55 protein-coding genes, 3 tRNA genes and 1 pseudogene (1 of these 59 cut by a window edge) are annotated in these 55,599 nt (G+C 71.2%); 34 read left to right on the top strand and 25 right to left on the bottom strand.

Annotated elements, in window-relative coordinates:
* Positions 1 to 986 precede the first annotated feature (986 nt).
* Positions 987 to 1,652: a hypothetical protein gene (locus BU52_RS35255; RefSeq protein ID WP_157847865.1), complete on the top strand. Its 666-nt coding sequence runs from the start codon at positions 987 to 989 to the stop codon at positions 1,650 to 1,652.
* 101 nt (positions 1,653 to 1,753) lie between these two features.
* On the top strand, positions 1,754 to 2,500 hold the full coding sequence (locus BU52_RS10680) for a hypothetical protein (protein WP_037931871.1): 747 nt from the start codon (positions 1,754 to 1,756) through the stop codon (positions 2,498 to 2,500).
* A gap of 74 nt (positions 2,501 to 2,574) precedes the next feature.
* Here BU52_RS10680 and BU52_RS10675 read toward each other — a convergent pair whose 3' ends face one another.
* Positions 2,575 to 3,588, bottom strand: a complete 1,014-nt coding sequence (locus BU52_RS10675; protein ID WP_037931868.1) for an SEC-C domain-containing protein — start codon at positions 3,586 to 3,588, stop codon at positions 2,575 to 2,577.
* 63 nt (positions 3,589 to 3,651) lie between these two features.
* Positions 3,652 to 5,070: an MFS transporter gene (locus BU52_RS10670; RefSeq protein ID WP_037931865.1), complete on the bottom strand. Its 1,419-nt coding sequence runs from the start codon at positions 5,068 to 5,070 to the stop codon at positions 3,652 to 3,654.
* Positions 5,071 to 5,210: 140 nt separating this feature from the next.
* Between BU52_RS10670 and BU52_RS10665 the strand changes: the two genes are divergently transcribed.
* From BU52_RS10665 to BU52_RS10655, 3 genes are all read left to right on the top strand, one after another.
* Positions 5,211 to 5,747 carry a winged helix-turn-helix transcriptional regulator gene (locus BU52_RS10665; protein ID WP_037931862.1) on the top strand — a complete coding sequence of 179 codons (537 nt, stop codon included), beginning with the start codon at positions 5,211 to 5,213 and terminating at the stop codon, positions 5,745 to 5,747.
* A 69-nt stretch (positions 5,748 to 5,816) separates the two neighbouring features.
* Entirely contained in the window at positions 5,817 to 6,134 is a 318-nt protein-coding gene (locus BU52_RS10660; protein WP_037931859.1) for a DUF6412 domain-containing protein, read from the top strand.
* A gap of 116 nt (positions 6,135 to 6,250) precedes the next feature.
* Positions 6,251 to 6,967 (top strand): YidC/Oxa1 family membrane protein insertase, encoded by a 717-nt coding sequence (locus BU52_RS10655; protein ID WP_037931856.1) that lies wholly within the window; start codon positions 6,251 to 6,253, stop codon positions 6,965 to 6,967.
* A 160-nt stretch (positions 6,968 to 7,127) separates the two neighbouring features.
* Here BU52_RS10655 and BU52_RS10650 read toward each other — a convergent pair whose 3' ends face one another.
* The gene (locus BU52_RS10650) at positions 7,128 to 7,628 is read right to left on the bottom strand and encodes a heme-degrading domain-containing protein (RefSeq protein WP_037931854.1); all 501 of its coding nucleotides are present in this window, start codon (positions 7,626 to 7,628) and stop codon (positions 7,128 to 7,130) included.
* Complete coding sequence (locus BU52_RS10645) at positions 7,625 to 8,701, bottom strand: Gfo/Idh/MocA family protein (RefSeq protein ID WP_037931850.1); 1,077 nt, start codon at positions 8,699 to 8,701, stop codon at positions 7,625 to 7,627. The genes BU52_RS10650 and BU52_RS10645 overlap by 4 nt, the downstream gene beginning before the upstream one ends.
* Positions 8,702 to 8,757: 56 nt before the next feature.
* Between BU52_RS10645 and BU52_RS10640 the strand changes: the two genes are divergently transcribed.
* A complete protein-coding gene (locus tag BU52_RS10640) occupies positions 8,758 to 9,897 on the top strand; it encodes an ROK family transcriptional regulator (protein WP_037931847.1) in 1,140 nt (379 codons plus the stop codon).
* Between the two features lie 305 nt (positions 9,898 to 10,202).
* On the opposite strand, the gene BU52_RS10635 is transcribed toward BU52_RS10640, so the two are convergent.
* On the bottom strand, positions 10,203 to 11,465 hold the full coding sequence (locus BU52_RS10635) for an RNA polymerase sigma factor (RefSeq protein WP_037931844.1): 1,263 nt from the start codon (positions 11,463 to 11,465) through the stop codon (positions 10,203 to 10,205).
* Positions 11,462 to 11,824 carry a YciI family protein gene (locus BU52_RS10630; protein WP_037931841.1) on the bottom strand — a complete coding sequence of 121 codons (363 nt, stop codon included), beginning with the start codon at positions 11,822 to 11,824 and terminating at the stop codon, positions 11,462 to 11,464. The genes BU52_RS10635 and BU52_RS10630 overlap by 4 nt, the downstream gene beginning before the upstream one ends.
* A gap of 387 nt (positions 11,825 to 12,211) precedes the next feature.
* On the opposite strand from BU52_RS10630, the gene BU52_RS10625 reads away from it, so the two are divergent.
* The 3 genes from BU52_RS10625 to BU52_RS10615 all read left to right on the top strand — a co-directional run bounded on the left by BU52_RS10625 (position 12,212) and on the right by BU52_RS10615 (position 15,257).
* A complete protein-coding gene (locus tag BU52_RS10625; RefSeq protein ID WP_037931838.1) occupies positions 12,212 to 12,991 on the top strand; it encodes an HAD-IIA family hydrolase in 780 nt (259 codons plus the stop codon).
* A 108-nt stretch (positions 12,992 to 13,099) separates the two neighbouring features.
* The gene (locus BU52_RS10620) at positions 13,100 to 13,795 is read left to right on the top strand and encodes a sortase domain-containing protein (protein WP_107061132.1); all 696 of its coding nucleotides are present in this window, start codon (positions 13,100 to 13,102) and stop codon (positions 13,793 to 13,795) included.
* 424 nt (positions 13,796 to 14,219) lie between these two features.
* The gene (locus BU52_RS10615) at positions 14,220 to 15,257 is read left to right on the top strand and encodes a glycoside hydrolase family 6 protein (protein WP_037931835.1); all 1,038 of its coding nucleotides are present in this window, start codon (positions 14,220 to 14,222) and stop codon (positions 15,255 to 15,257) included.
* Between the two features lie 74 nt (positions 15,258 to 15,331).
* Here BU52_RS10615 and glxA read toward each other — a convergent pair whose 3' ends face one another.
* The 3 genes from glxA to BU52_RS10600 all read right to left on the bottom strand — a co-directional run bounded on the left by glxA (position 15,332) and on the right by BU52_RS10600 (position 19,840).
* Complete coding sequence (gene glxA / locus BU52_RS10610) at positions 15,332 to 17,272, bottom strand: radical copper oxidase GlxA (RefSeq protein WP_037931832.1); 1,941 nt, start codon at positions 17,270 to 17,272, stop codon at positions 15,332 to 15,334.
* Positions 17,269 to 19,302, bottom strand: a complete 2,034-nt coding sequence (locus BU52_RS10605) for a glycosyltransferase family 2 protein (RefSeq protein WP_037931829.1) — start codon at positions 19,300 to 19,302, stop codon at positions 17,269 to 17,271. The genes glxA and BU52_RS10605 overlap by 4 nt, the downstream gene beginning before the upstream one ends.
* A 464-nt stretch (positions 19,303 to 19,766) precedes the next feature.
* Positions 19,767 to 19,840: transfer RNA gene (locus tag BU52_RS10600), tRNA-Lys, on the bottom strand.
* A gap of 189 nt (positions 19,841 to 20,029) precedes the next feature.
* Here BU52_RS10600 and BU52_RS35925 point away from each other — a divergent pair.
* From BU52_RS35925 to BU52_RS10585, 3 genes are all read left to right on the top strand, one after another.
* Positions 20,030 to 20,914 carry a peptidoglycan-binding protein gene (locus BU52_RS35925; protein WP_107061131.1) on the top strand — a complete coding sequence of 295 codons (885 nt, stop codon included), beginning with the start codon at positions 20,030 to 20,032 and terminating at the stop codon, positions 20,912 to 20,914.
* Positions 20,915 to 20,990: 76 nt separating this feature from the next.
* Positions 20,991 to 22,136, top strand: coding sequence for an SPFH domain-containing protein (locus BU52_RS10590; protein ID WP_037931827.1), 1,146 nt, complete (start codon positions 20,991 to 20,993; stop codon positions 22,134 to 22,136).
* Between the two features lie 123 nt (positions 22,137 to 22,259).
* Positions 22,260 to 22,865, top strand: a complete 606-nt coding sequence (locus tag BU52_RS10585; RefSeq protein WP_037931825.1) for a lytic polysaccharide monooxygenase auxiliary activity family 9 protein — start codon at positions 22,260 to 22,262, stop codon at positions 22,863 to 22,865.
* 49 nt (positions 22,866 to 22,914) lie between these two features.
* Here BU52_RS10585 and BU52_RS10580 read toward each other — a convergent pair.
* The 6 genes from BU52_RS10580 to ehuB all read right to left on the bottom strand — a co-directional run bounded on the left by BU52_RS10580 (position 22,915) and on the right by ehuB (position 27,102).
* Positions 22,915 to 22,988, bottom strand: a tRNA-Lys gene (locus BU52_RS10580).
* 104 nt (positions 22,989 to 23,092) lie between these two features.
* The gene (locus BU52_RS10575) at positions 23,093 to 23,851 is read right to left on the bottom strand and encodes an IclR family transcriptional regulator (RefSeq protein ID WP_037931823.1); all 759 of its coding nucleotides are present in this window, start codon (positions 23,849 to 23,851) and stop codon (positions 23,093 to 23,095) included.
* A 192-nt stretch (positions 23,852 to 24,043) separates the two neighbouring features.
* Positions 24,044 to 24,835: an ectoine/hydroxyectoine ABC transporter ATP-binding protein EhuA gene (gene ehuA / locus BU52_RS10570; RefSeq protein ID WP_037931820.1), complete on the bottom strand. Its 792-nt coding sequence runs from the start codon at positions 24,833 to 24,835 to the stop codon at positions 24,044 to 24,046.
* The gene (gene ehuD / locus BU52_RS10565) at positions 24,825 to 25,475 is read right to left on the bottom strand and encodes an ectoine/hydroxyectoine ABC transporter permease subunit EhuD (RefSeq protein ID WP_037931818.1); all 651 of its coding nucleotides are present in this window, start codon (positions 25,473 to 25,475) and stop codon (positions 24,825 to 24,827) included. Before ehuD ends, ehuA begins: the two co-directional genes overlap by 11 nt.
* The gene (gene ehuC, locus BU52_RS10560) at positions 25,472 to 26,188 is read right to left on the bottom strand and encodes an ectoine/hydroxyectoine ABC transporter permease subunit EhuC (protein ID WP_037932140.1); all 717 of its coding nucleotides are present in this window, start codon (positions 26,186 to 26,188) and stop codon (positions 25,472 to 25,474) included. Before ehuC ends, ehuD begins: the two co-directional genes overlap by 4 nt.
* A complete protein-coding gene (gene ehuB, locus BU52_RS10555; protein ID WP_037931815.1) occupies positions 26,185 to 27,102 on the bottom strand; it encodes an ectoine/hydroxyectoine ABC transporter substrate-binding protein EhuB in 918 nt (305 codons plus the stop codon). The genes ehuC and ehuB overlap by 4 nt, the downstream gene beginning before the upstream one ends.
* Before the next feature lie 97 nt (positions 27,103 to 27,199).
* Here ehuB and BU52_RS36245 point away from each other — a divergent pair.
* From BU52_RS36245 to BU52_RS10545, 3 genes and pseudogenes are all read left to right on the top strand, one after another.
* Positions 27,200 to 27,328 (top strand): annotated as a pseudogene (locus BU52_RS36245) (DUF3830 family protein); the annotation flags it as partial.
* A gap of 257 nt (positions 27,329 to 27,585) precedes the next feature.
* Complete coding sequence (locus BU52_RS10550) at positions 27,586 to 28,311, top strand: maleate cis-trans isomerase family protein (RefSeq protein WP_037931812.1); 726 nt, start codon at positions 27,586 to 27,588, stop codon at positions 28,309 to 28,311.
* 75 nt (positions 28,312 to 28,386) lie between these two features.
* On the top strand, positions 28,387 to 29,493 hold the full coding sequence (locus tag BU52_RS10545) for an LLM class flavin-dependent oxidoreductase (protein WP_037931810.1): 1,107 nt from the start codon (positions 28,387 to 28,389) through the stop codon (positions 29,491 to 29,493).
* Here the strand turns inward: BU52_RS10545 and BU52_RS10540 are convergent.
* On the bottom strand, positions 29,469 to 31,331 hold the full coding sequence (locus BU52_RS10540) for a putative bifunctional diguanylate cyclase/phosphodiesterase (protein WP_037931806.1): 1,863 nt from the start codon (positions 31,329 to 31,331) through the stop codon (positions 29,469 to 29,471). The genes BU52_RS10545 and BU52_RS10540 overlap by 25 nt on opposite strands.
* Positions 31,332 to 31,783: 452 nt before the next feature.
* Between BU52_RS10540 and BU52_RS10535 the strand changes: the two genes are divergently transcribed.
* Positions 31,784 to 33,001: a M6 family metalloprotease domain-containing protein gene (locus BU52_RS10535; RefSeq protein ID WP_051858109.1), complete on the top strand. Its 1,218-nt coding sequence runs from the start codon at positions 31,784 to 31,786 to the stop codon at positions 32,999 to 33,001.
* A 60-nt stretch (positions 33,002 to 33,061) separates the two neighbouring features.
* On the opposite strand, the gene BU52_RS10530 is transcribed toward BU52_RS10535, so the two are convergent.
* The 7 genes from BU52_RS10530 to BU52_RS10500 all read right to left on the bottom strand — a co-directional run bounded on the left by BU52_RS10530 (position 33,062) and on the right by BU52_RS10500 (position 39,426).
* Positions 33,062 to 33,135 (bottom strand) — tRNA-Lys (locus BU52_RS10530).
* Positions 33,126 to 33,719 carry a bifunctional DNA primase/polymerase gene (locus BU52_RS33015; RefSeq protein WP_063830002.1) on the bottom strand — a complete coding sequence of 198 codons (594 nt, stop codon included), beginning with the start codon at positions 33,717 to 33,719 and terminating at the stop codon, positions 33,126 to 33,128. The genes BU52_RS10530 and BU52_RS33015 overlap by 10 nt, the downstream gene beginning before the upstream one ends.
* Positions 33,720 to 33,854: 135 nt before the next feature.
* Positions 33,855 to 34,220, bottom strand: a complete 366-nt coding sequence (locus BU52_RS10520; RefSeq protein WP_037931800.1) for a hypothetical protein — start codon at positions 34,218 to 34,220, stop codon at positions 33,855 to 33,857.
* A gap of 218 nt (positions 34,221 to 34,438) precedes the next feature.
* Positions 34,439 to 35,788: an AAA domain-containing protein gene (locus BU52_RS10515; protein ID WP_037931797.1), complete on the bottom strand. Its 1,350-nt coding sequence runs from the start codon at positions 35,786 to 35,788 to the stop codon at positions 34,439 to 34,441.
* Positions 35,785 to 37,386: a hypothetical protein gene (locus BU52_RS10510; protein ID WP_037931794.1), complete on the bottom strand. Its 1,602-nt coding sequence runs from the start codon at positions 37,384 to 37,386 to the stop codon at positions 35,785 to 35,787. Before BU52_RS10510 ends, BU52_RS10515 begins: the two co-directional genes overlap by 4 nt.
* Positions 37,377 to 38,516: a hypothetical protein gene (locus tag BU52_RS10505; RefSeq protein ID WP_037931791.1), complete on the bottom strand. Its 1,140-nt coding sequence runs from the start codon at positions 38,514 to 38,516 to the stop codon at positions 37,377 to 37,379. Before BU52_RS10505 ends, BU52_RS10510 begins: the two co-directional genes overlap by 10 nt.
* Entirely contained in the window at positions 38,467 to 39,426 is a 960-nt protein-coding gene (locus tag BU52_RS10500; RefSeq protein WP_037931788.1) for a phosphatase PAP2 family protein, read from the bottom strand. The genes BU52_RS10505 and BU52_RS10500 overlap by 50 nt, the downstream gene beginning before the upstream one ends.
* 184 nt (positions 39,427 to 39,610) lie before the next feature.
* Here BU52_RS10500 and BU52_RS10495 point away from each other — a divergent pair, with 184 nt between their 5' ends.
* From BU52_RS10495 to BU52_RS10485, 3 genes are all read left to right on the top strand, one after another.
* Positions 39,611 to 40,207, top strand: coding sequence for a histidine phosphatase family protein (locus tag BU52_RS10495; RefSeq protein ID WP_037931785.1), 597 nt, complete (start codon positions 39,611 to 39,613; stop codon positions 40,205 to 40,207).
* 220 nt (positions 40,208 to 40,427) lie between these two features.
* Positions 40,428 to 41,387: a hypothetical protein gene (locus tag BU52_RS10490; RefSeq protein ID WP_037931782.1), complete on the top strand. Its 960-nt coding sequence runs from the start codon at positions 40,428 to 40,430 to the stop codon at positions 41,385 to 41,387.
* An 87-nt stretch (positions 41,388 to 41,474) separates the two neighbouring features.
* Positions 41,475 to 43,136 (top strand): recombinase family protein, encoded by a 1,662-nt coding sequence (locus tag BU52_RS10485; protein WP_037931781.1) that lies wholly within the window; start codon positions 41,475 to 41,477, stop codon positions 43,134 to 43,136.
* Positions 43,137 to 43,500: 364 nt separating this feature from the next.
* On the opposite strand, the gene BU52_RS10480 is transcribed toward BU52_RS10485, so the two are convergent.
* On the bottom strand, positions 43,501 to 43,743 hold the full coding sequence (locus BU52_RS10480; protein ID WP_037931779.1) for a GntR family transcriptional regulator: 243 nt from the start codon (positions 43,741 to 43,743) through the stop codon (positions 43,501 to 43,503).
* Between the two features lie 413 nt (positions 43,744 to 44,156).
* On the opposite strand from BU52_RS10480, the gene BU52_RS10475 reads away from it, so the two are divergent.
* From BU52_RS10475 to BU52_RS10420, 13 genes are all read left to right on the top strand, one after another.
* On the top strand, positions 44,157 to 44,414 hold the full coding sequence (locus BU52_RS10475) for a hypothetical protein (protein ID WP_037931776.1): 258 nt from the start codon (positions 44,157 to 44,159) through the stop codon (positions 44,412 to 44,414).
* A 1,138-nt stretch (positions 44,415 to 45,552) separates the two neighbouring features.
* The gene (locus tag BU52_RS10470) at positions 45,553 to 45,753 is read left to right on the top strand and encodes a MerR family transcriptional regulator (protein ID WP_037931774.1); all 201 of its coding nucleotides are present in this window, start codon (positions 45,553 to 45,555) and stop codon (positions 45,751 to 45,753) included.
* Positions 45,750 to 46,004 (top strand): hypothetical protein, encoded by a 255-nt coding sequence (locus tag BU52_RS10465; RefSeq protein WP_037931771.1) that lies wholly within the window; start codon positions 45,750 to 45,752, stop codon positions 46,002 to 46,004. Before BU52_RS10470 ends, BU52_RS10465 begins: the two co-directional genes overlap by 4 nt.
* Before the next feature lie 188 nt (positions 46,005 to 46,192).
* On the top strand, positions 46,193 to 47,218 hold the full coding sequence (locus BU52_RS10460; RefSeq protein ID WP_157847863.1) for a hypothetical protein: 1,026 nt from the start codon (positions 46,193 to 46,195) through the stop codon (positions 47,216 to 47,218).
* A 96-nt stretch (positions 47,219 to 47,314) separates the two neighbouring features.
* Positions 47,315 to 47,491: a hypothetical protein gene (locus tag BU52_RS35250; protein WP_157847861.1), complete on the top strand. Its 177-nt coding sequence runs from the start codon at positions 47,315 to 47,317 to the stop codon at positions 47,489 to 47,491.
* A gap of 139 nt (positions 47,492 to 47,630) precedes the next feature.
* A complete protein-coding gene (locus BU52_RS10455) occupies positions 47,631 to 48,266 on the top strand; it encodes a hypothetical protein (RefSeq protein ID WP_037931765.1) in 636 nt (211 codons plus the stop codon).
* The gene (locus tag BU52_RS10450) at positions 48,263 to 48,517 is read left to right on the top strand and encodes a hypothetical protein (RefSeq protein WP_037931762.1); all 255 of its coding nucleotides are present in this window, start codon (positions 48,263 to 48,265) and stop codon (positions 48,515 to 48,517) included. Before BU52_RS10455 ends, BU52_RS10450 begins: the two co-directional genes overlap by 4 nt.
* A 50-nt stretch (positions 48,518 to 48,567) precedes the next feature.
* Positions 48,568 to 48,768: a hypothetical protein gene (locus tag BU52_RS10445; RefSeq protein ID WP_037931759.1), complete on the top strand. Its 201-nt coding sequence runs from the start codon at positions 48,568 to 48,570 to the stop codon at positions 48,766 to 48,768.
* The gene (locus BU52_RS10440) at positions 48,765 to 49,541 is read left to right on the top strand and encodes a MarR family transcriptional regulator (protein WP_037931756.1); all 777 of its coding nucleotides are present in this window, start codon (positions 48,765 to 48,767) and stop codon (positions 49,539 to 49,541) included. Before BU52_RS10445 ends, BU52_RS10440 begins: the two co-directional genes overlap by 4 nt.
* A gap of 384 nt (positions 49,542 to 49,925) precedes the next feature.
* Positions 49,926 to 50,408, top strand: a complete 483-nt coding sequence (locus BU52_RS10435) for a GIY-YIG nuclease family protein (RefSeq protein ID WP_157847859.1) — start codon at positions 49,926 to 49,928, stop codon at positions 50,406 to 50,408.
* Between the two features lie 94 nt (positions 50,409 to 50,502).
* The gene (locus BU52_RS10430) at positions 50,503 to 50,943 is read left to right on the top strand and encodes a hypothetical protein (RefSeq protein ID WP_037931750.1); all 441 of its coding nucleotides are present in this window, start codon (positions 50,503 to 50,505) and stop codon (positions 50,941 to 50,943) included.
* On the top strand, positions 50,940 to 51,608 hold the full coding sequence (locus tag BU52_RS10425; protein ID WP_157847857.1) for a hypothetical protein: 669 nt from the start codon (positions 50,940 to 50,942) through the stop codon (positions 51,606 to 51,608). The genes BU52_RS10430 and BU52_RS10425 overlap by 4 nt, the downstream gene beginning before the upstream one ends.
* A complete protein-coding gene (locus tag BU52_RS10420) occupies positions 51,605 to 51,925 on the top strand; it encodes a hypothetical protein (protein WP_037931744.1) in 321 nt (106 codons plus the stop codon). The genes BU52_RS10425 and BU52_RS10420 overlap by 4 nt, the downstream gene beginning before the upstream one ends.
* A gap of 623 nt (positions 51,926 to 52,548) precedes the next feature.
* On the opposite strand, the gene BU52_RS10415 is transcribed toward BU52_RS10420, so the two are convergent.
* The gene (locus tag BU52_RS10415; protein WP_037931741.1) at positions 52,549 to 53,997 is read right to left on the bottom strand and encodes a hypothetical protein; all 1,449 of its coding nucleotides are present in this window, start codon (positions 53,995 to 53,997) and stop codon (positions 52,549 to 52,551) included.
* A gap of 291 nt (positions 53,998 to 54,288) precedes the next feature.
* On the opposite strand from BU52_RS10415, the gene BU52_RS10410 reads away from it, so the two are divergent.
* Both BU52_RS10410 and BU52_RS10405 read left to right on the top strand, forming a co-directional pair.
* A complete protein-coding gene (locus BU52_RS10410; protein ID WP_037932136.1) occupies positions 54,289 to 54,675 on the top strand; it encodes a hypothetical protein in 387 nt (128 codons plus the stop codon).
* Positions 54,676 to 54,745: 70 nt separating this feature from the next.
* A protein-coding gene (locus BU52_RS10405) for a spermidine synthase (RefSeq protein ID WP_037931738.1) crosses the window boundary here: on the top strand, positions 54,746 to 55,599 show its 5' portion. 19 nt of this gene lie beyond the right edge of the window; 854 of the gene's 873 nt are visible here — the first part of the coding sequence; its start codon is at positions 54,746 to 54,748; its stop codon lies off the right edge, out of view.

Here is a 55,599-nt window from a genome sequence, read left to right as displayed (position 1 = left end):
CGGTAGCGCGGTCAGCCTGGACGACATCGGTGATTGAGTACCCGCTCCGTCAGCTCACGGCGATGACGAGGCATCCCCTGCCTTACTGCTACGGTCCTCTGCGTGGCGCTCCCGGCCTCTATGGAGCGGTCCGTTGCTCTGCGGGTGCAGCTGATGGACGAGGTTCTTGACTGCGTCGCGCGGTCCCTCCGGGTGCGCTTGCTCCCGGGCACGGTGGTGCGCAAGCGCCGGTCCGTGAGGCTCGGACGAACCAGTGATGTGGCGGGCCGACGAAACCGGCCTCCTGCCGGCCTCTCCCGTGGGAAGCGCCGTGCTGAGTGAGGCACCCGAACTGCCGGAGGCGTGGTGGGGGGCGTTGAACGCCTTGCCCGTCCCACTGGCGGCTCATGAGACGGGACGAGTCGCCACGCCTGACACCGACACCCTCACGCAGGAACTGGTCACCGAGTCCATCCGCGGTGTCTTCCCTGGATGCTTCGACGCGACCGTCCAGCGATGGTTCCCGTCCACGCGGACCTGAACTGGGCCGATGTCACCGCTTCAGTGTTCAGCCTCTTCGACTGGGCGGGCTGGGGGAATGCGCCACAAGGGCTGAACTCCGTCTCGCTGTGGACGAGTTCGCTCGCCGTCCCCGCCCTGGCCGATCGCGTACGGCGCGATATTGAGAGCCGGGACGGCAAGCTGTTGACGCTGTTCGTCTGCGCGAAGATTTCTGGGCCGTACGCGCACCCGGAGGACCCCGACTGGAGCCCGCGTGGCGCACGGCCATCAGGTCGTCGAGGAGCTTCAGACGGGCTGACCGCCACCGAACCAGTGGTCACGCTGAGGAGGCCGACTGCCTCACCCGTTCGGAGTAGCTGATCGCGCGGATGGCGACCCACCGGTCATGGTGGATATCAGGGCGCCATGACGCATTCGAGCGGCAATCCCGTGTGAGCGGGGAATGCCTGCCGAACGAACCGCACGCAAATATTCAAGGACGTCTGATGCGACGACTGAAACTCGACAAGGTAATCGCAGATGCAGGTGGATTCAAGTTGCCGGACGATTCCGAAATGTCGGATCACCTCTGCTTGCTCTTGGATGAATGTGCCGGTCTGATTTCGAATGTCACGTTCACTCCAAAGAGCGATGGTCAAGCGGCTCGTCTATGGCTCGGCCCCATGGAGATCACTTACGATCCAAAATATTCCTACGGCAAGACGTACACCGTGGACGTCGCGTTCAGGACGTCATGCATTCTCCATGAGCTCATGCACTTGAGCGTGAACAAGAAATATCACCGGCCTGCCGGAGGCGGGGACGCCGAGCTTGTGAACTTCAACTTCTCCACCGATGACCAAGTTGCCGGCCAGTCCGACATTGCTCGGCAAAACTTGGAGCGACTGCTCAATGTTGCGAACGGTGACAGCAAGCTCGCGAAAACTCCTCTCCTCGATCATTTTCGCGTGCGCATAGAATACGGCTCAGGTTACCCGATGTGCGAATACGACACAGTGCTTCTGGATCTTCTTTCGTATGCAAGACTTCAGGGGGTCGACGCGCAGAACAGTCGAGCGTGCGTGTACGTGACCATGCTCTCCGAAGAAAGTGAAAAGCGTCGGATCGAGGGCTGTGGTGACATTCGACCGGTGGATGTTCCGAGGAGTTGATCCTTGTGACCGGTGAGCCGTATGCCCTGCCGCCGAGTGAAGCCACGCACCATGTCCTGGAAGCTGGCTGGAAAAGGCTCCTTTCGTGAAAGGTGAAGAGGATGAGCATGCTGCGGGATGCCGTGAAGGCAGCCGACGCGTCAGGTGAGATCAGCGGCGACGTCAAGGAGAATCTCACGCTTCTGATGGAGCTCGCCGAATCGAAGTGTCACGAATGGCTGGCGAACATTGAGAAGGATCTCGCCTCGGGGAAGATGGGGGACGACCTGTACATCCCCATCACGAGGGTCGTCGGGCGAAAGACGGAGAGTCGCTCTGCAGTCGCGCAGGACGTAAGTAGCATAGCGAGCACCACCGCGCAGAAATTGGCCGCGCTGTTCGGTGGTGAGACCCCGATCCTCACGACCATCGGGGGCCTGGTGGAAGACGCTTTTCGCGAGATCATGGGGGCGGGAATGGGGAAGGAGCAGGATGTCGAAGTGTACTCGGTGATCGCAGAGGATCAGGCGATCGTCCGGTACGATTTCGCTTTCTGGGGTCGCAACATCAATACCCAATCACTGCTCGCCTACATGGAGACGGTCTCCAGTTGCGTTGTCGTCAGGTCTGCCGTGGACTGCAAGAAACTGGAATTCAACGAGTTTCTCTCGGTCTACGGGTCGGTCCTGAGCAAAGCCTATCCGGACGTGTCGCAACGTAAGGAGAAGCTGAAAGAGGCTCAAGACATCTACGAGAAACTATCGGGTCGGCCGGTCTCCGTCGACATCGGAGAGCTCCAGTCGTTGACCGCGAACGCTCCCTCGTTGATCCGGGTCGGAGCTCGCTCGGACGGGACTCTGCCCATCTGAGAGGAGCAGGTAGGAGCCACCCCTATCGGAGCGCCCGCCCGCCGGACCCCGGCGGGCGGGCGCACCGGTGGCGTTCAGCCGGCGCCGTGGCAGTCGCCGTACGTCCGGCCCGAACCGCACCAGCACGGCGCCGACCGCTCCGGCGGCCACGCCACCGCACGGCCCCGGGCCGCCAGCGTCGTCGCGTACTGCGGGAGCAGGGTCGGGTCGGCGGGGGAGCTGAGCTCCGAGGCGGCGAAGGCCTCGTACGACGGCACGGTCCCCGTCACGATGCCGAGGTTCGCGGTGCCCGAGGAGGCGAGTTCGCGCAGGGCCGCCTCTATCGTCGCCAGGTGGGCGTCGTAGGACGGGTACTCCCGCGCCAGGTCCGGGTACGCCTCCGTCAGCTCCGCCAGTTCGCCCGCCGGCCAGTGCAGGACCGCCACCGGGAACGGGCGCGACAGGGCCTCGCGGAACGCGCCCAGTTCCGCGCGCAGGCGGACGATCTCCGCCTCCAGCTCCGCCGGGTTCTCCGAGCCCAGGGACCACACGCGCTTGGGGTCGTGGAGTTCGTCCAGGGTGATCGGGAGGGAGTGGACGGTGTCCGCCAGGGCGTCCCACTCGTCGTGCGCCGCGCCGAGCATCCTGCGGACGCGGTGGCGGCCGAAGAGGAGCGGGTGGGTGGGGCGCGGGGGCGCGGTCCCGTCGCGCAGGAGGAGGTGCACCGCCTGCGTGAACGTCTCGTGCGCCTGTTCCAGTTCGTCGTGCGACTCCAGGGCCTCCGCGACGATCACCCAGGGCGCGGGGTCGCGCGGGGCCGCCGTGCGGATGCCGGTGATGATCGCGCGGGCCTCCGCCTCGTGGCCGTACTCCCAGAGGTTCGACGCCTTCAGCGCGCGGACCAGGTACGGCTGGTCCAGGGCCGCGTCCGAGGCCAGCAGGCGGTCGTAGAGGGCGGTGGCGGCGGGGCGGTCGCCGGAGAGCTCGCGGTGGGCGGCGGCCCGCAGGAGCAGGGCCTCGGCGTCCTCGGGATAGAGATCGGCGGTCCGCTCCAGGCGGGCGGCTTCGGCGGTGTGGTCGACGTTTTCGGCAGGCGTGTCGGGGCGCATGGTGGACACCGTACTGCCGAGGGGTGACAGAAGGTGAGAGCGCCGGGGGGCCGGGGGACTGCCTCAGGCCCGTTCCCGCAGGCCCACGACCGCCACCGCCGCCACCAGCGCCAGGACCGCCGAGACCACCATCGCGATGTCCGTGCCCCGCGCCACCCCGCCGCTCGACGAGGTCGCGACGGCGATGGTCAGGGCGACGCCGGCGCAGGAGCCGACGTAGCGGAAGGTCTGCTGGGCGCCGGAGCCCATCGCGGCCCGGGCCGGCGGGACCGATTCGACGGCGAGCAGGGGGAGCGCCGCGTTGAGCAGGCCGCTGCCGACGCCCGCGACGACCATGCCGGGGACGAAGCGGGCCGTCGAGCCCGCGCCGACCGCGCCCAGCATCGTCAGGACACCGCCCGCGTGCAGGACGAAGGCGATCGCCAGCTGGACGCGGGTCGGGACGCGGCCGGCCAGGCGGCGGGCCTGGAGGGCGACGACGAAGGCGAGGCCCGCCCACAGCAGGGTCAGCCAGGCCGTGTCCATCACGGACATGCCGAGGCTGCGCTGGAGCACCGCCGGCAGGAAGCTGAACAGGCCGATCACCGAGAGGCCCGTGAAGAGGCCGCCCAGGGAGGAGGCGAGGAAGCCCCGGCGGCGCAGCAGGGACAGGTCGATCATGGGGGTGGTCGTGCGGCGCTCCACCAGGGCGAACGCGGCCAGCAGCGCGACGGCCGCCGTGAGCAGCAGCCACACCGGTGGGCGCAGCCAGCCGTCCCGGCCCAGGGTGAGCGCCGCGACCAGGGAGACGAGGGCCAGGCCGAAGGTGACGGCTCCGGCGAAGTCCGGCCTGCCTCCGCGCGGGGAGCGGGATTCGGTGAGCGCGCGGGTGCCGAGGGCGGCGGCGATCAGCGCGGCGGCACCGAGGACGCCGTAGACCGCGCGCCAGTCGGGTATCGCCGCGGCGAGCAGCGGGCCCACCGCGATACCGCCGGTGACGAACGCGCCCCACACCCCCGTCGCCCGCAGCCGGCCGCCCGGTGTCGGGAAGGCGTGCACGATCAGGCCGAGGCTGCTGGCCAGCAGCGCCGCGCTGGCCGCGCCCTGGGCGATGCGGGCCAGGGTGAACAGCCAGGTGGTGGTGGCGAGGGCGCCCAGTGCGGTGGTGACGCCGAGCGCGAGCGTGCCGGAGACGAAGATCCGGCGGCGGCCGTAGTCGTCGGCGAGGCTGCCGGCGACCAGGAGCAGGGCGGCGAGGCCCAGCGGGGTGCCGTTGAGCAGCCAGGCCTGGGCGGACAGCGGGGTGTGCAGGGCGGCCGCGGTGTCCGGGAGCGTGACGATCGGCGCGGTGTACGTCATCAGCGCCACGGCGGTGGCGGCGCTGGTCAGCGCGAGCGTGGCGCCGGGGCGCGGCGGCGGGGCCTGGAGGGGCGCCGCCTCCGGTCGTACGGACGTCGGTGCGGTGGTCTCCGCGGTCGCGGGGGAGGAGTCGGTGCCGGTCATGTCGGTCAGGGTCCTCTGCGGGATCGGCTCGCCGGGGCGAGAGCTTCCGGCAGGTGGATTCATTCATTGAACCTACCTGGGTGCGTCACCGTAGCAGCCTCGGTTCGGTCATTGAACCAACTTGGCGGAAAGTGGTTACAGTGGACGGCATGGCACTGGGCAAGGACTACGCGACACAGGAGTGCTCGATCGCGAGCGCCCTCGAGGTCATCGGGGAGCGCTGGACGCTGCTCGTCATCCGCGACGCGTTCTACGGCGTGCGGCGCTACAACGACTTCCTCGTCCACCTGGGCATCCCGCGCGCGGTCCTCGCCGCCCGCCTCCAGACCCTGACCGCGCAGGGCATCCTGGAGAAGCGCCGGTACCAGGAGTCGCCGCCCCGGGACGAGTACGTCCTCACCGACCGCGGCATCGCGCTGTGGCCCACCCTGTGGGCCCTCGGGCTGTGGGGCCGCGAGCACCTCACGGGGGTCCGGCTGCGCGCCTTCCGGCACGCCGACTGCGGGACGGACCTCGGCCGGTACGGCGAATGCCCGGCCTGTGGAACCGTCGTACCGGTGCCGGACGTCGAGGTGGTGCCGGGGCCCGGACTCAACCAGGAACCGGCGGATCCGGTCAGCCGGGCGCTGCTCAGGCCGAAGCGGCTGCTTCAGCCCGTCGAGGTCGATCCGGTATAACTCCGGTACGGGCAGGCCGGCCACCGGGCGGGACGAGAGGGAGGGGGACGACGGGTGACGTGTCATCGGGTGACCGCGTGTTCCGGCTTCTCCGTGCTCCTGCCGCTGCTCCAGGTCCTCCCGGTCCTCCTGCTCCTGCTGCCGGCCGCCGGTGGCCTCTCCGTGGTCGACGTCGCGCTCGCCGCGACCGCCGCCGCCGGGACCGCGCTCGCCGTCTGCGCGCTCGTCGCCGCGCGCTGCGCGCCCGCCGTTCCGCCCACCCGGGTGCGTACGGCCATCCGCGACCGTGACCGGCGCACCGCCTTCCTGCCTCAGCGCGACCCCGACGCCAAGGGACGCACCCGCCCCCGAGCGCCCGGACACGCCCTCCCGGCGACCGCCGCGTAGGGCACCTTCACCTTCGTTCACCACGCCCCGCTGCGGGTCGTCATGCCGCCATCCCGTACGTCCGTCCCGGCTGTCCCGGGACTTCCGGCACGACGAGACCCCCGGAGGGCTCACCCATGTCCGTCTTCGCCAGCCTGGTCGAACACCTGGCCGACCTGCTCCAGCCGCTGTTCGGCGTCTCCGCGGCGGCCGCCGCGATCGTCCTGTTCACCGCGCTCGTACGCCTCCTCGTCCACCCCCTCTCCCGGGCCGCCGCGCGCGGTCAGAAGGCCCGGGCGGCGCTCCAGCCGCGCATCGCCGAGCTGCGCCGCAAGCACCGCCGCGACCCCGAGAAGCTGCAACGGGCCGTGCACGAACTGCACACCCGGGAGAAGGTCTCGCCCCTGTCGGGATGCCTGCCGAGCCTGCTCCAGCTCCCCGCCTTCTTCCTGCTGTACCACCTGTTCTCCAGCGAGACGATCGGCGGGCGCGCCAACGAACTGCTCGGACACCGCCTGTTCGACGCGCCGCTCGGCGGACGCTGGGCGGACGCGCTCGGGGACGGCGGGGTGTTCGGCGGGCCCGGTCTCGTCTACGTCGGGCTGTTCACGGTCGTCACGGTGGTCGCGTGGTTCGGCTACCGGCTGTCCCGGCGGATGATGGCCGCCCAGCCCGTGGTGCCGGCCGCCGGGGACGGCGAGCAGGTGCCGGGGCTGGCGGCGGTGACCAGGGTGATGCCGTTCATGTCCTTCTTCACGCTCGTCACCGTCGCCGTCATGCCGCTGGCGGCCGCGCTGTACATGGTGACCAGCACGACCTGGAGCGTGGTGGAGCGGGCCGTGCTCTACCGGTGAACTCCCCCGGCGCGCGGTCCAGTGGCTTGAGCGGGGGCCTGGGCGGGGGGCCTGGGCGGGGGCCTGGGCGGGGGCCTGGGTTTTCGCCCCCGCCGCCCCTTCCCGTCCCGTCCCTGGGGGCTTCGCCCCCAGACCCCCTTCTGCGCAGTTCCCCGCGCCCCTAATTGTCCTGGGCCTGGGTCAGGAAGTGGGTCAGGGCTTCCACCACCAGCTTGTGGTCCTCTAGTTGGGGGAGGCCCGAGACCGTGACCGCGCCGATGACGCCCGCGCCCTCCACCGTGATCGGGAAGGAGCCGCCGTGGGCCGCGTAGGTGTCGGGGTCGAGCCGGGAGGACTCCTCGAAGGTCGTGCCCTTGGCGCGGAAGCGGGCGCCCACCAGGTAGGAGGCGGCGCCGTAACGCTCGACCACCCGGCGCTTGCGGGCGATCCAGGCGTCGTTGTCGGGAGTGGAGCCGGGCAGGGCGGCGTGGAAGAGCTGCTGTCCGGCGCGGTGGATGTCGACGGCGACGGGAGCCCGGCGCTCGCGGGCCGTCTCCACCAGCAGGGAGCCGAGCGCCCAGGCGTCGTCGTACGTGAACCGCGGGAAGACCAGGCGGCGTTCCTGGGCCTCCAGCTCCTCCAGGGTCGGAGCGGGTTCCGGGGTCTGGTTCGGGGTGGTCACAGGGTCACCGTCACCTTCTCGTGGGCGGAGCGGCGGGCCGCCTCCAGTACGTCGAGGGCGGCGGCCGCCTCCAGCGCGGTCACCGGGTTGGGGCCGCCGGACAGCAGGGCCCGCGCCACGGCCGTGTAGTAGGCGGGGTAGTCGCCCGGGAGGGTCGGTACGGGGCGTCCGCCGCCGGTCACCGGGGACTCCCCGGAGCCGACGCGGCCCCACAGCTCCTCCGGTTCCCTGCCCCAGTCCGCGCCGGACGCTCCGGGGCGCAGGCCGTCGCGCAGGGCCGCTTCCTGCGGGTCGAGGCCGTGCTTGACGTAACCGGCCTTCGAGCCGAGGACGCGGAAGCGCGGGCCGAGCTGGGCCGTGGTCGCGGAGACGTAGAGGTGGGAGCGGACACCGCCGGCGTGCGTGAGCGCGATGAACGTGTCGTCGTCGGCTTGCGCGCCCTCGCGGCGGATGTCCGACTCGGCGTACACGGAGGTCACCGGGCCGAAGAGGACCAGGGCCTGGTCGACGACATGGCTGCCGAGGTCGTAGAGGAGACCGCCGATCTCCGAGGGGTCGCCGGACTCGCGCCAGCCGCCCTTGAGCCGCGGGCGCCAGCGCTCGAAGCGGGACTCGAAGCGGTACACGTCGCCGAGTCCGCCCTCGTCGATCAGCTCGCGCAGGGTGAGGAAGTCGTTGTCCCAGCGGCGGTTCTGGAAGACGGAGAGGAGCAGGCCGCGCTCCTCGGCGAGCGCCGCCAGCTCGCGCGCCTCGGCCGCCGTGCCGGCGAGGGGCTTGTCCACGACGACCGGCAGACCGGCCTCGAGGGCGGCGGTGGCCAGCGGGACGTGCGTCCTGTTCGGGGACGCGACGACGACCAGGTCCAGGTCGCCGGCGCGGGCGAACAGCTCGTCCGGGGCCGCGGCGAGCGTCACGTCCGGGAACTCGGCGCGGGCCTGCCGCTGCCGCTCGGGGTTCGAGGTGACCACCGTGTCGAGCGCGAGGCCCTCGGTCGCGGCGATCAGCGGGGCGTGGAACACGGAGCCCGCGAGGCCGTAGCCGACGAGGCCGACGCGGAGGGGAGTGCCAGTCATGGGCCCCACTTTCGCAACGCTGTTGCCAAAGTGCAAGCGGGAGGGAGAATGGGCGGGTGAAGAGGACGAACGAGAGCAGCGGCGGGGGACAGCTGGGGGCGAACCTGCTCGCTCTGCGCAGCCACAACACCGCGCTCGTGCTGGATCTGCTGCGGTCCGCGGGGGCCGAGGGCATCAGCCGGCTGGAACTGGCCGAGCGCACCGGTCTCACCCCGCAGGCGGTCAGCAAGATCACGGCCCGGCTGCGGGCGGACGGGCTCGCGGCCGAGGCGGGGCACCGGGCGTCCACGGGCGGCAAACCGCGCACGGTGCTGCGGCTGGTGCCGGAGGCGGGGCACGCGGTGGGTGTGCACCTGGACCGCGACGAGACGCGGGCGGTGCTGGTCGACCTCGACGGCGCGGTGGTGGCCCGGCGCGAGGCGCCGCTGGACCTCGGCGCGGGGGCGGAGGCGGTACTGGAGGCAGTGGCCGGGCTGGTCGGGGCGCTGCGGTCGGACGTCGCCGGGGGCCGTGCGCCGCTCGGCGTGGGGGTCGCGCTGCCCGGGCCGCTCGATCACCGGCGGGGCGTGCTGCACCGGGTGACCGGGTTCCCCGAGTGGGACGGCTTCCCGCTGCGGGACGCGCTGGCCGGCCGGCTGGGGGTGCCGGTGGCCGTCGACAAGGACACCAACGCGGCGGCGCTGGGGCTGGCGGTCGGGGGAGTGGGCGGTTCCTTCGCCTACCTGCACCTCGGTACGGGACTGGGGGCGGGGCTGGTGATCGGGGGGAGCGTGCACCGGGGGACGCGGACCGGGGCGGGGGAGTTCGGGCACCAGGTGGTGCAGCTGGACGGGCCGCCGTGCGGGTGCGGGGACCGGGGGTGCGTGGAGGCGCTGTGCCTGGGTGCCGTGGCCCGCGGTGACACGGAGGAGGCCGCTCGCGTGCTGGGGGTCGGTGCGGCGAACCTCGTGGGGCTGCTGGACATCGACCTCGTGCTGCTCGGGGGGCGCACGGTGGAGGCGGAGCCGGAGGCGTTCGTGCGGGGCGTACGGGGGGTGCTGCGGGCGCGTGCCGCACGCACCGGGGAGACGGCGGTCCCGGTACGGCCTGCCTCCGGCGGGGTGCTCGGGGTCGCGTCGGGCGCGGCGCAGTTGGTGCTGGCGCCGTTGTTCGGGCGGGGGAACGCCGGCCACGGGGAGGACCGGTACCGCGGATGACGGTGACGGCGGTCCCGATGCGGTCGCCGCGCAGGCACTGACCCGGTTCTCCTCCGCGCGGCGGGCGTTGCGCCGAGCCGGGACGACCGGGGCGCCCTGGCCGCGGCCTCCGCCGGCGCGAGGTCCTGCCGGGCGGTCGGCTGCGGGTGGGCCGGGACCCGCTCGCGGACTTCGTTCGTCACCGAGGGCCCTTTTCCGCACGGAAGACCGGACGCGATGCTGTCCCCTGTCGTCGAACGGTCCTCTTGACTGCGGGGCGGCAGACCACCTCGAGTGTCACACCCGCCCTCGGGTGCCACGGCGCGTCACGGGCGGGAGTCCAAGTGGTGGGCGCGGGCGCTGAGATGGCGGCGTTCGGGGGCGCTGGTGGTGCGGCGGGCGGCTTCGCGGTAGGAGGCCGCGGCGGCCTCGTGTTCGCCGAGGAGTTCGAGGAGGTGGGCGCGGGTGGCGAGCAGCCGGTGGTGGCGGGCCAGGCGGCGGTCGGCCTCCAGTGTTCTGACCAGGTCCAGTCCCGCGGCCGGGCCGTGGACCATGGCGACGGCGACCGCGCGGTTGAGGGAGACCATCGGGTTCGGCCCGAACTGTTCCAGGATTCCGTACAGGGCGAGGATCTGAGGCCAGTCGGTGGTGTCGGTGTCCTCGGCCTCGTCGTGCACGGCCGCGATGGCCGCCTGCAGTTGGTACGGGCCGACCCGGCCGCGCGGCAGGGTCCGGCTGATCAGGTCGACTCCCTCGGCGATGGCAAGGCGGTCCCACCGGGCGCGGTTCTGTTCCGCCAGCGGCACCACCTCGCCGGAGGGGCCGCTGCGGGCGGGGCGGCGCGCGTCGGTGAGCAGCATCAGCGCGAGGAGGCCCGCGGTCTCGGTGTCGTCGGGCACCAGACGGTGCAGCATCCGGGTGAGCCGGATCGCTTCGGCGGACAGTTCCGGCGCGGTCAGGCCGCTGTCGTCGGTACCACCGGTCGTGGTGTACCCCTCGTTGAAGACCAGGTAGAGCACGTGCCGCACTTCGGCCAGCCGCTCGGTGAGGTCGGCACCCTCGGGCACGGCCAGGGGGATGCCGGACGCCTTGACGGTCTGCTTGGCCCGGCTGACGCGCTGGGCCATGGTGGCCTCGGGCACCAGGAAGGCCGCGGCGATCTGCGCGGTGGTCAGGCCGCCGACCGCGCGCAGGGTCAGCGCGATCCGGCTGGCCGGTGACAGCGCGGGGTGGCAGCACAGGAACAGCAGGGCCAGCGAGTCGTCCCGGTCCGCGTCGGGCACGGTGTCGGCGGCGTGGCCGAGCAGTTCGGCCTGCGGAGTGGCCAGGGCGAGGGTGTCCTCGCGGCGTCGGCGGGCGCTGTCGCTGCGGATCAGGTCGACCAGCTTGCGGGAGGCGACGGTGACCAGCCAGCCCCGGGGATTGTCCGGGACGCCGGCCTCGGGCCACTGCAAAGCGGCCGCCAGCAGGGCTTCCTGGACCGCTTCCTCGCACGCGTCGAAGACGCCGTGGCGGCGGACGAGCGCGCCGAGGACCTGCGGCGCCAGCTCGCGCAGCAGGTCCTCGGCGGGGTGGCGCGCGGCGGTCACACGTCCGCCGCGGACTCGTGCAGCACCGGCCACAGCTCGACCGGCTCCACGTCGGCGAACGGCATGTCCGCGGCGATGGCTTGCGCCCGCTCCAGGCTGTCGCAGTCCAGCAGGTAGAAGCTGGCGATGTACTCCTTGGTCTCCAGGTACGGACCGTCGGTGACCGCCGGGACGCCGTCCTCGCGGCGTACGAGCTGGGCGTTGGCCGCGTCCGCCAGGCCGTAGGCGCCGAGGAGTTCACCGCTCTCGCGGTACTTCTTGTTGAACGCCTCCTGCTTGGCGATCGCCTTCGGCCACTCCTCGGCCGGGAAGGAGTCCCACTTGGCCTGGTTGCCGTAGATCATCGCGACGTACTTCATCTCGGGTGTCCTCCCTGTCTCGCACGCCCCGTCGGCGCGCTGTCACCCTTCAGTCGGAGCGGGACACGGCCTTCTCGACATCCGACGACACCTTTCTCGGAATATTTTTCCGCAGCCCCACTGAGCAGCCCGAACACCGACGCGACGGAGTGATCAACCTACAACCCGGGCTCCACACCGGCGTTGACCCGGCCCCCTGGTGAGGAGCCGGGCTCAGCCGCCGTCGTCTTCGTCCGGCTCGGCCGCGTCCGGGCGCGCAGCGGGTACGGGGCGCCGGCGGCCGCGACGAGTCGCGTGGCACGCTGCGCCGGACGGCCGTTCCCTCATGATCCGGCCTCTGTTTAGGCTGGGGCGCACGCAGACCGCGTACGGCAGGAGATCCCGCACATGGCAGACCGCAAGCCGATCGAATCGTGGCTCACCGACATGGACGGGGTGCTGATCCACGAGGGCGTACCGATCCCCGGCGCCGATGCCTTCATCAAGAAGCTGCGTGAATCGGGCAGGCCCTTCCTGGTCCTCACCAACAACTCGATCTACACCGGGCGCGACCTCCACGCCCGGCTGCGCCGGATGGGCCTGGAGGTCCCGATCGAGAACATCTGGACCTCCGCCCTCGCCACCGCCCAGTTCCTGGACGACCAGCGCCCCAACGGCTCGGCGTACGTCATCGGCGAGGCCGGACTGACCACCGCGCTGCACGACATCGGCTACGTCCTCACCGACCACGAGCCCGACTACGTGGTCCTGGGGGAGACGCGTACGTACTCCTTCGAGGCCATGACCAAGGCGGTCCGCCTGATCAACGACGGCGCCCGTTTCATCTGCACCAACCCCGACGAGACCGGCCCCTCCACCGAGGGCCCGCTCCCGGCGACCGGCGCGGTGGCCGCGCTGATCACCAAGGCGACCGGCAAGCAGCCGTACTTCGCGGGCAAGCCGAACCCCCTGATGATGCGCACCGGGCTCAACACCATCGGGGCCCACTCCGAGAGCAGTGCGATGATCGGCGACCGCATGGACACCGACGTCCTGGCCGGCATGGAGGCCGGGATGCAGACGTTCCTGGTGCTCACCGGTCTGACCAGGCCGGAGCAGGTGGAGAACTTCCCGTACCGGCCGTCGAAGGTCGTCGACTCGATCGCGGACCTCGTCGACCTGGTCTGACGCCGCTGCCGCGTACGGAGCCGTTCACCCGTACGGAGCAGTGGCCGCGGGCACGAGGATGCGGGGCGGGACCCGGAGAGGGACCCTCCAGGTGTCTGGAGGTTCACGATGGGTTCCCTGCGCATCACTGTCCGTGCGGGTGAGGGTCATCAGGGAGGCGTCCCGTCGGGCCGTGCCCCGTCCGGTACCGGACGGCCGCTCGCCGGTGTGGCCTGGCTGGTCCTGCTGCTCGGGCTGTGGCTGTGGGGCGGTACGGCGCCGGCCGGTGCGCCCGCGGGCCTGACCGGACCGACGACCGGCGACATGGCGGCGGCCGGACGTCCGCCCCGCGGCGCACCGCCCCCGGCGCACCACGCCGCCGTGCCGCGGCGCCTCGACATCCCCGCCCTCGGCGTCCGGGCGCCGGTGACCCCCGGCGGACTGGACGAGCACGGGGTCCTCGCACCCCCGTCGCCGGGCGAGCGGGCGGGCGCGGTCGCCTGGTACGCGGACGGGGCCGCCCCGGGCGAGCCCGGCACCGCGCTGATGGCCGGATGGCTGGGCGACGGACCCCGGCCCGCCGTCGGCCAGGAGGTCCGGGTGGTCCGCGCGGACGGCGAGGTCGCCGGGTTCACCGTGGCGGACGTGCGCGCCGTGGGCCGGGACGGGGCCGCTCCCGGCGCCCGCCGGACGGCCGGCGCCCCGCGTCGCGACGCACCGGCCGGGCCGAGGCTGACGCTAATCACCTGCGGCGGGCCCCACGACCGGGCGGCCGGCACCTGTACGGACCACGTGATCGTCGACGCCTCCCCGGCCGGCACCTGAGCGCCGGGGCCGATGCCCGCAGGGACCGCACCGGCGCCGTCGACCGCGCGGGCGGCACGGGCCGCGGGAGTGACCCGGCGGGCCGCGGGGGAGGCGGGGACGGTCCGGGGCGCGCGGCAAGCACCGGCGGGGAGGGCCCCGGCCGGGTCCGGGCAGGGCCCCGGCCGGGTCGGTACGCCCGACTCCGGAACCGGAGTCCGGCCGCACACAAGAGCGTTCGACGCCAAGCGCCGAGTCCGTCGTTTTCCGTGACCGCCGCAGGTGGACGTGGTGCGCGGACCCCACAGGAGCGGCGGACACCGGCCCGGCCCACCGGGCTGTAACAGCTCACGGACAAGGCGGGCCGGGCCGCACGGGCGCCGCGCCACGTATGTCAGGATTGGGGCTCGGCAGACATGGAACAAGTGCACCCAAGGGGGGTTGGATGTACGGCAGCAGGGGGGTCGGGGCGTTCGCCGGGAGGCGGGCGTCCGCAGCGGCGCTGGGGGCGGCACTGCTGGTCGCGGGGTGTTCCTCCTCCGGCGACGGCGAGGGGAAGGACCAGGGGGAGGCGGCCGACGCGGTCATCACGCAGCAGCCGAAGGAGGCCGACCCCTACTGGCTCAATCCCGAGGGCCTCGCCGTCCGGAAGGTCGCCGAACTCCGGCAGGACGGCAAGAAGGCGGAAGCCGAGCAGATACGCAAGATCGCTGAGCAGCCTGTCGGCGAGTGGATCAGCCCGGAGAACCCCGAGGAGCAGGCGCGCGGCTTCACCGAGGGCGCCGACAAGGTCGGCCGCACCGCGCTGCTGGTGCTCTACAACATCCCCCACCGCGACTGCGGCCAGTACTCGCAGGGCGGCGCCGGCGACGGTGACGCGTACCGCGCCTTCGTCGACGGGGTCGCCAAGGGCATCGGGGACCGTCCGGCGACGGTGATCCTCGAACCCGACGCGGTGCTGCACCTGGTGGACGGCTGCACACCGCAGCAGTTCCACGAGGAGCGCTACGACCTCCTCAGCGGCGCCGTCGCCAAGCTCAAGAGCCTGAAGAACACCAGGGTGTACCTGGACGCGGGCAACGCGGGCTGGGGTAACCCCGACCAGATCCACGGCCCGCTCAAGCGTGCGGGCGTCGACCGGGCCGACGGCTTCGCGGTGAACGTGTCGAACTTCTACTCCACCGAGGACTCCATCGCCTACGGCAGGCAACTGTCCGCCAAGTTCGGCAACAAGCCGTTCGTCATCGACACCAGCCGCAACGGCAACGGGCCCTACACCGAGGGCGCCGCGGACGAACGCTGGTGCAACCCGCCCGGCCGGGCGCTCGGCGAGACCCCGACGACCGATACGGCCGACCCCCTCGTCGACGCCTATCTGTGGGTGAAGCGGCCCGGAGAGTCGGACGGCGAGTGCAAGGGCGGCCCGAAGGCCGGCCAGTGGTGGGCGGACTACGCCCTGGCACTCGCCAAGGCCAGCGACTGAGCCGACGCGCACGGAGAAACGGAGAAGGGGCGCCCCCGTCGCGGAGGGCGCCCCTTCTCCCGTATCCGGTGCCGCTACGGCACCCGGACCCACTGGGCCTTGCTGGGTGTGCCGTCGCCGGTGTTGACGAAGAGCATGTACCAGCCCGCCTGCACCAGGTTCCGGTTCTCCGGGACCGTCACGGTGATCTCGTCCCCGTCGGTCTCGAAGTCCAGCGCGATCGAGCGCTGGTCCACGTCGGTGACGTGGGTCGAGGCGCTCGGCCGGATCAGCCGGACGCTCTTGACCGACGCGGCGTCCTTAGAGGTGAACGTGCCCGACCCACCGCGCTCGATGGTCTTCGGGCCGCCGGCGAGATCGGGCTGCGGGTTGTCGCCGTACAGGTACGGCGGGGTGTAGATCTCGATGCGCTGCTCGAACTCGCCCGGTTTGGTGTTGGCCTTGTCGGCGTAGAGCGAGTCGGAGCCGAAGACCATGACGCGGCCGTCGGGCAGCAGGAGCGATCCGGAGTGGTAGTTGCGGCCCACGAGCGGATCGGCGACCCGCTTGAGTGCGTTCTTCTCCGTGTCGTAGATCCGCGCCTGGAGGATGTTGGAGTCGCCACGGCCCCGGTAGTCCTCCGAGCCGCCCGTGATCAGCAGGTCGTCGTTGGGCAGGATCGAGGCCTGCGGGTAGCGGGTGCCCTTGTCCAGCGACGGGCCGTCCACGAACGCCGGCCGGTCGGCCTTGAGGTCGACGATCCGGGTCTTCTCGCTGGACAGCCTGGACTCGCCGACGCCACCGCCGCCGATCACCATGTACTTCTCGTCCTGCGCCGGCGGCAGCAGCACCGTGTTGGACGTCTCCATCATGTTCGGGTCGCTGAGACCGGGGATCTTGTCGAACGTGTTGGTCTCCACGTCCCAGACGCCCGGCTCACGGCCGACGTCGTCCGGCCCGTAGCCCGCGTTCGAACCCGAGTAGAAGACCTTGCCGTTCTGCATCAGGAACAGCGCCGGGTACGTCGGGAACTGGCGGACCTCGTCGGTGTAGGTCCACTTCTTGGTCTCGGGGTCGTAGACCTCGTTCTTGCCCGGGACCAGCTGGCCGATGTCGTCGAGGCCGGAGACGCTGAGGATCCTGCCGTCGCTCAGGGTGGTGAGCGTCGGGTACCAGCGGGACTCCTTCATCGGGTCGACCTTGATGTACTTCTCGGCGACCGGGTCGAACTCGAAGGCGTCGTCGATGCCCTGGAAGTCCTTCTTGTCCAGGGCGAGCTTCTCGGCGATGCCGTAGGTGTTCTTCGCGTCCTCGCCGGTGAGCCCCTGCACGCGGTAGTTGTCCTGCGTGCCGGTCGCGTACTTGGTGCCTTCCTTCTGCGCCTCGACGTAGGTGCGGCCGTAGCCCGCGGTGGTGCCCAGGAACGCGCCGGTCTGCTTGTCGAAGTTCTTCTTCGCCCGCGGGACGAGGACCGGGTCCTTCGAGACGAAGGTCTTGCCGTTCTCCTTGCCGACGAACCTGGTGCCGGCCGGCAGGGTCATCGGCTTGTCCGGGTTCTCGTTGTGGACGACCATCAGGCCGCCCGCCTTCTTCACGTCACCCTTGAGCTTCTCGTACCGCTTGGTGCCGCCGGCGATCAGCAGGTTGCCGTTGGCGAGCTGGGTGTGACCGGTGCAGAACAGGTCGGTGGGCGTCGGCACCTTCTTGATGGTCCCCTTGACCGGGTCCCAGATCCGGGTGTCGTACCGCTTCGCGTCGAAGTTGTCCTGGTTGTTGCCCGACCCCGCGACGAGCAGCACCTTGCCGGTGCGCAGCAGCGCCGCGTGGATCGTGTTCTGCCGGTACTCCTCGGGAAACTCGACGATCTCCCACTTGCCGTTCGCGGCCTTGTACTCCGGCTGGTTGATCTTGTACTGGTGGTATTTCTCGGTGCCGAAGCGGTACAGCCACGGCCCGTTCATTCCGGCCAGCGCTAGTACCACCGCCGTGCCTATCGCGATCCGACGGGCGCGACGGCGGCCTGCACGGTCAGTCATTCCTTACGTCCCCCAAGTCCACCAAGGGCGATTTGCATGGTCTGGTCGTTGCCGGGGGTGCCGCCCCCGGGCCCTCCCGGCCCTTCGGGGCCCCCTGATTCGCCCGGCGCGCCGTGGGAACCGGCCCAGCTGGGCCGGGCGTGCGGATGGTGCCGGCCGTCCTGCTGCGGCAGCTCCTGCGTCCGGGGCTCCTCGGCGGCCTCCGGCCGCCGGTCCCCCGGGTGGGTGCCGGGCTTCTTCCGGTCCTGCCGCATGCCGTGACGCCAGGCGAACATCGGCGCGGCGGTGATCAGCAGGGCGAAGGTCGCCCAGATGACCATCGCCGGGTGCGCGTGTCCGTAGACGAAACCCGCGGCGATGGAGCCGGCGAAGAGCAGGATGAAGTACCAGTGGTAACGGAAGGTTCCGAACCAGGTGTCCGGGCTCGCCGAGTCGCCCTTGGGCGTGACCACGAACTTGCTCTTCTTGCGCAGGACGGAGTCGATCAGCGCCTTCGCGTAGAGCGGGGCCGACAGCGCGGACATCACCATGCCGGCCACACCGCCGGAGCCCTCCGGCTCGTGCGGCGAGACGTTGTGACGGCGGTTCCAGACGTACAGACCGATCTGCAGGGCGGACGCGTTGCCGTAGAGCATCAGCCAGATCGTGGGGTCGATGTTCACACCCGAGGCGCCCAGGCCCAGGAACAGCGCACAGCTGAGGGCCGCCAGGATCCAGTTCAGGGCCGACATCGGGTAGAAGATGATCATCATCGTGTAGTTGAAGAGCTTGCTCGGCGGGAGCGAGTAGAAGCCCTTCCAGTACTGCCCGATGATCGTCTCGTACGTACCGCGCGACCAGCGCATCTGCTGGGTGAAGAAGTCCGTCCAGGCGTTGGGGCCCTCACCGACGGCGAGCACGTCCGGGGTGTAGACCGAGCGCCACTTCCGCCCCGTCGCCGGGTTCTTGTGGCGGTGCATCTCGAAGCCGGTCGCCATGTCCTCGGTGATCGAGTCGTACAGACCGCCGATCTGCTTCAGCGCCTTGATGCGCACGGCGTTGGAGGTGCCCACGAACATCGGCGAGCCGTAGCGGTTGCCGGCGCGCTGGATCAGGGCGTGGAAGAGGAACTGCTGGGACTCGGCGGCCTTGGTGACGAAGTTGTCGTAGTTGCCGTACACCTGAGGGCCGATGACGAAGCCGACGTCCGGGTCGCGGAAGAAGCCGAGCATCCGCTCCAGGTAGTTCGGCAGCGGCACGTGGTCGGTGTCGACCGAGGCGAAGAAGTCGTAGTCGTCGCCGTGGGCGTCGAGCCAGGCGTTGTAGTTGCCGTGCTTCGTCTTGGCGCGGTGGGCGCCCTTCTTCTGGTTCCACTTCGCGACGCCCTTGCGGGAGAAGTGGTGCACGCCGAGCCGGGCGCAGACCTCCTTCACCTCCGGATCGTCGCCCTCGTCGAGCAGCCAGACGTGCATCAGGCCCCGGTGGCGGATCTTGACGGCCGCCTCCAGGGTCTTCGTCACCATCTCCAGCGGCTCCTTGCCGGGCACGAAGGAGGTGAGGAAGGCCACGCGGGTGCCGGTCTCGGGCACCACCGGGATCGGGTCGCGGGCGACCAGGGTGGCGTGCGCGTTCGACAGCACGTTCATACAGCGGAAGAACTCGATCAGGCCGATCGAGACGAGCATGACCATGTCGAGGGCGGGCAGCCACTCGAACTCCACGTAGTCCCGCTCGGTCCAGTGCGAGGGCTGCAGCAGCCACACCAGCAGCACCAGCGACAGCACCGGGGCCGCGGCCAGCATCAGCGCGATGCGGATGCGGTGCGGCTCCTGGCCGATCAGCGAGCGGTACTGGACCTTGTAGGGCTTGTTCGGATCGGGCTGGGTGAGGGGACCCGCGAGCCGGCTGTAGTGCTCGTAGTCGTATCTCGGCAGCGTCTTCTTGAGCCGGCGGAACGCGCCCGTGTTTCCTGTCCGGTGGGCAGGCACCCTGAGCTGGGTGGTCTGGGACGGGTCGTCGTCCTTCCGGGCGCCCGTCGGCGTCGGCGTCATCAGTCATCCCCCCACACACGGCTCCGCCGCGTGTTTCGTCGCTTCCATACGTCCGCCCCGGTCCCCCTCGACCTTCACGGACGTGTCAGTGGTCGACCGCTGTCACCACGTCATCCACACTTTATAGACACCGCGCAGCGTCCTTCCGGTTGCATGATGCCCCCCTCGGCATCGCCCCGGAGACGGGACCCCTCGCCCCGCCTGGTCGGCAACCGGTTCCCGGCCCCCAACAGCCGCGTATCCACGGCATCGTGAAGAGACCAGGTTCTACGGTGTGCATCATGATCGCAAGGTGCGAAACGCGATGTACCCCGGACATACGCGCCCATTGTGACGCCCGAGTGGGACTCGTGGGGCCACAGTCCCATACGTGTGGCGAGGGGGCCCGCGTTCAGCGCGGGCGAGAGGATATCCGGCCAAAAACCGACGGGCCCCTCGTCTGCACGAGGAGCCCGTCCTGTCGGTGCGCCGCCAGGGACTCGAACCCCGGACCCGCTGATTAAGAGTCAGCTGCTCTAACCAACTGAGCTAGCGGCGCGCGCTGACGGCGTAACTCTACAGGACGCCGGAGGGTGCCTCCGACCACCGGGGTCCGCCGCACCTCCGGACCGGCCGCCGTTCCTCTACGTCATTCGGACCGTCACCGTGTGCGCGCCGGGAGGGCGGTTGCGAAACTGCCGTCGTGCACGGGTGTGGAGGAAATGAGCGGGCGTGTGAGGGGAATCGCATGGAGTCTCCGGTGTTCGAGGAATGCGGTCCGGCGGCGCACCGGACCGCCCTCGTCGTGGCCGCTGGAGCGTCCGCCGCGACCGGCGCCCCCGCGGCTCCCGCCGCGGCGTCCGCGCCCCCGCCCGTCCAGCAGACCGGCGGACCGGACGTTTCCGCAGGTCAGGCAGGTGGGCCGGGCGGCAGCCCGCAGGGACCGACGGCGACGTCACACGGGCCGGGAGGCCGGGTGGCCCCGGCGCGCTGTGTCCCGTACCGCCGCAGAGGGGTCACCGACGGTGCGGCGGGAGCGGGGGTCGTGGCCGCGGCGGTGCCGTCCCTCCTGCCGCCCCGGACGCCGTTCCCCAAAGTGGCCTGTTTCGGCCCCTGCGCGCACGGCTCCTCCGTGACGGAGCCCGGCCGCGTGCCGGTGCGTCGCGGTGCCGGGCGCTTCCACCGTTCCCCGCGGGGCCCGCGCAGGTCGGGCGAGGACCGCGTGGCGACCCGGGTGTGCCAGGAGGCGCAGGGCCGGCGGGGCGCCGCCGCCGACGGGCTGCCGGGGCCGTCGAGGTGGGAGCCGCTGGTGGCCGGCGCGGGCCGGGACGTCTCATCCGGAGCTTCCGCTTCCGGTTTGACCGGTGCGTCGCCCGCCCCCTCCCCGCTGGGGGTGCCGGGCTGTCCGGGGCGGGGGCCCTTCCGTCCCGGTGCCGAGAACATTCATGTCACCCGGCTCGGGAGGCAGCTCGTGCGGAAGGGGTTCGGCCGCCACCGCACCAGCGGGCCGGGGCCGCGCCGGTGCGAGGAGGGCCGCCGCACCGTGGGGGCCGTCCGGCGCGTCCAGGGCCGGCGCGGCGGCGCGGGGGACGGCTGCCCGGGCCCGGAGACCTGGCGGCGGCTCTGCTCATGACCCACCCCGGACGTCGGGGCCTTCCCGGCGTCCGGGTCCCCCGACGTGACATCTGGCGCGGAGGCTGGAGGCACGCATGACCACGACGACGTCCCACATCCCCGAGCACGTCCCCGAGCCCGGGGAGCCCTCGGACGCCGCGCCGGCCGTCCGCCCGGTCCGGCTCATCCACACCGAGTCCACCACCGAGATCCCCGTCCACCTGCTCTTCCGCGACGACCGGGGTGGTCGCGGCGACCGCGACCACCCCGCCCCCGAACCGGTGCGGCTGCGGCCGGCCGTCGTCACCCGCCGCCCGGGCACCGGGCGGGACACGGGGGAGCGGCCCCGCCCCGCCGTCCCCCTGGTCGACCCCGATCTGGTGGAGCGGCCCGCCCGGGTGCTGCCCGGTGCCGCGGGGGTGCTCGCCGGGCTGTGCGGGGCCGCCGGGTGCGTGGCCACCTCGTGGTGGGCGGGGGTGCTGCCGGCGGAGGCGCTCGGCCTCGCCGCGCGCGCGGGCGCGGCCGGACCCGGGCCCGCCCAGTGGGCGGCGTACGCGGGGGCGGGGGCCCTCGGGCTGTTCGGGTTCGGCGGGCTGGCCCGGGGGCGGACCGGGCGTGCCTGGGTGCTGGACCTGTTCGGCCGCTACCGGGGGACCGTCCGGCGGACCGGGCTGCTGTGGGTCAATCCGTTGCTGCTGCGCCGCAGGGTCGACGTGCGGCTGCGGCACTGGCGCGGTGAGCCGATGCGGGCGGCCGACCGGGGCGGGGTGCCGCTGCGGGTGGCCGTGCTGGTGGCGTGGCGGGTGCGGGACACCGCGCGGGCGACGCTGGGTGTCGAGGACCACGAGACGTACCTGCGCGCGTGCGTCGAGGCGGCGCTGCTGCGGGTGCCGCTGGCGGCGCCGGGCGCGGGGCGGGGCGAGACGGAGGCGGCGCAGGACGGGCTGACCCGGTTGGTGGCGGCGGACGCCGCGCCGGTGGGTGTGGAGGTGTTCGCGGTGCGTCCGGTGCGGGTGGAGTACGCGCCCGAGGTGGCCGCCGCGATGCACCGGCGCAGGATCGCGGCGCTGGACGCCCAGCGCCGGGCGAGCGTGCTCAGCTCGGTCGTGGATTCGGTGGAGGACACGGTGACCAGGCTCACGACGCGAGGACTCGTGGAACTGGACGACTGCGAACGCAAGGTGCTGGTGAAGGACCTGACGGTGGCGTTCTGCGCGGGGCGGGGGGAGACGGGTCCGTGAACCGGCGGAGAACGGGCCCTGCGATTGGTATGGACATGTTCAGCGCGCGACCATAATCTGAACTTGGTCTAGACCTACTTGCAGGCTCAGTGAAACTCCCCCACGTTCTCCAGGAGCGGCAGCATGCGCACACGGACCAAGATGTACGCGGCCGCGGTGGGACTGGCGACGACCGGAGCGCTCGTGCTCTCCTCCGGCGGTGCCAGCGGCCACGGCTACACCGATCTGCCGATCAGCCGGCAGAAGCTCTGCCAGAACGGCACGGTCACCAACTGCGGAGCCATCCAGTGGGAGCCGCAGAGCGTCGAGGGCCCGAAGGGCTTCCCCGCCTCCGGGCCCGCCGACGGACGGATCTGCTCGGCGGGCAACGCGCCGTTCGCCCCGCTCGACAGCCCGCGCACCCCCTCGGGCGGCGCCTGGCCCACCACTGCCGTGTCGGGCGGCCAGACCTACACCTTCCGGTGGCAGTTCACGGCCATGCACGCCACGACCGACTTCAAGTACTACGTCACCAAGCCGGGCTGGAACCAGGCCCACAACCTGTCCCGGTCCGACCTCGACCTCACGCCGTTCCTGACGGTGCCCTACAACGGCCAGCGCCCGCCGCAGACCCTGTCGCACAGCGGCCGTCTGCCCTCCGGTCTCAGCGGCCACCACGTGATCCTCGCGGTGTGGACGGTGCACGACACGGGCAACGCCTTCTACGCCTGCTCCGACGTCACGTTCTAAGCCCGACGACGTCAAAGGGCCTCTCGCTCCCACGAGAGGCCCTTCCAGGTGCGCCGCCAGGGACTCGAACCCCGGACCCGCTGATTAAGAGTCAGCTGCTCTAACCAACTGAGCTAGCGGCGCATGACTCCCGCCGTCCGCTTCCGCGGCCGGCGACAGAGAAAATAATACCCGGCCCGGGGCGATGGTTCCGACCACCGCCCGCGGGGCACGGGCGCTGTCCGGTCCTAGATCGACAGCGAGAGCAGCACCGGGGCCGCGTTGCGGTTCAGGGTGTCCGCGGCCCGGCGCAGCCGATGGGCGTGCTCGACCGGGAGGGACAGCGCCAGGCAGCCCACCGCGGAACCGGCCGTGACCGGTACGGCCGCGCAGACCGTGCCGACCGCGTACTCCTGGAGGTCCAGGACCGGAACCGTGGGCGGCTGCGACGCCAGCCGGGACAGCAGCAGCCGGTCACTGGTGATGGTGCGCGAGGTGAGCCGGGCCGGCCGGTGCCGGGCGAGGTGGTCGCGCCGGCCGTCGTGGTCGAGCTGGATGAGCAGGCTCTTGCCGACCGCCGTGGCGTGCGCGGAGCGGCGGAAGTCCACCCACTCGTTGACCTTCGGGGCGTCCGGGCTGTCCGCGTACTGGGTGACCGTGACCTCGCCGTCGATGTACCGGCTGAGGTAGACGGCGGCGCCCACGGAGTCGCGCAGCCGGTCCAGGGTGTGCTGGAGCTTCTCGCGCAGCGCCTGTGCGTGTCCCTCGGCGGAACCGAGGCGGGTGAAGGCGGCTCCGGCGACGTACGCGCCGTCGGCGATCTGCTCGACGTAGGCCTCGCGGCGCAGCATCCGCAGGAGGGTGGTCAGCCGCTCCGTGCCGATGCCGGTCTCGCGGGTGAGTTCGGTGTCGTTGACTCCTGCGCCGCGCCGCGCCACCGTCTCCAGGACGCGCAGGGCGTCCTGGGCCGAGTGGTGCGACGCGGTCGGCTCGTGCCTCGGCGCCACGGTGTCCCCCTGCGCTCGCTGTCGGGCCGCAATCCGGTCGGCGAATCCCCTCCACGATAGCCGCCGAAGGGGCGGCGGGAAGCGGGGGTTGACAGGATCGCGGCCCCCTCAACTGCGGCGCCGGCCCACTGGCATATGCCGTAGGGATGACCCAGGGCGCGGACCTCGACGCTTGCCGTTCACGCCCCGTGGTTACAGGACCGCGCTGAGGAATTCCCGCGTACGGTCGTGCTCCGGCTCACTGAAGATCTTCTCCGGCGGACCGGCCTCGATGATCCGGCCCGAGTCGAACATCAGCACCTGGTCCGAGATGTCCCGGGCGAAGTTCATCTCGTGGGTCACGCACAGCATGGTGATGTCCGTGGAGCGGGCGATGTCCCGCAGCACGTCCAGCACACCCGCGACCAGCTCCGGGTCCAGGGCCGAGGTCACCTCGTCGAGGAGCAGCACCTGCGGGCGCATCGCCAGCGCCCGCGCGATCGCCACCCGCTGCTGCTGGCCACCGGACAGCTGGGCGGGGTGCTTGTCGATGTGCTCGCTCAGCCCGACCATCTCCAGCAGCTCCCGCGCCCGCTCCTCGGCCGCGTCCTTGGACATGCCGAGCACGGTGACCGGTGCCTCGGTGATGTTCCGCAGCACCGTCATGTTCGGGAACAGGTTGAACTGCTGGAACACCATCCCGATCTTCTTGCGGACCTCGCGGACCTGCTTCTCGGACGCGGGGAACAGCCGGTCCCCGTCGACGGTGATCGTGCCCTCGTCGGGCTTCAGCAGCGTCATCAGCAGCCGCAGGATCGTGGTCTTGCCCGAACCGGACGGACCGATCAGTGTGACGTGCTTGCCGGTGTCGACGGAGAAGTCGAGGTTGTCCAGGACCGTGTGGTCGCCGAACCGCTTGGTGACCTTCTCCAGCCGGATCAGCTCGCCGGTGCCGCGCGGGCTGCCGGGATCCTTCTCGAACGGGGCGTGGGTGTCAGTGGACAAGGCGTCGCTCCAGGGCTCGCAGGGCAAGGGAGGCCAGGTAGGAGATGACGATGAAGGCGAAGCCGATCACCGTCAGGGGCTCGGTGAACTGGAACTGCTGCTGGGCGAAGAGCCGGGCCTCACCGAGCATCTCCAGCACGGTGATCGCCATCAGCAGCGGCGTGTCCTTCAGCATCGAGATGACGTAGTTGCCGAGCGCCGGCACCACCCTGCGCACGGCCTGCGGCAGGATCACCGCGGTCCACGTCCGGCGCAGCGGCAGGTTCAGCGCCGTCGCCGCCTCCCACTGGCCCACCGGCACGGCCTCGATACCGGCCCGGTAGACCTGCATCGTGTACGTCGAGTAGTGCAGCCCGATGGCGAAGACGCCGGTGGTCAGCGCCGAGAAGGTGATCCCCCACTCGGGCAGCACGTAGAACAGGAAGAACAGCTGCACCAGCAGCGGAGTGTTGCGGACGAACTCCGTCACCGCCCCGACCGGCCAGGTCACCCAGCGCGTCGGCACCCGCATCAGCAGCGCCCACACCAGACCCAGCGCGAACGAGATCAGCGAGCCGAGGACCAGGATCTGCAGGGTGACCAGCAGACCGTCCCAGAAGTACGGCATGAAGTCGGCGACCGCGCTCCAGTCCCACTTCATCGGACCGCACCTCCCGCGTTGGTGGTCTCGGGCCGCTTCGGCTCCGGGTCCGGCCTGCGGACCCGGGCCTTGCCGGCCCCCGCCTTCAGCTTCTTCTCAAGACCGCGCATGAGCCGGGTGAGCAGGAAGGCGATCACGAAGTAGATGACCAGGATGTAGGTGTAGATCTCGGCGCTCTCCTGCAGGGCCAGGCGCACCAGGTTGCCGCTGAACGCCAGATCGCCCATGCCCATGATCGACACCAGGGCCGTGCCCTTGAGCAGCTCGATCAGCAGGTTGGAGAACGGCGGGATCATCTCCGGCACCGCCTGCGGCAGCAGGATCAGCTTCATCCGCTGCCAGGGCGTGAAGCTGAGCGCGATGCCGCCCTCACGCTGGGCCGGGTCGACCGCGGCGAGGGCGCCGCGGACGATCTCCGAGCCGTACGCCCCGTAGGTCAGGCCGAGTGCCAGCGTGCCCGCCCACAGCGGCACGAGCTGCCAGCCGAAGGCCGGGGGCAGCACGAAGAACACCCAGAAGATCATCACCAGCGCCGAGGTTCCGCGGAACACCTCGGTGTAGAAGCCCGCCAGGAAGCGGACGAACTTCAGCCGGTGGGTGCGCGCGACACCGACGACGAAGGAGACCGCCGTCGCCAGCAGCGCGCTGAGCACGAGGAGCTGGATCGTGACCCAGACGCCCTTGAGTACGAGTTCCCAGAGTCCCGAGGTCATCCGCCGCACAACTCCTTCGCGGTCAGATCCGTCATCTCGTCCTCGGTGAAACCGAAGGGCTTGAGGATGCGGAGCAGTTCGCCGCTCTCCTTGAGCTCGGCCAGCTCGGCGTTGAAGGCGTCCCGCAGCTTCGTCTCGGTGGGCCGGAAGGCGAAGGCGCCGCCGTCCACGTGCGGCTTGCCGTCGACGATCGGCTTGAAGGGCTCCGTGACCTCCGCCTTGCCCGACTTCTTCACCACCTCGCGGGTGGTGAGGGCGGTCCCGGCGAAGACGTCCACACGTCCGGCCTCGACGGCGTTCAGGCCGGCGACCTGATCGGGGACGATCAGGATGTCACTCTCCTTGTACCCGGCCTCGACCGCGTACGCGATCTCCGCGTACCCGGTGCCGGTGGCGAACTTGGCCTTCTTCTCGACGACGTCCCGGTAGTCGCGCAGCCCCAGCGGGTTGCCCTTGCGCACGATGAACGAATCGAGCATCTGGTAGTCGGGGTCGGAGAAGATGACCTGCTCGCAGCGCTCCGGATTGACGTACATCCCGGCGGCCACGACGTCGAACTGCTGGGAGTTGAGGCCCGGGATCAGCGAGCCGAACTCCGTGGGCACGGGCTGCACCCGGTCCACACCGAGCCGCTTGAAGATCACCTTGGCCAGTTCCGGCGCCTCACCGGTCAGCTCTCCGTTCTTGTCGATGTAGCCGAACGGGATCTCACCGGCGATGCCCAGACGGACCACACCCGCGGCCTTGAGCCGGTCCAGCAGGTCACCGCCGTTCGTGCTCGCCTCCGTGGGGACGCGGGAGCAGCCCGCGGCACCCAGCGCGCCGAGCGCCGCGACCCCCGCGAGCAGCGATCGGCGTGACGGCCCGGGACTCTTCCCGCCTGGTCTGTGTGGTTGTCCTATAGGTGGAGCCATGGCGGCGCGGCTACCCGAACCCATGCATGTTATTCCGGCCGGTTTCGGCCCCGATTCCCACGGAGCCACTCCTGACCGGGGGAGCACGATGGAACGCATGGGTGATCGATACATCGAGGTCACGCTGGTCAAACGCGGTATCACCTGGACGGCCCGGCTCCCGGGCGACCGGGTGCCGATCACCCGCGAAGCCGTCCGGAATGCACTCCCCCTGTCCGGCCACGTCAGTGACCGGGGACGTAACCGCGCCGGCGTGGGGGGTGGTCGACCGGGGCCCGGCCGGAGGCGGAAACGCGCATACCGCTCATCTCGGCCAACCAGGTGACCAGGTGGGCGGCGCTGCGCCGATTGGGTACCCGAGCGGTGGGACCGTATCGGGCGCCGACCCACGCGTCGGCGCCCCCCGGGACCGCACCGCCGGGCCGGAGGGTCCGGTTCCGTACCGCCCGACGAGCCGGAAGAGAAGCAGCAGGAAGGCTGGACATGACCGCACTGGGAATCCTCTATCCGGGCCACTCCGCAGAGGACGACTATCCGCGTATCGAGCAGTTGCTGGGCAGCGACATCCGGGTGGACCTGGTGCACACCGACGTCGGTGAGGACGCCCACCGGGCGGACGCCCTGATGCAGATGGGCACGCCCGAGCGGCTGGCGGCCGGGCTCCAGCAACTGCGCCTGTCGGGCGCCGAGGCGGTGGTGTGGGCCGGCGGCAGTTTCGTGCACGGCTGGGACGGCGCCCACGCGCAGGTGCGCGACCTGGCCCGCGCGGCGGGCATGCCCGCGTCGTCCACCTCCTTCGCCTTCGTGCACGCGCTGCGGGAGATCGAGGCGCGGCGGATCGCCGTCGGCGCCACGTACCCGGACGACGTGGCCGCGCTCTTCGCCGAGTTCCTGCGGACCGGCGGCGTGGAGGTGACCAGGGTGCGCGGGTCCGGCGTCGTCACGGCCGCGGAGGTCGGCTCCTGGGGCGAGGAGGAGCTGTTCGCCCTGGCCCGAGCCGCCGACACCCCCGACGCGGAGGCCCTGCTCCTGCCGGACACCGCCCTGCACACGATCGCCCACATCCCCGCCCTGGAGAAGGAGCTGGGCAAGCCGGTCCTCACCGCCAACCAGGTCACGGCCTGGGAGTGCCTGCGCCTGGCCGACCGCCGGGTGAACGCCCCGGAGCTGGGCGCGCTGTTCACGCGGGAGCCGATCGTGCAGGTGTGACGGCGGAATAGACGGGGGGCGCCTCCTGTTGTCGGGCGGGAACACCGCAGGGCGAGACACAGGAGGCACCCCACCGTGGCCGCAGACGACACCGCAGCCGACGGCATCCGAGGCACGGCCCACGGGGACGCCCCCGTCCCGCTCTCGGTCCTGGACCTGGTCACCGTGGGCGCCGGCCGCACCGCCACCGACGCCCTGCGGACCAGCGTCGGGATCTCCCGGCTCGCCGAGTCCCGCGGCTACCACCGCTACTGGGTCGCCGAGCACCACTCGATGCCGGGCGTGGCGTCCTCCTCCCCGGCGGTCATCCTGGCCCACCTGGCGGCGCACACCGACCGCATCCGCCTGGGCTCCGGCGGGGTGATGCTGCCCAATCACGCGCCGCTGGTCATCGCCGAGCAGTTTGGCACCCTGGAGGCCATGGCCCCGGGCCGGATCGACCTCGGTCTCGGCCGCGCCCCCGGCACCGACGGGGCCACCGCGGCCGCCCTGCGCCGCACCGACCGGCTGAACGAGGGCGCCGACGACTTCCCCCAGCAGCTCGCCGAGCTCACCCGCTTCCTGGACGACGACTTCCCCGACGGACACCCCTACCGCCGGATCCACGCCGTGCCGGGCCCGGTGCAGGCCACCTCGCCCGGCGGCGTGCAGTCGCCGCACCGCCCGCCCGTCTGGCTGCTCGGTTCCTCCGGTTTCAGTGCCCGGCTGGCCGGCGTGCTCGGGCTGCCCTTCGCCTTCGCGCACCACTTCTCGGCGCAGAACACGATCCCGGCGCTGGACCTCTACCGCGAGACGTTCCGCCCCAGCGAGGTGCTCGACGCGCCCTACGCCCTCATCGGCGTCTCCGCGCTGGCGGCCGACGACGAGAAGGAGGCCCGCCGGCAGGTGCTGGCCGCCGCGCTCAACATGGTCCGGCTGCGCACCGGCCGCCCCGGCCTGGTCCCCACCCCGGAGGAGGCGGAGGCCCACCCCTTCACCCCGATGGAGCGGGAGTTCGTCGACTCCTGGAACGCCAACGTCGTCCACGGCACCCCGGACGAGGTCCGCGCGGGCCTGGACGACCTGCAGAAGCGCACCGGCGCCGACGAACTGATGCTCACCGCCAACGCCCACAGCGGTGACGTACGCCTGCGGTCCTACGAACTGATCGCCGACGTCTACGGATTGCCCACGCCCGCCTGAACCCCGGGCGTGTTCAGCAGCTCGGAGATGCGGTCCGGCGACACCGGACGCGAGTACAGCCAGCCCTGACCGGTGTCGCACCCGATCCGGCGCAGCCGGGTGGCCTGCGCCGAGGTCTCCACGCACTCCGCGGTGACCGTCAGACCCAGCCGGTGGGCGAGCTGCACCATCGCCTCGACGATGACCTCGTCCGCCGGGCTGGCCTTGGCGGCGCGGTCCTCGAGCTGGAAGCCCCGGACGAAGGAGCCGTCCAGCTTCAGCACCGACACCGGCAGCCGGCTGAGATAGGCCAGGTTCGAGTAGCCGGTGCCGAAGTCGTCGATGGCGATGCGCACGCCCATGTCGCTGAGCGCCTTCAGTGCCTGGATCGGCCGGCCGGACGACCCCATGATCGCCGACTCGGTCAGCTCCAGCTGGAGCAGCCGCGGTGCCAGGCCCGTCGCGGCGAGGGTGTCGGCGACGTCCGCCACCAGATCGGAGTCCCACACCTGACGGACCGCCACGTTCACGCTGACGAAGATCGGCGGCCCGTCCGGGTGCTCCACCTGCCAGTCGCGGGCCTGACGGCAGGCGGTGCGCAGCACCCAGCGGCCGAGCGGCACGATCGAGCCGTCCTCCTCCGCCAGTGAGATGAACCGATTCGGCGTCAGGGTGCCGAACCGCGGATGGTGCCAGCGGATCAGCGCCTCCACGCCGTGCACCCGGTCGTCCTCCATGCCCACCAGCGGCTGGTACTCCAGCGCGAACTCGCCCCGGTCGATGGCGGGGCGGAGCGCGGACGCGAGGGCCTGGCGGGTCACGCGGTGGGCGTTGCGCTCCGGGTCGAACAGCGTCCAGCGGGCCTTGCCGTCGGCCTTCGCCCAGTACAGGGTCGTGTCGGCGGCCTGCATCAGCGCGGTCGGCGTGGTCCCCGCGGCGTGCCGCTCGACCACCCCGATCGAGGCGGAGACCGACAGCATCCGGCCGGAGAGGTCGAAGGGCGCCTGGATCGCGCCGAGCAGCGACTCGGCGAGGTCGGCGAGCTGATCGGTGCCGGTGGAGTCCTCGACCAGCAGCGCGAACTCGTCCCCGCCGAGCCGGGCCACCAGTGGCGTGCCGGTCCTGGTCCGGCCGGCCTCCTCCGCGCAGCGCGTCAGCCGTTCGGCGACGGCGGCGAGCAACTGGTCGCCGACGCGGTGGCCCAGGGTGTCGTTGACGGCCTTGAACCCGTCCAGGTCGAGGTAGCACAGCCCGATCCGGCCGGTGCCGCTCTCCTCGTACGACTCCGCCTCCAGTGCGGTGGTCAGCCGTTCGAAGAACAGGGTGCGGTTGGGCAGCCGGGTCACCGGGTCGTGCATGCGCAGGTGCCGCAGGCGCTCCTGGAGTTCGCGGTGGTCGCTGATGTCGGCGACCGACAGCAGCACGCCCCCGTCGTCGGCGGGCAGCGGGGAGACGGTCACCCGCACCCAGAGCGCGTGGCCCTCGGGGTGCTTCAGCCGGCGCGTGCAGCGCAGCCTGGCCCGGCGTCCGCGCAGCATCTCCCGGTAGGCGTGCCAGGTGCGGGCGTCCGAGGTCAGGTCCACCAGGTCGGCGGCGACGGCGCCGGCCAGGGTGTCGGGGTCGCGCCCCAGCAGGCCGGCGAGCGCGGCGTTGGCGCCGGTCACCATGCCCTCGCGGTCGACCACGGCCATGGCGAGCGGCGCGGCCGTGAAGACGGAGCGGTACGAGGGGGGTGAGGGGGGCGACAGGGGGCGCGCGGCGGGGGGCCCGGCACCTTGAGACGCGATGATCTCACTCTCCGTGTCGGCCGGCCGGTCGAGTTCTGTCGCGGGCGCCGGCCCTTCGGACGTTCCGCTCACCACTCGCTCCCGCAGTGCACTCGATCGCTGTCCGCCGCTGTCCGTGGCAGGAAAGTCTCTCAGTACCAGGAAATGTGCCGATCATAGAGGCCCGCGCCGGGGCCTTCCAGCCACTGTCCGGCCTTCAGACCGGTCACGCATCTCTGCCTGATCGTTTCTGCTCACGCGTGGACGGCTTCTGTGGGCCTCCGACCAGTTGTGACGTTCCGTGAGTGCGCGGGGTGTCGACTCCGCCCGGCCTCGCTCGGATTCCCGCCTTTCTCACCCGTCCGGTGCAGTTGAACAGGGCGCAGTACGACAAATCACCACAGATTGGGGGGCGGTGTCCCACGAACCGTCCCCCGGAGGTCCCCGTGCCGCGTCAGCTCACCCCGAGAGGACTCGGCCGTGAGTCGCTGCGGGACCGGCTGAGCCGATCGGGTGTACGGCCCCGGCTGCGCAGCACGGCGGCGATGTGCACGACCATGTCGGCGCTCGCGGCGACCTCGATGATCAACGTCCCCTCCGTCGCCGAGCCGTTCTCCGCGGAGCCCTGCGCCCTCACCCGCACCGACGCCCACCACTCCGAGGGGCTGGACACCTGGAACGCCGCATATCCCCGCCCGGCCCGCCAGCTGGACGCGGTGATGCTGTTCCTGTCCTTCCCCGACTCGCACCCCCTGACCACGCCCGACGAGCTCGCCGCCGACCACTTCCCGGCGACCGGCCACTTCTTCCAGCGGGCCTCCTACGGCAAGTTCACCCTGCGCCCGCACCCCCTGCGGCGGTGGATCCGCATGCCGCGCCCGTCCACGGCCTACGCCATACAGCGCGACTGGACCGTCGCCCACCGCGCGGCCTATCTGCGCGACGCGCTCTCCGTGGCGGACCGGCACGTCGACTTCTCGCGCTACGACATCGTGTACCTCGTCGCCGATCCGGACGCGCCGGGCGTGGACTCCGACGCCACCAAGGTCGTCAACCTGGACCGTCCGATGCGCGCCGACGGCACCGACATCCGGCGGGTCGTCACCGTGTTCGAGAACCACCCCCCGGACCGGCTCGTCCTCGCCCACGAGACCGGACACGTCTTCGACCTGCCCGACCTCTACCACCGGCCCGTGGACGGCAAGGGCGACTGGGACACCCATGTCGGCGACTGGGACCTGATGGGCAGCCAGTTCGCCCTCGCCCCTGATCTGTTCGGCTGGCACAAGTGGAAGCTGGGCTGGCTGGAACCCCGGCAGGTGCGGTGCGTGCGGGACGCGGGGCCGGTGCGGCTCACGCTGGAGCCGCTGGGGGCGGGGCCGGGGACGCCGGTGACCGGGGCCGCGGGGGCGCCGTCCTTCGGGCTCGGGCGGGGCACCAAGCTCGCGGTCGTGCGCACCGGTACCGACAGCGTGCTCGCCTTCGAGGCGCGCGGGCCCCTCGGCAACGACGCGGCGGCCTGCCGGCAGGGGGTGCTCGTCTACCGGGTGAACAGCGGCACCCGGTCCGGGCGCGGGCCCGTCGAGGTCGTCGACGCCCACCCGCACACCGAGGCCTGCTGGGAGGACTCCGTCTACCCGCCGCTCGCCGACGCGCCGGTCGCCCTCGGCGAGAGCTTCACGGTGCCGGGGGAGTCCGTACGGGTCGAGGTGGAGGGGCGCACGGCGTCGGGGGCGTGGACGGTGAAGATCACCACCGGCTGACCGGCGCGAGGCGGGTACGCGAAAGGCCCCCCGCTTTCGCGGAGGGCCTTCCCGGTGTCGTGCGCCGCCAGGGACTCGAACCCCGGACCCGCTGATTAAGAGTCAGCTGCTCTAACCAACTGAGCTAGCGGCGCCTGCTGACGTCGTAGACATTAGCATCACGATCGGCGGGAGGAAAAATCGATATCCGCACGGCCGCGCGGGCCGCCCGTACGGCCGCCCAGAGCAGTACCTCCGGGCCCGGCAGCCAGGGACGACGGGTGTCGGGGGCGACCAGCCAGCGGGAACCGGAGCGGGCGGCGGGCGAGGCCGCGCCGGTGAGGGCGGGGACGGTCACCGCGTCACCGGTGCCGTGGCCCAGCAGCGGCGGCACCCCGTCCGTCCGCGCGCCGCGCGCGCCCCACTCCTCCCACTCCATGAGGGCCGGCAGCCGCTGTGCCGTGCCCGGCGCGGCGAAGAGCAGCATCCGGCCGCGGAACTCCGCCACCGGACCCGAGCCCGGGCCCTCCTCCCACATCCGGTCCAGCATCCTGCGCCCGAAGACCGCGGGCGTGCTCACCACGTCGAAGACCACACCGCAGGGCAGCACCACCGGGGCGTCCGGACACTCCCGCCAGAGCGAGAGCGTGCTGCGCGGATACGTTCCGGCCGAGGCGAGCCAGGCGGCACCGTCCGGGGTGACACCGCTGACGTCGGAGGCATTCCGTGTGCTGCTCATGAAGGACAGGTGTACCCGCCGTGAGGGAACGGTTCCGCAGAGTTGCCCGAACCGGTCACGCGGAGCCGGGTGAGCGGGTATCGTGCCCGCCCGGCATATGCCACACCCGTGCGCGCAGGGGGCCGGCGCGGGGGCTCACGCGGGGTCGACGTGCCCGGGACCCTCGCCGCCCCGCATCAGGTCGCGGCCGAACTCGACCATCTTCTTCGCGTAGTCCTCGGTCCAGTCGGCGCGCTCGGCGATGTCCGCCGCCGTCAGCCGGTCGAAGCGCCGGGGGTCGGCCAGCTGGGCAGCCGCCATCGCCTGGAACTCCGTCGCCCGGTCCGCCGCGGCACGGAACGCGAGCGTCAGCTCGGTCGCCCGCTCCAGCAGCGCGCGCGGATCCTCGATCGACTCCAGGTCGAAGAAGTGCTCGGGATCCGAGGCCGCCTCCGCGGGCTCGAACAGCAGGGGCGCGGGGCGTAGCCGCGGCTGGTCCCGACGCGGCGTGTGCTCCGCCATGACGTCTCCTTCACGTACGTCGCGATCGACCCCCAGGAAAGCGGGCCACCGTCCATTGTCCCGCGCCCCCGCAAGAGGGCCTCGTCCCGCCGGGACGGAACGTCCGGGCCGCCACCTCACCCGGTGTTTCCGCCGCGTGGGCGAGGACCGCGTGGTTGGCCTCCCAGCCGTCCGGGGCCGTAACCATTGGCCGCCTTCGGCGGCGTGCCGGAGGGCGGTCAGGGCTGCCATCGCACCCGGTGTTCCGCCAGGTGGGCGAGGACCGCGTGGTTGGCCTCCCAGCCGTCCGGGAACTTCACCAGGGTTCCCAGCTGGACCGGTTCCGTGGACGGGTAGTCGTCCAGGAGGCCGGTGACGCCCTCGCGGCAGACCACGATGCAGGCGTGGCGGTGGCGGGAGGCGAGGACGCACAGGCGGCCCGTCTCCAGGTGGAAGGCGGTGGCGTCGGGGCGGCCGGAGAGGGGGTGCAGGACGACCGTGACGTCGTACTCGCGGCCCTGGAGCCGGTTCGCCGTGTCGACGACCACGTCCGTCACGCCGAGTTCCGCGAGCGCCGCGCGGATCGCCGCCGCCTGGTCGCGGTGGGCGGTGCCCACGGCGACGCGGTCCGCGGTGAGGGGGGTGGGGTCGGGGGAGCGCTCGGAGGCCGCGGCGCCGCCGCGGTCCAGGAGGCGGCGCACGGTCAGGGCCACCGCACGGACCGCCTCCGGGTCCGTGCGGGGAGTGTGGCGGGCGGGAAGCTCCAGCAGGCCCCAGCCGGATTCCGCGGCCTCGTCGATCACCCGGTCGGGGCCCGAGCCGTCCGACGGGACGGAGAAGGTCAGCCCGCGGTCGCCGTGGTCCGTGCCGCTGCGGAACGGCGTGAACGGGTAGAAGGCGTCCGAGACCAGGGGCGCCGCCGAGGCGGGGAGGCGCCAGGAGACCGGCAGGCGGTGCTGCGGCAGCTCGGGGTTGTGGGCGAGCAGCGTCGTCACCGCGGAACCCGACGGGTCGTACGACAGGCCCGCCCACTGCTCGCCGCCCACGATGGAGAACGGGTCGAGCTGGCCCGGGTCGCCCACGAACAGCGCCCGCTCGAACAGGTTGGCCACGGCGAGCAGCGCGTCCGAGCGCATCTGGTACGCCTCGTCCACGATCGCGTGTCCCCACGCCTCGACGCCCTTGACGTGCGCCCACTTCGCCGCCGTGGAGATCACCACGGGCAGCCCCGTGAGATCGGCGGCCTTCGCCGACGGGCGTACGTTCTCCAGCGCGTCGAGCGCCTTGTCGTACGGATCGGTGTCACTGCTGTGCAGGCGCCCCACCGGCAGGTCCGGGTTCTTCTCGGCGAGGCGCAGCACCAGGTCGTCGACCTGCGCGTTGGTCTGCGCCACCACCATCAGCGGGCGGCCGGCCTCCGCCAGCTCCAGCGCCGCGCGCACCACCAGCGTGGACTTGCCGGCGCCGGGCGGGGAGTCGACGACGACTCCGCGCGCGGTGCCGTGCAGGGTGTCGTGGAGGATCGCGTCGGTCGCGCGGGCCGCGGCCGCGCCCGGATCGAACACGGCCCGCGGGGCAGGGGCGGTCACAGCACGTCCTCCTCGGTCACCGGGTCGGCGGGCTCCGGTACGGGCTCCTCGCCGGGCGGACCGCCATGGGTCCACGGGGTCTCCTCCGGGTCGGGCAGCTTCGCCCCGCCGCGCGGTTCGTGCTCGAACAGCGTGAAACACACGCGGTCGCCCTTCTCCGGGACCGACCCCTCCTCCGGCTCCTTGCCCCGGCCCATCCTGTCCATGACGCGCAGGACCAGCAGACCGCCCTCCGGCCCCTCCTCGTACCCGGCGAACTCCGCCGTCTGCGGCTTGCCGCCCAGCGAGCGGTGGACCCGCACCCGCTCGCCGAGATGCGGGCGGTCGTCCGTGCGGACGGTGACCAGCGGGCGCGGGCTCGGCCGCTTGCTCTCGCTGTACGCCATCACCACGTCGACCACCTCGCCCGCGAACGCCTCCCCGGACAGCCGCCGGGCCGCCATCACCAGCGGGTCGTCGAGCGCCTCCTGCGCCTCGAGACGGGCCTGCTCACGCTCACGCGTGGCGAGCTTGTTCGCGGCGGTGACCGCGTCGTCGCGGCGCGGCTGCGGCGGCTCGCCGGCCGCCACCCGGTCCCGGTGCCCGGTGAAGGACCAGCGGTCGCGCGTCCAGCGCTCCTCGACCCGCGCCCCCTGCGGAAGCTCCCGCAGCAGGTCGAGGCCCTGCCACACCGCGTTCCAGGTGGGCAGCGTGCGGCTCTCCACCAGGGCGCGGACCTCCCGCTCGGCGGCGGTCAGGGCGCCCAGGCGGTCGTCGGCCTCCAGGCCGTCCTCCGCCGCCGCGAGCGCGGTACGGGCGCGGTCGTAGCGCTCGATGGCCGGGGCGAGCAGTTTGTTGTCGAACGCCGGATCGGTCGCCGGGCCCGCGGGCGGGCACAGCAACTGACCGTCCGCGTCCCGGGCGAGCTCGGCCTCCTGCGCGGCCTCGGAACCCGAGCGTCCCTCCGGCGGGGCGATCCAGGCGAGCAGCGCTCCCAGGTGCTGGTCCTCCAGCGTGGACTGTCCGGTCGCCCAGTGCCGGCCCAGCACATCGGTCATGGCCAGCAGCAGCGAGGAGCCGGGCACCCTCGCCCGCTCCCCGAAGTGCGTCAGCCACCGCCCGAGCAGCGGTACCCGGGGCGGCGCCGGGAACGGTGCCTCCGGGTCCTGCTCCGCCGTGCGCCGGAACCGCGTCGAGCGCCCCAGCAGCCGTACGAGGTCGATGCCGGCCCGGCTCGGCACGATCAGCTGGGGCGCGTCCGCGCACAGCTCGACCTCGACCTTGACCCGCTTGCCCGTTTCGGGGTCGGTCTCGGAGCGCTCGGCGGCCTCCACGGCGTCCGCGAAGGCGTCGACGTACGGCAGCACCACGTCGGCGAGCTCGGCCAGGAACGCGAACCGCAGCTCGCGGTCGCGCGGCTGGGGCACCACCAGCAGCCGCGGCGCGTCCCGGTCGGTGCCCACCAGCGCGCCGAGCGGGGCGCCCGCCTCACCGGCGGTGGTGAGCGGCACGAAGACCAGGGGACGCTCGGACAGGTGCCGGTGCCGGACGGTGGCGGCGGGCTGGGCGCGGCCGGTATGGACGGCCTCGAGCCGGGCGAGGGTGGAGATCAGCGACAAGGGGCCACCTCCGGCGCGGCCGTCTCCAGCGCCTCCGCGCGCAGGGCCGCCGCCCTGCGCAGCGCGGCCACCGCGGGGTCGTCGGGATCACCGGACTCCCCGCGGGCCGCCGCCAGCACCTCCCCGATCGTCGTCAGACCGCCCAGCTCGGCCCGTACCGGACGGCCCAGGCGCGTCACCATGTCCTGCGCGCGGGCGCGGTCCCGGCAGTGGAAGGCCAGCTCGCACGCGGACAGGCACTCCGGGGCGTAGGTCGCCGGGACCGACTCCACGGCCTCGGTCAGCCGCTCGGCGGGCAGCTCCGGCGAGAAGCACGTGCCCTCGGGCAGGGTGTCGGCGATCTCCTCGATGCGGGTGAGCCGGTCCAGCTGGCGGGCGGTCACCGCGCGCTGCTTGCGCACGTCCACGGCGGACGCGGTCGGCAGGTTGGAGAAGTCCTTGGGACACACCAGCAGGATCCGGTGACGCACGCGCGGGGCAGGGTCCAGCCGCGCGGCGACCCGCTCCAGCGCCAGCACGTACACCGCCGCCTGGCGGGCCGCCGCGCCCACCTTCCCCGGGTCCGCGGCGCCGTCCAGCATCGGGAAGGACTTGATCTCCACGACCGTCCAGCTCCCGTCCGGGTGCACCACGACCGCGTCCGGCTCCAGGAAGGCGGGGGAGCCCGCGACGTCCAGCGCGAGCATCGGGTGGTCCAGCAGCGTCCAGGCGCCGGGTGCCTCGGCGGCCTCGCGCAGCGCCAGCTCCGTACGGGCCGTGCGGCCCTCGGGGCCCTGCGCGGTCAGGTCGGGCACGCGCGCGCCGGCGGGCGGCTCCGCCGCGCGGTCCAGCTTCTCGTGGGCGAGGCGCAGCAGCTCCGTACCGCCGTCCGCCTTGACCTTCGCCTCGAAGGCGTTGCCCCGGACGAACGCGAACTGCGACTGGCCGAAGACCGAGGGCGAGCCCAGCGCGCTCGCCAGCGCCGCCTTGTCCACCCCGGCGCCGTCGAGGATCGCGCGCCGTCTGCAGCCCGGGTTGGCGGCGAGGGCGGCCAGGGCGCGCGCGTCCAGCGCCTTGGCCGGTGCCTCGGGACCGCGCAGCTCAGCGAGCCGGTGCCGGAGCCCCTTCCCCCGCGTCCGAGGGGGAGGCACCCGGTTCGGCCCCTGCTCCGTACCGCGACTCGTGGTGCCGCTGCCGTGGAATTCGCTCACCCGCGGAAGTCTCGCATCCGGCACTGACAATCGAGGACGGTGTGCCGGACGGGCCCGCCGGGACGGGTGCGGTGCGGGGCAGGTACCGGGCCTTCGCCAGGTCCGCGTACCGCATCACGAGGGGGGCCAGCAGCAGGCCGGCGCCCATGACGGCGGCGCCCGCCGCCGCGTCGAGGAAGTAGTGGTTCGCGGTGCCCATCACCACGATCGTGGTCACCAGCGGGTAGACGACGGCGGCGGTCCTCGTCAGGCGCGTGCGCCCGTACTTCCAGAGGATCACGCCGCACCACAGCGCCCAGCCCACGTGCAGGCTCGGCATCGCGGCGTACTGGTTGGTCATGCCGCCGAGCCCGCGCGGGGCGCTCGCCTCGCCGCCCCACCAGCCGTACGCGCTGTAGTGCGCCATCGTGTCGACGAAGCCGTGGCTCGCGTCGAGCAGCCGGGGCGGGCAGGTGGGCAGGAGGGTGAAACCGATCAGGCCGATGAACGTGGAGGTCATCAGCCAGGTGCGGGCCGCGCGGTAGCGCACCGCGCGGGACCGGAACAGCCAGACGAGGATCGCCGGGGTCACCAGGTAGTGCAGCGACGCGTACCAGAAGTCGGCGGGTATCCCTATCCACGGTTCGCGGGTGAAGAGACGGTTCAGCGGGTGCTCGGCGTTGAGGAACAACGCCTTCTCTATACGCAGGATCGCCAGCCCGTGGTCCACGGCGTCGGCGACGTCACCCCGGACGACCAGCCGCCCCGCCGAGTAGCAGGCGTACACCAGGAGGATGAGCGGCAGCTCGGTCCACCAGCGCAGCCGGGTCGCCGGGACCGCCTCGGTGCCCGGTGTCTCGGTGTGCGGCATCCGATCGCTCCCCCTTCGTCCTCGCGCGCCGCTTGTCGGCGGCCGTTCACTCTACGGTGTGGGCGTATCCCCCCGTGAGACGCCCTCGGCACCGATAGACGCAAAGATCTCCCCCGGGGTTGCCCCCGGCCGGGGTACGCGATGATGGGGACCTCCCGCCTGCGAATTCCACGGAAGGTACCCCATGGCACCGCGCATCCTGCTGGCCCGGCACGGACAGACGCAGTGGTCGCTGTCCGGCAAGCACACCGGCAGGACCGACGTACCGCTCCTGGAGGAGGGCAGGCGGGGCGCCGGGCTGCTGGGCGAGCGCCTGCACCGGGCGCCGTTCGACGGGCTGCCGGGCGTCGAGGTGCGCACCAGCCCGCTGGTCCGGGCGCGGGAGACGTGCGAGCTGGCCGGGTTCGGTGACCGCGCCGAGAACTGGGACACGCTCATGGAGTGGGACTACGGGGCGTACGAGGGGATGACCCCGGCGGAGATACAGGCGGCCCGGCCCGGCTGGCTGATCTGGCGGGACGGGGTGCCCGGGGGCGAGAGCCTGGCGGAGGTCACCGCCCGTGCGGACGAGGTGGTGGGCTGGGCCCGGTCCGCAGACCGTGACGTGCTGGTCTTCGCCCACGGGCACATTCTGCGGTCGATCGGGGCGCGGTGGCTGGGGCTGCCGCTGGACTTCGCGGCGCGAGTCCGGTTGAACCCGACGTCGCTGTCGGTGCTGGGGTGGGCGTACGGGGAGCCGGCGATCGAGACGTGGAACGATCTGGGGCACATGGCTGCGTGACCCTGTGCGGGTGCGTGACCCTGTGGGGGCCGGGGGGTGCGGTGCGGCCCCGGCGCTCACGGGGTGCCCTGCGTGGGGCTTGGCCGGGGGGTGGTCGCGCAGCCCGGCGTTGGCGGGGTGCCGCTGCGCCCACCCGTGCCGCCCCAGCGGGAAAGTCCAAGTGCACAACGGCCTGAGATCGGAGCCACAGGGGCTCTGACCAGGACCGAAGGGCAGCACAGTGGACAACCTTCAGTGGCACAAGGACTCGGCCGGTAGCTACTTCGCCACCAACGCCAACGGGCAGCGCATCGCTACGGCGCGCAAGGAAGCTACGGGTGGTGCGTGGATCGGGACGGTGGTCGGTCTCGGCTTCACCTTCGGTGGCCGTCGCCTGATGGACGTGAAGGAACTTGCTCAGCGGCACGTCGAGCGCATTTACGGCGAGGGTGTGTGGGAGCTCTTCCCTGCCCGCGACCTGAAGCCCGGCATGGTCATCACGACCGACACCATGCGGGAAGAGCGGGAGATCGTCTCTGTCTCCGTCGACACCGACGCACAGACCGTGTCCGTTGAACTCTCCTCCGAGTCCTCCCGTGAACTCGGCTTCAACCTCGATGCTGAGTACGCCGTGGGTGAGTACGTCCGCGTGCGAGTGGTGCCCACGGAGGGCGTCCGTGCCGAGAACCTGGCCGAGGGGGACGTGCTGCACTTCGCCGATGGTGAGGCGACCGTGGTGCGTGTCGAGCGGGTAGAGAGCAGCCTCTCTCAGTACCGCGTCTGCTACGCCTTCCGGGCCCTGACTGGTGCCGTTGCTCAGTGCGCCGTGACTGTGTACCCAGGTACGCGCTTCGAGCGCACGGTGAAGCCTGCCGAGCGCGTGACCGGGGCTGAGACGGTCGAGGAGACCCCCGAGGACGTTCCGGCCGTCGAGGAGCCGCACGCCGCCGAGACGGCCGAGGAGCCCGCTCCCGCTGTTCTCCTGCCGGTCGAGGCTGTGTACCTGGAGCCCGGCGACCGAGTGGTGACCCCCGCCGGAACCATGATGACGGTCAAGCGAGTGCGTCGGACGCCGAAGCGCCCCGGACACCTGACGATCATCTGCGCCGAGCACTTCAGCTTCGGCCGGTGGGCTGATCAAGAGGTCATGGTCACGTCGTTCGCTGCGCCCCCGGATGAGCCCCTGGCCCGGACCGCCTGAGACCAGCATCACGGAGGGGTCGGCTTCGGTTGGCCCCTCCCCCTCCCTCACCCTTGAAGCGCACAGACACTCGAAGGACACCCCAGCATGAGCACCCCTGCCCCGAAGCGCGTACTCGGCATCCTGCGACTCTCCCGCGACGGCGAGAACTCCACCAGCATCGAGAGGCAGCGCGAGGACATCGAGCGTTGGGCGGAGTACAGGGGTCACCGGATCGTCGGATGGGTCGAGGACGTGAACGTGTCCGGCTCCATGGCCCCCTGGGACCGTCCCTCGTTCTCCGCGTGGCTGCCCGACACCATCGGGAATCTGCGGGCATCGAAGGCCGAGCAGGAGCTGGCGTGGAACCGTTCGCGCGCTGGCGAGTGGGACATCATGTGCGCCTGGAAGCTGGACCGGTTCTCCCGGCAGGTGCACCACGTAACCGCCCTGGAGCGTTGGTGCCGGGACAACGGCCGGATGCTCGCCACCACTGACGATGGTTTCGACCTGACGACCGAGTCGGGGCGGCTCCTCTTCAACATCCTGGCAGCGTTCGCCGAGGGCGAGCTGGAGCGCATCCGGGCGAGGCAGCGCAGCTCTCGGCGACACCTGGCGAAGGTGGGCCGGTACGCGGGCAGCACGCCTCCCTACGGCTACCGCGCAGAGCCTGCCGAGGACGGCGAAGGGTTCGTGCTGGTTCCCGACGAGACCGGCGTAGCCACGGCGAAGATCGTGCGGGGCATGGTCCGCATGATCCTGAAGGAGGGGAAGACGGCGAACGCCGTAGCGGAGTGGCTGAACAAGGAGGGGCACCCGAAGGCCAAGGATGCTCAGCTCATGCGCAAGGACAAGGCTCCGAAGGGTGCCACCTGGGCGGGCAAGGACGTGTCGGCGATCCTGCGCTCTGAGGTGATCCTGGGCCGCTCCTACCACGAAGTGACGCGCACGAACGACGAGGGGGAGACGGTCAAGCGCACTGAGCTGGTGCTGGCCGAGGACGGCGTCACCCCACTTCAGCGTGCCGCGGCCCTGATCTCCGAAGAGGACTTCACCGCCCTTCAGTCCAAGCTCGACGAGAAGGCCGTGAAGCGGCAGGCGAACCGCCTCGGTCGCGCGCTCCTCCTCGGCGTGGTCGAGTGCGAGTGCGGCCGTCCCTGGTACCGGAACCCCCGAACCAACCCCAACCACACGGCCTACCGGTGCAGCTCGTACAACAAGGCGGGCATGGGGTGCGGGAACTCCAAGAGCATCAACGCGAACAAGCTCGACGCCCTGGTTACCTCCCGCTTCCTGACTGCCGTGGGGAACGCCGAGATCGTCAGGCGGGTGTTCGTTCCGGGCGAGAACCACGACAAGGAGCTGACGACCATCGAGCGTCGCCTGACGTCTCTCCGTAAGGACCGTGCGGCCGGTCTGTACGACGATGACGACGAGTACGCGGCTGACGTGAAGCCCCTCCTGGAGCGTCGCAAGGAGCTGCGTTCCAAGCCGTCCACCCCGGACCGGTGGGAAGAGGTCCCGACCGGCCAGACCTACGCCGAGAAGTGGGCGACGCTCACCACGGACGCCGAGCGGAACGCGGAGCTGATCACCGCGCGGGTCAAGGTCATCGTTCACCGCGAGGAGCTGCCTACGGTGCTGCCCCTGGTGGACCTGCCCGAGGCGAACGCCGACGAGACCGAGGCGACCATGCGTGCCCACTTCGGACGCGTCGCCATCGTCACCCCGGCCAACATGCACCGGAAGGTGAGGGCCGCCAACGGCTGAGCCGACTACGGACAGCTCAGCCGGCCGTCACCCTACGCAGACCCCGTCAGTCACTCGCTGGCGGGGTCTCGTCATGCTCGGGTGAAACACACCCCGTCGCACGGGCCACCACCTCACCTCTTACGGTCTCGGTAGCGGGAGGGAAACCCACCCCGTCCGACGGGCTGCCACCTCACCTCTTCCTACGACGGCAGGAAGGTTCGAGGGGTGAGGATGCGAGCCGAAGACGGCTGACGACTTCGCCCCTGGAGGCTTACCGCCGTCGCCTTCACGCTCGCCGACGCACAGGACTGCCGTCGCTCCTCCGTCGCTCCTCGCAGTAGCTTCGGCCGCCACCCTCGGCGCCTCTCAGGCAAGCTCTCGCCTACGCCTGGGGCTTCGCCAGGACGTACGTCCCCTTGGCGGGCAGGGACGCGATCAGGCCCTCTTCCTTCAACTCCCGCACGGCTCGACGGACAGTGCCGAGGGCTGCGCCGTACTCCTCGCACAGGAGTCGTTCACCAGGGAGCCGAGCACCGACCGGCAGGCGTCCGCTCTTGATCTGCTCGCGAAGGTCTGCGGCGACTTCCTGCCACCGATACAGCGGGAGTCCTGGCGTGTCGGTCATGGGCCCATCCTGCGGCGGCCTACGGGAGCCCGCTCGGGCAGGCTGCGTCAAGCTGCGGACAACTGCGTCATGCTGCGTCATACTCGGAACTGCACAAACGAAGCGAGCCCCGGCCGGATGCGACCCGACCGAGGCTCTACGCCGTCGACTGCAAGGAGTCGAACAACGATGCTGCGCACACTACTGGCCCTGATCACCCGTGGCACAGGCAGGCACAGGAAGCCTCAGAAGCCCACCTCAGCGCCCCTCGCTGCCCGGCTGGACGCAGGAGCCCGAGGAGCCCGCGTAGTCCGCCGAACGGGCCGAGGACTGCCCTCCCGCTACGTCATCGAGGCTGAGACCGTCGACCTTGTCCGCCCGTACTTCCGGGCCTTCGAGGAGCAGGCTCGACGGCGGGCCGAGGAGTGCGTCGCATGACCGAGGAGAGCGAGGCCAAGCGGGAGCCCGTGACGCTGATGACCATCCGAGTCAGCCGCGACTCGGGGAAGACCTGGGAGCCCGAGAGGGCGTACCGCTCCAGCGACCACCTACCCGCGCTCATGACCTCCGCCTGGCCACCGTGCGAGTGCTGGAGGCACCGGGCGCAGCGTGAGCGCGAGGAGACGCAGACACAGCAGCTACTCGCCGACGTGAAGGCCCGCAACCGATGGAGCCGTAACCGTCCAGCCTGAGCAAGGCAAGGCGAGAGCCCCTGTCCTTCGAAGGCGAGGCGGCAGGGGCTCTGTCGTGTGCGGGGCTCACTCGGGAGGCGGAAGCGGCCGACCCTCGATCGCTGCCCGTATGTGCTCGGGAGTCAGGTTCCCCGTGCCGTGCTCCTCACCCCATGCCCTGACCCGGCCAAGGGGGGAGTCTGGCGGAGGCGGCTCCTCGCTCACCGTGCCGCCGAGGAGCGTTGCGCCGAACGCTGCGCCTACGTCTTGCGGGTTGTTCATGTCCATGCGGGAACGGTAGGCCGAGGGTCTGACAGCGTGATCCGCGTCTCACTTCGGCGGATCATCCTGCCGAACCCGCGATCGTCCCCCGTATCAGTAGGTAGGGGATCACCGCCGCCGCGTGACCGGTGTCACTGTCGATCTCCCGCAACAAGCTCATGATCGTTTGGCTCTTTGTAGGTGAGGGCAGTTCACTCCTGACTCGACGGGTGACTGACGTCACGGCAGGGCGAGCGCAACAAACCATGATCGTTCTCGGTATACGTAAGTGAGCGCCGTTCGCCCCCCGCTCGCCAGGTGACCGGCGTCACGGCCCCGACTCTTTCCGAAACGGCTCGCTCGCTCGGTATATACAGGTAGAGGTTTCGCCTCCCGGTGCCGAGTGGCCACCATCACGCCGAGGCGATCCTGACCAACCAAGATCGTTCTCGGTATATATGAGTGAGGGCAGTCCGCTCCCTAGTCGACGACGTGACCGGCGTCACGGACCGGACTCTTTCCGAAGCGGCTCGCTCGCTCCGTATATGTAAGTGAGGGTGGTTCACTCCTCGCTCGCCTGGCCTACGGGTCGGGTCCTCTTCCTTCGGGAGTACGGCAGACGGCGACGTCGTCCAGCCCTCCCCCTGATCTCTCTCCCTCGGTGCGCGTCCTTCCTGTTCGGGTTCCTCGCGCACTCCCGATGCTGCCCGGTCGCCCTGGTCCGGCAACGTCACTCGGCCAGCATCACCTACACCCCCCGTCAGTACCGGTTCACCTCCTACCGGTGCTGACGGGGGGTGTCTCACTTCGGCCCCTCTCTGGACGGCGGCGCCGACGAGACGAACCCGAACCCCAAGCCCACCAAGCCCGCGTCGAGCGGGAGGAAGGAGGCCAGCCAGTGCCTCTCAACATCAACGGCGTGGCGTACCTGTCCACCGCCCAAGCGGCCGAACGACTCGGCGTCACTGCCTCCACCCTCCGTACGCACCGGAGCGACGGCACCAGGAGCGGACTGGAGACGCTGAAGCTGGGCAACGTCGTCCTTTACACCGCCGCTTCGGTCGAGCGTGAAGCCGCCCGTCGAGGTGCTGGCCGATGAGCCGACGCGACAACGGCGGAGACTGGGCCAACACCAACCAGGCCGCCGAGTGGCTGGGGGAGCTTCACCCCCGTGTCCGTGCGTTCGCCTTCCATCTGCGCATGGAGGGCAAGTTGCCGGACGCCTGGGACTACGACGAGACCCAACGGCCGAGGACTGCTCTCGATCGTCAGTGGATCTACGACAACTGGACCGAGTGGGCCGAGGCGTGGACCAAGTGGCGAGCCCAAGCGGAACGGCGTCACCGATGACCCCCCAAGTGCCGCGCTGACGAGCGGCCGGCTCGCACGCTGAATCACCCCAACTACCCATGCCCCGTAGGCCAGATGCCTGCGGGGTTTCGCATGTCCAACAACCTGAAGGAGAACCCGAACAGATGGCTACCAAGACCGCCCCGAAGACCTTCGCTTCCCTCGTCGCCGACGAAGAGGCCGAGGTCATGAAGACCGCCCCCGCTCTTGCCGAAGAGGCCACCGCGGCGAAGGCTCTGATCCCGACCCGCGAGGAGGAGCACGAAGACGCACAGGATCACCTGTCCGGCATCCTCGGCTCCTTCAAGCGAGGCAACGACACTCACACCGCCGCCGACCTGGCCGAGGCTCGCGCCGCCGTCGAGCGTGCCGCCCTGCTCGTCGAGGGACAGAAGGCCAAGGCAAACCGACTGACGAAGGCCGCTCCGAACATCGACAAGAGCCTGTCGGTCCTGGTGGCCGAGGCCGTGGCGAAGGTCGTCCCCTACGCGGCCGAGGTGATCCCCTCGTTCATCCGTCCGGCTGAGGCGCCCGAGAACCTGGCGGCCGGTCCGGTCGTCGTCATCACGCAGGAGGGCAAGGCCACCGACAAGGGCGGCATCCTCACGGCTGGAATCACGATCCGCAGCTTCCGCCTCCCGCACTTCCAGCAGATCGACAAGCGCGACATGGTCCGGGAGTTCGACGCCCGAGGGTGGACCATGCGCTTCGAGCCCATCCAGAGCACCGACCGACAGGACGGGTTCATCGTGGATGTGATCCGAGTGCAGCAGCTCAGCGCTTACGCCTCGGTTCCCGTCATCGCGAAGGAGCCGACCGAGTCCGACGTGAAGCCCATCGTCGGCGCCCTCTCCATCGAGATGGTCAAGGCGTTCCCGATCCGTCGAGACATGGCCGGTGGGCTCACTGTGTCCCCCGGTGGTGGCGTCAGTGGCCCGGACATGAGCGCACGCCCTGAGTCCAAGCGGTTCACGGTCAAGACCAACGGCGACACGCGAACCGTCGTCGTCGAGGCTGAGTACAAGGTCCAGTCGAACACCCCGAACTTCCCGATCGAGGCCGTGCGCGCGGCTGCGGGCAAGGGTGCTCAGGCGATGGTCGACAAGTTTTTCCCCGGCGTCGGCGTGGTCGAGAAGGTGTCGCACTTCGACATGCAGACCGACAACCCTCAGAACGTCGGCGTGCGCGTGGTGCTGACCAGTAAGACCGCCTGATCCCCCAACTTCGCTCCTGGTCCTGGTCCGCGGACCGGGGGCGTTGTTGGGCCGATCAGACCACGGCTCACGCAACCCGAACGGAGAACTTCCCTCATGGCCGAGACCATCGCCGCCACCCTCTTCCTGTTCGTCATCTACGCCGAGGCTGCACACCTGGGCGGGGTCGCTCTCGATCTCGTCAAGCCCGTGCCGCCTCGCTACGTCCCCGCCTCGGTCCGCCGAGCTGAGGCCGAGTGCCAGCGACTCCGAGCGGTGCGCAAGACCGCCTGACAACCCCGGCCGCGTACGTCGACCACATGCCCGAAGACGTACGTACGTTTCCCACTTCACGTACAGAGGCGCCTCGGTCACAGGCCGACCGGGGCGCCTCTTCGCGTGCCTGACCACCGAAGGAGAACCCGAACACTCCATGTCCAGCACAGCCCCCGCCGCGAAGAGAGTGGCTACCGTCCTGCTCCTCGTCGCCCTGTCTCTCGTCGCCGCCCTGGCGTTCGTGAGCACGTTCCCCGCCGCCTACTACGCCGCCGAGACGATCGGACTCCCCACCTACGCCGCCGTGTCCTGGGCGCTCCTGCCCGACGCTGGCACGCTCGTCGGGATGCTCGGCGCTCTCGTCCTGACCGACCGTCGAGGCCGCCGCTTCGCCATCCTGAGCGTGATCGTGTTCGGTCTCTCCTCGGCCCTGGTGAACGTCGCCCACGCCATCGCCGACAGGATGGGAACGCCGCCCGTCGGTCTCCTCGTCGCATACGGAGCAACGGCCACAATCGCTCTCGTCCTCTCCGCCGAGACCGCCTCTCGCGTGGTCGTCTCCCTCGTTCCCGCCGTCGAGGCGAAGCCTGTCCCGAAGGTGGAGAAGGAGCCTGCCGAGAAGGGTTCGAACCTTCCCCCTCGCCGAGACGACACGACCGTGATCGCGCAGGCTCGGGAGGTGGCCCGGAAGTACGCCCGAGAGGGGAAGCGCCTCACCGTTTCCGCCCTTCAGGCCGAGTGCCGCCTGTCCTGGAAGCGCGCTGCCCGCGTCCACGCCGAGGTGACAGCGTGAGCCGACGAGAGTACGTCGAGGCCCGGAAGCTGACTGCCGAGGAGCTGCGCAACCTCCCGCCCGGCGCCATCGTCCAGGTGTCCCTCGGGATGGGCGAACGTCTGCTGCTCCGTCGAGCGAAGGACACCAACGGCCGAGGCAGGTTCACCCCCGTTCAAGGCTCCTCGCTGTCCATCGGCGCTCTCGTCGAGGTGGCCGAGCTCTTGGCGCCACAGTCACTCTCCGCTCAGCCGGCCGTCGACTCCGAGTGACCGAACTCCCCAACGAACACCCCATGACCACGAACCCAAGGAGGCTCCCCGTGCACGGAATCAAGGCGCACACGTCCGCACCGTTCACCCTCACTCCCAAGCAGCTTGCCGCACACCTTGGATGCAGCGCCCTGAAGGCGGTCAAGGTGCTGTCCGACCTGCAAGCCGCGGGCGCCATCGAGCAGACCGGCCCGAACGCCTGGCGCCTGACCATGCCCACCGGAAAGCCGACAGGAGGTGACCGCCCATGACGCAGATCGGCTACACCCCGAAGGGCGCCGACACCGGCCGTCCCGAGAAGTTCGTGTTCGAGTGGCTGCGCTACTGGTCCACCAACGGCGCCGAGCTGTGGGGGCTCGACCAGTACGCACAGGCCACCATCATGCACCTGGCCACGGCCGCGAACCCTGACGGAACCTCCGTGGCACTGTCCCGTGGAGAGCTGGCCCGCCGCCTCGGTCTGAGCAAGCCCGACAAGGTCTCGCAGATCACGAAGCGACTCCGGGAGGTCGGCGCGATCGTTCGCGTCTTCGAGCCGAAGGGTGGGCGCGGCAACAAGCTGTCACCGGTCCACTGGCTTACCCTCCCCTGGGAGCCTCACCGGAAGATCGCGTTCGAGGCGTCCAAGCTCCTCGGGGTGCCGTACGTCGAGCCTCCCGCTCCGCTCACTCAGGAAGAGGCGCAGGGGGCGAAGGAGTCCCGGAAGAGAGTGGTCGGCAAGAAGTCGAAACCCACCCCGTCGGACGGGGGTAGTTCTTCGAGGACCCTCCGGCTCGTCGAGCTACGGCCGAGCAGTGAAACCACGCCCGTCGCACGGGCTACCACCTCACCTACTCCCTGCACCCCCGAAACCCACCCCGTCCGACGGGCTACCACCTCACCTACTCCTCGGGACGTCGTAGTGATCGACGGCAAGCGAGTGACCCGCGAGGAGTTCGAGAAGTGGAAGGCCAAGGCCGAGGACGGCATGACGCTCGCGCGACGGAAGGTCGAGGAGCTGTCGCCGTACTTCGAGGCTGCCTGACGGAAACCCACCCCGTGGGACGGGCTACCACCTCACCTCTTTGTGCGACGGCGGTAAGGAGCTGAAGCACTTCAAGGCTGGGCCCTGTCGGGCCGCTTGCCTGAGACGACTTCGCCCCTGACCTTCTCCTACCGCCGTCGCCCTTACCCCTCTGGAGCTTCGGCCAGCAACTCAACACTTCAACCGCCGACGCACTCTCGACTACGCCGAGGACCGCCCTCCTCGCTGCGCTCGTCGTCGCGGTGGATGTCTCACTTACACACCCTCGCCGTTGCCTGACCCGCTTCGGCCAGCACCCCAAGGAGAACCCGAACAGTGACCCTCACTTACACCTGCGCTTGGATCAACCGACACACCGGCGAGCAGTGCAGCAAGCCTGCCAAGGTGCAAGCGAACCTCCCCCTTTGCTCAGACCATCACCAAGCCCGGACCTACCGCGAGAAGGCGAAGCGTGGGGCGGAACTGCTCCGCTACTTCAAGGAGAATCCCGAGGCTCCCCGGTCCGCTGGCTGGTGCTACATCGTTCACCTGCCCGACTGCACCGTGAAGGTGGGCATGGTCGGCACCGAGGGGCGCCTGTCCGCACGGCTGGCCGAACTGCACGAAGACTTCGGCGGCAACGTCGACATCCTGGCCGTACTCCCCGGCGGCAAGGACACGGAAGCTGTCCTGCACTCCCACTTCGGAAGCATCCGCATCCCTGGCAAGGGCGAGCGGTTCGACGTGACCGAGCCCGCGCGCGTCAGTGGAGAACTGCTCTCCTTCGCCCTCTCGCACGGCATCCACCCCGAGGCGCTTCCGGCCGTCGAGGAGTACCGCGAATGGGCCGACGACCCGGACGCCTGGGCCGCCCGCCAACTGGCCTAAGAGCCCCTGTTCGGCCCTTGAGCCACACAACCCCCACACCGTTTCTCGTAGGCCGTCCTGGCGTCATCTGGGGCGGTCTCTCGCATCTCTGGAGTTGATTCAACTGCTGGTCTCTCACGTTCACCATGCCGCCCGTGGCACCGGCGAGCGCCTGGCAACTCTGCTGGGTTCGCTTACGTCGCCCGGCGTGAATGTCCGGCTGATCTCTGCCCCTGCCTACCAGGGACGCTTCCGCTCTCGCTGGATCGACGTCAAGGTGCACGCCACGAAGGGACACGGCCACCCGGACGCCGACACGACCGACGCTCTTGACGCTCTGCCCGGCGCCCTGGACGCCATCACCGGCCACGAAGTGAAGGGCTTCGGTTGGGTCTCTGGTGGCGCTCTCGCGGGCTCTCACGCCATCCGTGAGGGTCTGGCGCTCTCGGTCCGCCTGGACATCGAGACGGGCGCACAGCGCTTCCCTGACCCTCGCTTTGCGCTCGATGAGCGAGCCCTGACCACCACCCACGACCCCGAGGAGGTTGCAGCGTGACCGTACCGACCTTGGCCTGTGAGACCTGCCCGAACCCGATCGAGCGCACCGGTAAGCGTGGCCCGGCCCCTCGGTTCTGCGACCCCTGCAAGCTCGACCGGCACAACGCCAGACAGCGCACCCGGTACGTCAGGAAGGGGCATGGCCCCCGCCCTGGCGCCGTGAAGCACCACGAAGGCAAGAGGTTCCCGTCTGGCCTGGTTCTGGCGAAGCGCATCCCCGGCGACAGTGACCGGGCCTGGTTCCAGTGCGGCGAGCATGTCGTCAAGCTCCTACACATCCGTGCGGTAGTCGACGGCAAGACCGTGAACTGTGCAAGCAGGGACCACCACCCCGATCCGCGCTGCACGTCGGCTCCTGCCTACTCGACCGTGCACCACAGGAAGCGAGCGAGCGAGGGACCGGCCAGTGAGCGCGAGTGCTGGCGTTGCGGCGGGCAGGCCGACGATTACGCCTACCTCCACGGCGACCCGAGCCCGCTCGTCCAGCTCGACGGTAAGGACGCGGGAATGCCGTACTCCGCCGACCCTGAGCAACTGGCACCCCTCTGCCGTAGCTGTCACCGCGTCTGGGACGAGACCAAGGGGCGGACGGCTGGCCCTGGGATCTCGCTTGCTCACGTCGCCCTTTGGAACGCATCCCACGCTGAGGAGGTGGCCGCGTGACCTCCGTCCACTGGCGCCATGTCTGCGACCTGAACCCCAAAGCCGACCCCGACGACTTCGACCCGGACACCGAGGAGTGCGGAGGTTGTATCCGTGCGCAAGCCTCCGACCTGTCCTCGCCATTGTGGGCCGAGTGGTGCAAGCCGATCCCTTCCGAGCCGCTGGCGTACGAGGAGCCCGAGGAGCGCGTCATGGCCCCTGTTGACGGGTTCTGCCTGGAGTGCGGGCAGGCCCTTCCCGAGGACTCCCACGTCAAGCGGATGTACTGCGGCGACAAGTGCCGGAAGCGGTACGACAGGCGCCACGGCTACGCCTGACCCCTCACGTCCGGATCGACCCTGCCGGTACCCCTGCAATTCCGGGGGGCCGGTGGGTCCGTCTGGCGCTCCGGCCCGCATTCAGGCACCCACCCCCTTCGGTCGGCCGGCTCACTGTCCGGACCGCATGGCAAACCGGCCCTGACCTGCTGCTTCGACCCTCTGGAGGGCTGTCCGGGATGATGTCCGGATTACCCCCAGACGGTGGCCGCCCCCCGGCCGCTAAGACGTAGCGGTGAGGGAACCACGCCCCAGGGGGTCATACCCCCACCCCCTCACCTGCTCAGCCGCACGTCGACCGGCACGCGACCGGCTAGGAACGCGCTCAGCGCCACGCAGACGGCCGAGCAGGCGCACGCTGGCCCGAACCCCCAGCGGTGCGGAGACAGCCGCTCAGCGAGGCACACAGCAGAGCGACGCGGCATGACGCAGACGAACGCAGACCGCAGCGTCACGCTGCTGTGAAGCGCATCACATTGCCTCGGCTCTGGCTTGACACGCTTCCGTCCCTACATGCCTACTCGTCATCGGTCGTTGTGCACCACGACGGAGCCGCCCCAGCGGCACGACTGCCCGCAGCTGCGGGGGCGCGCGGCTGTGCGTAGCTGCGGGGGTGGGGTCGCTCACATCGCGCGGGGCAGCGACGCGTGGCGGTCCAGGAAGGCCGAGACGCCTGTGGCGCGGCGGTGGGGGAGGAGGACCCGGGAGGTGCCTGCCAGCATCGTCCGGACCCGGGAGGACTGGACCTCGTTCAGCAGGTCGAGCACCCGCATGCCCGCCGCCGCCGCCTCGTCCGGCAGCCCTCCACGGGCCAGGTCGTCGGCCAGCTCCGCCGTGTACAGCGCGATGTTGCGCTTGAAGTGCGGATCCTGCAGCTCGGCCGCCCGCCGCGCGTGCCGGGCCGCCCGCGGCCAGTCGCCCAGCGTCGACCAGCACTGCGCCTCGAGACCCTCCAGCTCCGCCTCGCCGTAGAAGCTCATCCACTCGGGGTCCGCCTCCGACGGCCCGCGCTCGAAGTAGGCCCCCGCCCGGGCCAGCGCCTGCTCGCACCCCGTGCGGTCGGCGAGCCCCGCCCAGCCGCCCGCCTCGCGCAGCGCCAGCAGCGACATCAGCCGGGGCGAGCCCAGCGACCGCGCCACCCGCTGCGCCGCCTGCGCCGCCCGCACCGCCTCCCGGGGCCGGCCCGCGTCCCGCGCGAGGAACGCCGTGTTGCAGAAGGCGTGCGCCTCCAGCCCCGCGTCCCCGGTCACCCGCGAGGTCGCCAGCGCCTCCGCGTAGTGCGAGCGGGCGTCATCGAAGCGGCCCGAGTCGTGCGCCAGCCAGCCCACCGAGATGGCCAGCTCACCGGCGCCCGAGTAGAGCCGGTCCGCGGTCCGCTGCCGGGTCGCCCCGGCGTCCAGCAGCGCGTACGCCGCACGCAGGGGAGCCGCCGCGCGGCGGTAGAGCCCGTCCGCCCCGTGCCGGTCGTCCAGGACCCGGATCCGGCGGACGGCCTCCTCCAGGGCGCCCGCGTCGCTCGCCCCGGCGCGGCGCACGGCGCGCTGCGCCGCCGAGGCGTCGGAGGCGAACCCGTAGGGGCTCAGTGAGGCGGCGGCCACCGTGGCGCCCCCGCTGGTCATGAATGCGCGACGCAGCACGTCGCTCTCCTCGTGGTCGTGCGGGTCGTACGTGTCGTACCGGTCTGGCGTCTCATACGGCTCGTACGCCCCGCTGTTCTCACTCGTGGCGTCCGCCGGGCCCTCGGGGCGGTCCGCGGGGGTGTCCCCGGCGGCCCTGGCCCGGCGCCCGCGGACCGACGAGCGGGGCGCGAAGCCCAGGTCGGTCATGGTGCGGCCGGGGAACATGTGCAGGAACACCCGCTCGTAGGCGTAGTTGGGGCAGCGGATCTCGCCCGCCTCCACCCGGTGCACGTACCGCGCGTCACAGCTGACCCGCTCGCCGATCTCGCGGGCGGCCCGCCGTACCGCCGCGGCGAACTCGGCCGGCGAGCGCGTACCGCGCAGGTGCCGGAAGGCGAGATTCGGCCGTGGTGGCCGGTGGGGCGTGGATGGGCGCACCGTTGACGACGCCATGGCCGGGTCCTCTCTGCGAACCGTCGAACCATGCCGGAACAGGAAGGGTTGTCCGTGTGCCACCCTGATTCCGGCGGGCATGAACGTACCTGTTGTGACGGACTCACCACGCAGAGTTTGGCTACAAAACGGATATGTCCTCCGTGATCTGCCATGAAGTGCCATCCTTTGTGGCGGACTTCCGCCGTAGCCGTTGACGGCCCGGCTCGTTGCACCCTGTGGACCGGGAGCCCGCCCGACTCCCGACCCGCTCGTCCAAGCTAGGGATTCGTGTGGTGGAGGCCGGGGATGATGACGACCAGCCGGAGCGACGAACCGTTAGATGCGCCGTGCACGGACTGCGAGGTGGTCACGGTGCCGGCCCGGCAGGGCCTGGAGGCGGTCGACATCCTGCGGCGCGGTGCCGGCGACGCGGTGGGCCTGGTGCTGCACGACGACGGCGGAGCCACGCTCGGCTTCCTGGTGCCGGCGGGAACGGCCGCCGCCTGGGACGTGCCGGGCAGCACGTGCACGGAGACCGACGGCCATGGGCTGCGGCTGACCCCCGAGCCGCCGGTGGCGGGCTCGGGCTGGCTGCTGCCACCGGGTGAGGCGGAGCCGGCGACGGACCCCGCCGCGCTGCGCGAGGCACTCGGCGAGGCACAGCGGATGATCGACGCGGCCGACGGCTGCTCCTGAGCCGGCGGCTCCCCCGCGCGCCGCGGGGACGGCCGGGCGGCCCGCCGCGGGCGCCTGGGACAATGAGGGCATGGGCAGGGCCAGGAGTGGTGGACGTGGGCAGGGCGGCGGCGCGGAGGCCGTCACGGAGAACGTCGACGGCGGACTCGCCCGGCTCGTCCCCGACCGGGACCGCCCGCGGGCCTGGACCCTGCTGATCGACGGGGCCCCGCAGTCGCACGTCGACCTGGACGACCCGTCGTACCTGTCCTTCGAGTACCAGCGCCGCTTCGGTCATGTCGTCGATCTCGTCGCCCCGCCCGGCAAGCCCCTGCGGGCCGTGCACCTCGGCGGTGGCGCGTTCACCCTCGCCCGGTACGTCGCGGCCACCCGCCCCCGCTCCACCCAGCAGGTCGTCGAACGCGACGCGGCCCTGGTGCGGTTGGTGCGCCGGGAACTGCCGCTGGACGCCCGGGCCCGGATCCGGGTGCGCTCGGCGGACGCCCGCGACGGGCTGGCCAAGGTGCCGGACGGCTGGGCCGGACTCGTCGTCGCCGACGTGTTCAGCGGGGCCCGCACCCCGGCCCACCTGACGTCCACCGAGTTCCTCGACGAGGTCCGCAGGGCCCTCGCCCCCGGCGGGGTCTACGCCGCCAACCTCGCCGACGGGCCCCCGCTGGCCCATCTGCGCGGTCAGATCGCCACCGCCGCGGCCCGGTTCGCGGAGCTCGCGCTGATCGCCGACGCCGCCGTGCTGCGCGGCAGACGGTTCGGCAACGCCGTCCTGGTCGCCTCCGACGCGCCCCTGCCGATCACCGAGCTGACCCGGCGCGCCGCCTCCGACCCGCACCCGGGGCGGGTCCAGCACGGCAGGGAACTCCTCGACTTCACCGGCGGCGCCGCCCCCGTCACGGACCTCGCCGCGGTCGCGTCACCGGCGCCGCC

The organism is Streptomyces toyocaensis, from assembly GCF_000725125.1.
Lineage (GTDB): Bacteria > Actinomycetota > Actinomycetes > Streptomycetales > Streptomycetaceae > Streptomyces > Streptomyces toyocaensis.
The sequence above is the reverse complement of the archived record's forward strand: the minus strand, read 5'-3'. Positions and strand labels throughout refer to the sequence as shown.

Bases quoted from the DNA above. Each gene is read 5' to 3' on its own strand.
- BU52_RS10680 (WP_037931871.1), top strand. From the start codon at position 1,754: ATGAGCATGCTGCGGGATGCCGTGAAGGCAGCCGACGCGTCAGGTGAG.
- BU52_RS10440 (WP_037931756.1), top strand. From the start codon at position 48,765: ATGACGCAGATCGGCTACACCCCGAAGGGCGCCGACACCGGCCGTCCC.
- ehuD (WP_037931818.1), bottom strand. From the start codon at position 25,475: ATGAAGTGGGACTGGAGCGCGGTCGCCGACTTCATGCCGTACTTCTGG.
- BU52_RS10495 (WP_037931785.1), top strand. From the start codon at position 39,611: ATGGCACCGCGCATCCTGCTGGCCCGGCACGGACAGACGCAGTGGTCG.
- BU52_RS10590 (WP_037931827.1), top strand. From the start codon at position 20,991: ATGACCACGACGACGTCCCACATCCCCGAGCACGTCCCCGAGCCCGGG.
- BU52_RS33015 (WP_063830002.1), bottom strand. From the start codon at position 33,719: ATGAGCAGCACACGGAATGCCTCCGACGTCAGCGGTGTCACCCCGGAC.
- BU52_RS35255 (WP_157847865.1), top strand. From the start codon at position 987: ATGCGACGACTGAAACTCGACAAGGTAATCGCAGATGCAGGTGGATTC.
- BU52_RS10520 (WP_037931800.1), bottom strand. From the start codon at position 34,220: ATGGCGGAGCACACGCCGCGTCGGGACCAGCCGCGGCTACGCCCCGCG.
- BU52_RS10500 (WP_037931788.1), bottom strand. From the start codon at position 39,426: ATGCCGCACACCGAGACACCGGGCACCGAGGCGGTCCCGGCGACCCGG.
- glxA (WP_037931832.1), bottom strand. From the start codon at position 17,272: ATGACTGACCGTGCAGGCCGCCGTCGCGCCCGTCGGATCGCGATAGGC.
- BU52_RS10630 (WP_037931841.1), bottom strand. From the start codon at position 11,824: ATGAAGTACGTCGCGATGATCTACGGCAACCAGGCCAAGTGGGACTCC.
- BU52_RS10460 (WP_157847863.1), top strand. From the start codon at position 46,193: ATGAAGACCGCCCCCGCTCTTGCCGAAGAGGCCACCGCGGCGAAGGCT.
- BU52_RS10550 (WP_037931812.1), top strand. From the start codon at position 27,586: ATGACCGCACTGGGAATCCTCTATCCGGGCCACTCCGCAGAGGACGAC.
- BU52_RS10625 (WP_037931838.1), top strand. From the start codon at position 12,212: ATGGCAGACCGCAAGCCGATCGAATCGTGGCTCACCGACATGGACGGG.
- BU52_RS10605 (WP_037931829.1), bottom strand. From the start codon at position 19,302: ATGACGCCGACGCCGACGGGCGCCCGGAAGGACGACGACCCGTCCCAG.
- BU52_RS10455 (WP_037931765.1), top strand. From the start codon at position 47,631: ATGTCCAGCACAGCCCCCGCCGCGAAGAGAGTGGCTACCGTCCTGCTC.
- BU52_RS10675 (WP_037931868.1), bottom strand. From the start codon at position 3,588: ATGCGCCCCGACACGCCTGCCGAAAACGTCGACCACACCGCCGAAGCC.
- BU52_RS10485 (WP_037931781.1), top strand. From the start codon at position 41,475: ATGAGCACCCCTGCCCCGAAGCGCGTACTCGGCATCCTGCGACTCTCC.
- BU52_RS10465 (WP_037931771.1), top strand. From the start codon at position 45,750: ATGAGCCGACGCGACAACGGCGGAGACTGGGCCAACACCAACCAGGCC.
- BU52_RS10415 (WP_037931741.1), bottom strand. From the start codon at position 53,997: ATGGCGTCGTCAACGGTGCGCCCATCCACGCCCCACCGGCCACCACGG.
- BU52_RS10480 (WP_037931779.1), bottom strand. From the start codon at position 43,743: ATGACCGACACGCCAGGACTCCCGCTGTATCGGTGGCAGGAAGTCGCC.
- BU52_RS10645 (WP_037931850.1), bottom strand. From the start codon at position 8,701: ATGACTGGCACTCCCCTCCGCGTCGGCCTCGTCGGCTACGGCCTCGCG.
- BU52_RS10475 (WP_037931776.1), top strand. From the start codon at position 44,157: ATGACCGAGGAGAGCGAGGCCAAGCGGGAGCCCGTGACGCTGATGACC.
- BU52_RS10615 (WP_037931835.1), top strand. From the start codon at position 14,220: ATGTACGGCAGCAGGGGGGTCGGGGCGTTCGCCGGGAGGCGGGCGTCC.
- ehuB (WP_037931815.1), bottom strand. From the start codon at position 27,102: ATGGCTCCACCTATAGGACAACCACACAGACCAGGCGGGAAGAGTCCC.
- BU52_RS10535 (WP_051858109.1), top strand. From the start codon at position 31,784: ATGTGCACGACCATGTCGGCGCTCGCGGCGACCTCGATGATCAACGTC.
- BU52_RS10655 (WP_037931856.1), top strand. From the start codon at position 6,251: ATGTCCGTCTTCGCCAGCCTGGTCGAACACCTGGCCGACCTGCTCCAG.
- BU52_RS10670 (WP_037931865.1), bottom strand. From the start codon at position 5,070: ATGACCGGCACCGACTCCTCCCCCGCGACCGCGGAGACCACCGCACCG.
- BU52_RS35925 (WP_107061131.1), top strand. From the start codon at position 20,030: ATGGAGTCTCCGGTGTTCGAGGAATGCGGTCCGGCGGCGCACCGGACC.
- BU52_RS10410 (WP_037932136.1), top strand. From the start codon at position 54,289: ATGACGACCAGCCGGAGCGACGAACCGTTAGATGCGCCGTGCACGGAC.
- BU52_RS10620 (WP_107061132.1), top strand. From the start codon at position 13,100: ATGGGTTCCCTGCGCATCACTGTCCGTGCGGGTGAGGGTCATCAGGGA.
- ehuC (WP_037932140.1), bottom strand. From the start codon at position 26,188: ATGACCTCGGGACTCTGGGAACTCGTACTCAAGGGCGTCTGGGTCACG.
- BU52_RS35250 (WP_157847861.1), top strand. From the start codon at position 47,315: ATGGCCGAGACCATCGCCGCCACCCTCTTCCTGTTCGTCATCTACGCC.
- BU52_RS10585 (WP_037931825.1), top strand. From the start codon at position 22,260: ATGCGCACACGGACCAAGATGTACGCGGCCGCGGTGGGACTGGCGACG.